Genomic DNA, 56,318 nt, shown 5'->3' with positions numbered 1-56,318 from the left:
TCTGCTCCATCTATGGCTTCATCCAGACTGGATGTTTTTACGATCTTCACAGGAGAGTTCAGCTCTTCCACGTACTTTTTCGCGAGAGTGTAAGATGCATTCAGTCTTTTTTCGTGAACGTCCATGAGGTAGACATGGGTGTCTCCTTTTGAGAGCTCTTCGGTCTGAGCGATATCTCCCACAAGCTGAAGTGCGAACCTCACGCTTCCTGCTCCGATGATGGAGATCTTCATGATTCTGCCCCCTTATGTTAAATTCGTTTCTGAGACGAATTAATTATCCGAGAAAATTCTATCAGCTTTCGCAGGTGATCCCAAACGTCTCACAAGATCAAATCGCCAATGAAAATTCCCGCTACAGAGAAGAAAAGAGGTTCAAAACTCGCCTTGAAGCCTTCCTCTTTCATCATCTCCACTATTTGATCGGGTCTCAGAAAATTGAGAACGGAGGTGGAGAGATACCTGTAGGCGTGAAAATCCCCGCTGAGAAGACCCCCAACGAATGGAACCCAGGTCTTCAAATAAAAAGAGTAGATCTTTCCCGTGAATCTTTTGGTGTTAGGTGGAAGGAGTTCAAGGATCACCAACCTTCCCTTTCTTTTGAGAACTCTTCTGCACTCTCTCAGGACTCTTCTTCTGTCTGAGAAATTTCTGAAGCCGAAAGCCACGGTGATGGCATCGAAACTTCTATCGTAGAAAGGAAGATTGTGAGCGTCTCCTACGATGAACTCTCCATCTTTCAATCTCTTTTCTGCTATTTCCAGCATCTTCGATGAAGAATCCAGGCCTGTGATTTCGAGATGCGGTGCTTTTCTTTTCAGGAGTCTGGCTACATCTCCGGTTCCTGTGGCAAGATCGAGGACCTTTTCTGGATTCACCTCAAGGATGAGTTCCACTACCCGTTTTCTCCATTTTGTATCCATACCAAAAGAGATAATCCTGTTCAAAAAATCGTACCTTTCCGCTATTCTGTCGAAAAGCCTCATCGCGTGCTTCTTAGTCTTTCCTCCCACTCCCTGGCTTTTCTCACGTCGGAGAGAACGACCACACCGACGATCTTTTCATCTCTGTAGAAAGCCTTTGTCTCGCTGTCGATCCACTCTCCTCTGTCTGTGAGTTCTCCAACTATGGCTATGGGAAAGTCTCCGAACTTGAAATAAGAGGATCTGAAACGAAAGTCGTACTCGTCGGGTATGCCCTTCAACGTGTTTGCCAGAACTCTCGCGTGTGCCATGGCGGCTTTCGCCGTTCCGCAGATGATGCCTTCGTATTCCGCACAGTCTCCGATGGCGTATATATCAGGTTTTGATGTCCTGAACTTTTTGTCCACCAAGATGCCTCTGTTCACATCAAGCCCGCTCTCTTTTGCGAGTGACACCTCCGAGACTATTCCTATGGAGCAGAGAATCACCTTCGCCGGTATCTCTTCTTTGTCTGTGACGAGAACATCGTTTTCTATTCTCTCCACGTCCCTGCCAAGGTAAAACTCCACTTTGTGTTTTTCGAGCTCTTTTTTTATTCTCTCTGTCAGTTCTTCGTCCAGTCCCATGAGACGGGTCATTTTCTCAACCACTTTCACTTTGATACCCTGTTTCGACAGATTCCCTGCGATTTCAAGGCCGATGAACCCTCCGCCGATGATGAGAAGATCCTTTTCTCTTTCCACCGCCTCTTTCAATCTCTTCGCATCCTCTATCGTCCTCAGAGTGTACATTCTCTCCCAGCCGGGTATTTTGAGTGTTCTCGGCTTTGCACCCGTTGCGAGAACGAGAACGTCATATTCAAGGGTTCCTCTGTCTGTTTCGAGAATTTTCTTTTCCGAGTCTATCCTTTTTGCATTTGTACCAAGAAGGAGTCTTATACCCTTTTTTTCGTACCAGTCGATCGGATAGGGAAAGAGACTTTTTTCTTCCGCCAGTCCCGCGACGTAATGGCTGAGCATGGGTTTCGTGTAGTAGGGCACCGTTTCTCTTTCCACGATGGTGACCTCGTGTTCTTCTGAGAGCTGTTTTGCGAGTTCAACCCCGCCGGGACCGTTTCCAACGATCACTACTTTCACAGTTCATCACTCCAGTTCTTTTTTGAGGAGAGATATCGCCTCTTCGATCTTTCTCTCATCCATGTTTGAACCTTTTATCTCCGTGAAGGAGAGAATTCTGAACTTCGTTTCTTTCAGAAGCTCTCCTGCTGTTCTCTCGATGGATGGAGCCCAGCCGTGCACTCCAAAGACGAGGACGGGTTTTTCGTAGTTCGCTTTATCTATTATCTCGAGAAGGGTGAATCTCATGAGTGGATGTATCTCTGCTTCGTAGGTGGAAACACCGAAGATCAGTGCTTCACTGTCCGGGATGTCTTTCAGGATCTCGCTGATCGCGGGTCTCTCTTCGTCGGAGAATTTGTACACAACCGGTGTGAAACCTTTCTCCTTGAGAGAGTCGATCGCCTTCTTCATCACGTTCTCGACGAAGCCGTACATGGAATCGTAGATCACCGTGACCTTTCCTTTTTTCGGATCTCCCTTTGCAACACTCACGTAGTGATTCAAAAGTCTCTGAGGATCTTTCTTCCAAATCAGTCCGTGCCCTGGAAGGAGCGCCTTTATCTCCAGACTGGAGAGCTTTTCTGCACCTTCGAGGATGTAATTCTTGTAATGTCCTATCACTGTGACGATGTACTTTGTGACGTGGGGAAGGTATCTTTCCACAACGCTCTCGTTTGAGTCGTCCAGGATCTCTGGGAGCAGGTATCCACCGCCCACATCACAGCCGAAAAGAATTCCATCAAGATACGTCACCATCGTGTCGGGCCAGTGAAGCCAGGGAGTCATGACGAATTTGAATTTTTTCCCTCCGATTTCCTTTTCTTCTCCATCCTTCACAACTGTCACGTCTTTTATACCGTAGAATCCTTCAAGGAGTCTTTTTCCAAAATTCGAAGCAATTATTTCCACATCGTGTCCGATCGCTTCGAGTGTTGCAGGAAGTGTTCCGCTGTGATCAGGCTCGGTGTGGTTCACAACGATGTGGGTGATCTCCTTAGGATCGACGATCTTGGACAGAATGTCGATGAACTCTTTCGCGTAGTTCTTCTTCCAGCCGTCTATCAGAACGTTGGCATCATTCAGCTTCACAAGGTACGCGTTGTAGCTGATCCCTTCAGTTATTTCCCAAACAGCCTCGAAGTACTTTATCTGATCGTCGTCTACTCTCAAAATGAAGATTTCCGGATCGTCGAAGATCTTTTCAGTCCAGATTTTGGACATGCAGGACACCTCCTAAGTAAATTTTCCAATGACAACTATGTTTTCTCTGAACAAAGGAGATTTTTGTTTTATTTCGTAATAGATTGGATTATAGTAACTATCAACCAAAAAGAAATTTTCAACACTTATACCAGCAACGGTTAGTACTTTAGAAATTGTGTAGACTGTGAACCAATATCTGTGATCACTATTGATAACTTCTTTGTCTTTCATGGCGCTGAGGAAATTCTCAAGTTTGAATGCATTTGGAACAGTAACTATGATTCTATCTGAAATGGAAGCAAATTTTGCTTTAATATTTTTTAAGAAATTAACAGGATTATCTACATGTTCAAGTACCTCCGGAATGAGAATATAATCCCATTTTTCTGCTTTTATCTCTGGTGGTAGTTCGTCCTTTTCCACATCTAAACAATACAAATTTTCTATAGAAAATTCTTTTCGAATAAACTCTACCATCTCTCTATCAATGTCGATACCTACGCACTTTTGGGCCTTCTTAAGAATTCTACCATGAAGCCAGATGTTGTTTTGTATTTTCTTAACAATTAAATCTTTATGATCAGCGAAACCAATATGGACAACCTTTTTTTCTTCACACAATTTCTCGATTAATTCTATTCTCAATATATAAGGCATTGATTGTACAGTTATCTCTAAGTTGTTTGAAAACAAATTACCTTTCAGAAAATCAACAAGAGAATTTTTTTTATTAGACATGGTTCATCCCCCTTTATTTTTCAGAAGTTGCGAGATATTGAGAATCTGTCGTTCCATGGCCCAAGAGTCTTCAATATACGTCCTGTAAGACAAGCTGTTGTATTCTTCTGAAAGCAAGTTTGGAATCTCAAAGATAAAGTTATAAACTAGTTTTTCAGGCCACTGCGTTTTTGCCCCAGCGTAGTTATGTATAATAGGTTTTATCCCTTTTGCCATCGCTTCAGCAATGTTGTACCCGAAGCTTTCATGAATACTCGTTGAAAGCAGATAATTTTTATCTTCAAGAAAAGCGTTCACGTCCTCGACCCAGCCGTAGAGTTTTACGTTCTTTTCAAGGCCTGCGTTTTTGATAAAATAGTAGAAATAGTGTGCATATGTTGGATCTTGGAAATCTCCAGCTATGTGTAAAGTGTATTTTTCATCTACTTTTTTTAGCATACCTATAACCTGAAGCCACATAGCGGGTTCCTTGCGATGATTTATATGAGCAACAACAGCAATATTAAAACCGGGACGTCGTACTCTGAATTGAAACCTGTTAAGATCCAAACCGTTAGGAACAACTTCAATTCTATCTTCTATGAGTTTATAAATATTTGATTGGTATTTTTCGAGGACTTCTTTCATATGATCGGCTACAAGAATAAGCTTATCAATGTTATTCCAATTGATCTTCTGCACAAACGGAGTAAAGGCTTCATATCTGTGCAATCTACATATGATCTTTTTCTCATCCTTCGGCAGTTTATTCGTTATCTCCACTGCCATTTCGTTCGCCCATTCGAGCCAGACGATATCTGCCCAATCGTACGCTTCCTTAATCTGCCTGCCATCTGTTGTAACTACGAGTTTCACATCGTAGATGTTCGACAAAATCTGAGCTATGTCTTTTATGAAGTTGTCCAGACCAGGAAGGCAAAATATGGCAAGCTTTATGTCTTTTTTGAACTGGTCTCTCAATATCTGATATTTCTCTTTCATTTCCGGTATATTGGAAAGTTCCATTGCCTTCTTATAGTAATGAAGAGCCATCGCTGGATTGTTTTGCTTCAACTGTGTGTCTCCAAGCATGTCGTAGACTTCCCACGTTTTGCTGTTGATCCTTGTCAGATACCTCCAGGATTCGAAGTACTCTTCCTTTTCAAAGAGTACCTTTGAGTAGTTGAAAAGAACATCATCGTGAACTGGATTGGTGTCGAGGGCTTTCTTGAAGAACTCGAGTGCTTCGTTGATTTTGCCTTCGTAGTAGTGTATGATTCCGAGTGAGTTGTATCTTTCCACTTCATCTTCTATCTTTTCAATCAGTTCTTTTGCTTTCGAGAATTCTTTTTGTTCTATCCTTTTTCTTATCTCTTCAAAGATGTCCATAATCAGACCCTCCTGAAGGCTTCAATGAACCTGAGGTTTTTATCAACTGCTCTCACTTTAACAACGGAGAATCTCAAATCTTCCAGAGTTTTCTTCATTTGATGGGTGGTTCTCAATACTCTAAAAGCAGGATAATACCAAACAGAGTTATTTCTATCTCTCAGATCAGGAACGAAGAAGAAAAGAAGAACCCTTTCAGCATCTTCAGCAATTTTACTCAGATCGAGAGTCTCTTCAACACCAGAAACAACAAGGAGGTTTTTGGAGTCTTCTTTCAGTTCTATTTCCAGATCTTTCAGAATGGATTCAAGACCAGAAGCTTCCCCTTTGATTCTCAGGTCTCTTATATCGCTTTCCAGGAGAACCCCTATCATGTGCTCTTCTTTCACTTTGAATGGAGGTTCTTTCATGATTTCCTTTTCTCTTTCTTTGTAAAGCTTCAAGGCTTCATCTGATGGATATGGAAGCGCGTAGTAGAAGTTTTCTTTTCTCTTCCACGCTCTGACAGGGTGAATCGCACCAAAACCAGAGAATCTCTCTGTTATGTTTCCCACCCAGATGATTTCATCCTCTTTTTTCATGAACGGAAATGTCTGATTCGGATAAAGCCCGTTGTATTTGTATCTTCCAAGTGCTATGTCTCCCAGATTTTCGTTTTCTTCCACTGCTTTTATGTTAAGTTCGAAGGCTTTCAATGGATTCTCTTCTTCCCAGGTTTTTGCGAGACGGTAATAGTAGAATGGAAGTTTTGAGATGTCTTTTATTCTTTCAAGAAGCGTTCTTGCTTTTTCTTTGCTTTTTTGGAACACAGCCACTGCTGAGGTGTAGATGGCGAGTGGGTGATCGGAGATGAGATACAGTTTTTCCGCGTCTTCTTTTGCGAATTCGAGGATGTTGAACGGAAACTCTCTGTAGCCGGAGAAGTATCTGTACAATTCCTCGTAGACTCCTTCTATATCCGGGTCGAGTCTTGTTTTCAGATCTTCTATCACAGGTTTTATGAAGCTTGCTATCTCCGGAGCCAGTTCCAGTGTTTTTCTGTACCTTGAGATGGCTTCCGAGAAATTCCCAAGTTTCAGATACAGATCGCCGATGAGAGCCTGGATAATGCCGTTAAGTTTTTCATCACCTTCGATCTTTGAGAGAACTCTGATGAGTCTTCCTTCTGTTTCTTTCTCTCTCAAAAGATCGAAGATGAAAAGAAGTCCGGGGATACCTGTTTTTCCCACGAAGGAGTTAATGTCACCGTCTGTCAGGTATTCGAACAGGAAATCCTTCTTTTCTACTAATCTCTTCAAAATGAATTTGGAGATTCTCCTTGAAACAGGGAGTTTGTTCAAAAGCTTTTCGGATGCTTCAATCTCGAATTCCACTATTTTCTCAACTATTTCATCGAAAAACAAGCTTTCAGAGTGTTCTGCTATTTTCTCAATTAACGTGAGTGCTTTCTGGAAATCTTCTCTGTTGTCTATTTCTGATATAATCCGAAGCGTGAGAGCAATTTTGGATTTATCTACGCCGTTTTCAATCGCTTTCAAAAGATTCGCGTAGGCTTCATCCCATTTTTTAAGTTTTATACAAGCATGACACATGAGAAGATGAGCCATTCCTGTTTCTTTGATAGTCATGATTGTAAAATCATATTTTTCTGCTTGAGATAGGGCCCTCTCTAAAACTTCGAAAAACTTTTTCCCCCACTGATAAAGATTCTCCCAGTCTTTTTTTCGTTCGTAAATTACAAGCTTTGCGAAATATGGATCTGGATTTTCTGGGAAAGCCTTAATAGCGGAGTCTATGAATTCTTCTCCTTTTTCAAGGAACCCGTTCAAAATCAGTTCCATTCCGAATATATAAAAAAACTCCAGACCTATTGGAGGTATTTTTCCAACCTTCATTATTTCCTGCAGAGTTTCCCAAGCGATTTTGTTCTCCTCGTGTTTCTGACCACCTATTTTCTCTGTTTTGTAAAGCTGGACGAGGTAGTATATTTTTTCTACAGGATCTTTCACGTTCTTTAGATGTTCTCTTATTAATGTCCCTGTTCGTTCATACTTTTTCTTTTTGAGCTTTCTTGTCCAAATGTAGCCGTAATGATAAATCTTGAACGGGGCATGAACCACTTTCGGCTTGTAGACAGCCTGGTTGTGAACGATGTTTTTGTAGTACACCGTCCCGTTTCTGAATATCCTCGGAGTGGAGGCCACTTCTGTTTTTTTGAAATCCCAGTCCAGATAACTCACCGTTGGAAGATAGATGGTGTTCACATCGTCTGGAAGATTTTTCAGAAAGTCCCTTATGTTCTTTCTGAACTCTTCAGAGACCTCTTCGTCAGCGTCCAGAATGAGAATCCACTCGCAGGTGGGAAATTTCAAAGAAAAGTTCCTCGCTTCAGAGAAATCGTTTTTCCATTCGTGGAAGTAAAGCTTGTCTGTGTATTCTCTCACGATCTCTGGTGTTCTGTCTGTGGATCCCGTGTCGACCACCACGATTTCATCTACGACGTCTTTTATGCTTTCAAGCGCTCTTCTTATGTTGTGTTCTTCGTCTTTCACTATCATGGCTACAGAAAGCAGACATTTTCTCATCTTCTCACCTCGGTTGTATATTTCTATGTCCTGCTCTTTCTTTCCTCATATATTTTTGCACAAAAACAAAGGGGGCTTGCGCCCCCGAATTGACGGTGTTTATTTTTATCTCATCAGCTGGAGGACGTTCTGTGGAAGTGTGTTGGACTGAGCGAGCATAGCCATACTGGACTGAAGCAGGATCTGTTGTTTGGTGAATTCCATCATCTCTTTTGCCATGTCTGCGTCTCTGATTCTGGATTCGGCCGCTGTGAGGTTTTCCGCTGCAACTCCGAGGTTGGAGATGGTGTGTTCGAGCCTGTTCTGGACGGCACCGAGCTGTGCTCGTGCACTACTGACTTTGTGTATCGCAGCGTCTATGACCATGATCGCTCTTTCTGCACTGTTTTGATCCGTTACCTTGAGAGAATCGGGTGTGAGACCAAGAGCAGACGATCTCATGTCGTCGAGTCCTGCTATCATGTTGTGTCCTTCGTTAGCTCCGATCTGGAAGACGAGTGAAGTGTCCTGATACCAACGTTCCTCTGCTCTCACCACACCGCTGTCGATCACTTCTTCCATTGGCAAGGCTCCACCGAAGGAGTTGATATCGTACACTCCTGTGGTCCAGGTAAAGACAATTCCTCTGAGACCGGTAAGATCAAATGCAAATTTGGAACCGTCATAGCTTATAGATCCACTGACCGTTCCGTAGAAGGCGTTACCCTGCGAGAAGTCGACAACCAGTGCTGATGCGAGTCCTGTTTCGTTGAAGTAGTTTACTCTGACATCAAGAGAACTTGTTCCAGCACCCACAAATTGGCCGACTTCTACAACGTAGGATCCTTCGTGGACATCATCGAAGGTTACCGACACCGATGTGGCAATTGAGATTTTCACAGAATCAACGTATGCACGTACTGGAGATGTGCCTAAGGAAGCATCAGATACGACGAATTCAAATTTCAATCCACCAACAGTAATTACACTCGTTGAAGCGATAGCTTCACTAGTTACTTGAAAACTTTTTATTGTCGCTCCTCTATCAATGATTTTCACTGTACTGCCCGAAGCTGATATTGTTATATCCCCTAGTGTTACTCCATTTATAACAAGATTTACTGCCTTAGCACTGCTTATTATACCTTGAGCGTTACCTATTGAGAGGCCATTCAAAGATTGCGACGCTTGGAGGTTGAAGTTACCACCTGTGACCACTTTCACATCTGCCTGAGGTCTGAAGCTCTCGATCTTTCCATCCAGCAGTTTCATTGTGTTGAACTCTGTTGTTCTTGCAATTCTGTCGATTTCTTCTCTGAGCTGATCCAGTTCTGCCTGGATCTGGTATCTGTCAACGTCCGTGTTCGTATCGGACGCAGCCTGAACTGCGAGTTCCCTCATTCTCTGAAGGATCGAGTGAACCTCAGTGAGAGCTCCTTCTGCTGTCTGGATCAGAGAGATGGCATCCTGAGCGTTCTTGATCGCCATGTTGAGACCTTTGATCTGGCCTCTCATCTTTTCGCTGATGGCAAGTCCCGCTGCGTCGTCTCCTGCCCTGTTGATCCTCAGACCAGAGGAGAGTCTCTCAAGCGTCTTACTCATGCTGTATTGAGTCTGGTCGATGTTTCTCCAAGCGTTCAACGCACTGATGTTGTGATTGATCCTCATAACCTACTCACCTCCGTGTGAGTATTCTTACTTCCCTGTACCCGGCGCCGGGCTTTCCATTATCTTTAATCGGAAGAGACTTTAGGGATTTTAATGTTAAATGTTTGTAACAACACGGGTGGTAAAATTTTTTCGGATAATCCGAGAGGGAGGTTAAGTTATGAGTTTTATTTCAAGCAGGGCCAAAATTGGAGAAAACGCAAAAATAGGTCGCAACGTGGTGATAGAAGATGATGTGGTTATAGGAAGGAATGTGATGATAGGACACAACGTAGTGATCAGAGAAGGAACGATCGTGGGTGACGACTGCGTTATTTTCGACGGCACAGTTCTCGGAAAACTTCCCTTCAAGTCTGCTATATCTGCCGTAACTGAGGAAAAAGAGTTTCCTCCTCTCAAAATAGGGAACGGTGTGATTATAGGTGCCAACTGTGTGATATACCGGGGAAGCATTCTGGAAGATTTCGTGTTTGTGGGAGATCTTGTAGTGATAAGGGAAGATGTAAAAATAGGGTCTTACACGGTGATAGGAAAGGGTGTCACTGTCGAGAATAGGACTACCATAGGAAGATATGTGAAAATAGAAACAAATGCTTACATAACAGCACTTTCAACTATAGAAGATTATTGCTTTGTTGCACCCGAAGTTACGTTTACAAACGATAATTTTCTTGGAAGAACAGAAAAGAGAAAGAAATTTTTCAAAGGGCCAACTCTAAAAAAGGGTGCACGAATAGGAGCGAACGCAACCATTCTGCCTGGTATTGTTGTAGGTGAAGATGCTTTAGTAGCAGCTGGCTCTGTTGTTACAAAGGATGTTCCTGATAGGAAGATCGTTATGGGTATTCCTGCAAAAGTGGTGAGAGATGTCCCTGAAGAGCAGCTTTTGGAAAATCAAAGTTACTACAAGGAGGAATCCTCTTGAACATAGCCGTACTCAATCACTACGCGAGCACACCAGAGATGGGAAGCGCTGAAACGAGACATTTCGAACTCGCGAAAAGATTCGTAAAGGAAGGTCACAAGGTGGATATCTACATCGGTGATTTTTCGCATCTCATCGGGAAAAGATGGAGCGAAACATTCGGATGGAGTTTTTCTAAGGACGGCGTGGATTTCATTGTTGTTGAAACGAGAGAATATATCGGAAATTCCCTTTCAAGGCTTCTCTCCTCTATCGATTATTACAGAAATGGAAGAAAGAAGATCGTTCAGAGAAACTACGACGTCATCATCGCGTCTTCTCCGCACCCGTTTTCCTGGAGCCTTGGTTGGTATTACGTGAAGAAAAAAGGTGGAAGGTTCTTCATCGAGATCAGAGACGTCTGGCCGGACGATCTTGTAGAACTTGGTTCTCTGAGCTACCGTCATCCAGTTTCAAAGCTCTTCGACCACATGTGCAAAAAGTATTATCCGAAAGCAGATGGAATCATTTCCCTTGTTCCAGATCTTTCCAAGCACTTCAACAGACTGAAGGTTCGACCAAAAAATTTCATCTACATTCCCAACGGTGTTGATCTGAAGATTTTCGAAGATCCAGAACCGTGCCCGATAGTGGATGAACTCTTTTCAAAAGTACCCGCTGATAAGATAAAGGTCGTCTACGCGGGATCCATCGTCGAACATAAGGGGATAAAAGAGTTCATAGGAACACTTTCAAAAGTGAGCAAAAGCCTGAGAGATCTTTTTGTGTTCCTCTTTGTCGGGCCGTCTCAGGCGGATTATCTTGTTTCTGTGAAAGAAACGGCGAAAGATCTGCAGAACGTGTTCTTTTTTGATCCTGTTCCAAAAAGGTGTGTTCCCTACCTTCTTCAGAAGGCAGATGTTCTCCTCTTCACTCTCTCTCAAACCGTGATGGATCACCCTGCCGTGAGTTCCTACAAAGTGGTAGATTACATGGCCTCTGGAAAACCAGTCCTCTGTGTCGATATCGAAAATCTTCCCTTCAAGAAAACGAAAGGAGCTGTCTTTTTCAGAGAGGGTAATCTCGAGGAAGCACTGAGAAAAATCCTCGATGAAAATCCTTCAGAATTCGGCAAAAGAAACAGAGAGTATGTGGAGAGAGAAAGAGACTGGGATCGGCTTTACGAAAAGTTAAGGAGTTTCGTACTCTCCTGAAACGAGAAGTTAGGATAGAATATCTTATGCTGCATACTTTGAAACCGGGAGAGAAAAAAATGAAACGTCTGACGGAGAAAGATTACCGGTGGAATTTCATCGTGAACTCACTGGATTACGCGTTCTTCAGTCTTGGGATGACCCTCGGATCCATTTTCACGCTCTTTCCCGTTTTCGCCAGAAATCTTGGAGCTTCCAATCTGGAGCTGGGTCTCATCCCGGCCATCGCGAATCTGGGCTGGGGCATTCCAGCCATATGGGGTGCAAAGTACGCGGAGAGATCGCCAAAGAAATTGAACCTCGTTCTCAAGGTAACGCTGGGAGAGAGGCTTCCTTACCTGTTCATGGCTCTGATCAGTTTCTACCTCGCTGTTCCTTCTCCAAGACTGGCTCTTTACCTTTCCATTCTGATGGTTGGGATCGCCACGTTCTCAATGGGATTTCTGGGGCCTCCTTGGATGAGCATGATAGAGAAGGTGATAGACCCACGAAGAAGAGGCACCTTCTTTGCCATGGGAAACGGTCTTGGAGCGATGCTGGGAGTCGGTGGCTCTGCCATCGCCGGAGAGCTTCTCTCGAGCCACCCGTTTCCCGTGAACTTTGGTTACGTCTTTCTCACAGCGTTTGTCTTCTTCATGGTGTCCTTCGTGTTTTTGGCTCTCACAAGGGAAGTGCCGGATCACACACTACCAGACGATGAACCTATATGGAACTACATAAAAAACATGAAGAATGTCTTTCTGGACAGACATTTCCGGAACTTTTTGATAGAGAGGATCATCACGAGTTTCATGTTTGCGTCCAGCGGTTTCATCACGGTGTATTTGCTGGAGAAGTTCTCACTTCCAGATGAATCGGCAGCGGTTTTCACGGCGATCGTTCTCGTTTCTCAAGGACTGTCTTCTTTCCTGTTCGGTCCCCTCGGTGACAGAAAGGGGCACAAACTGAATCTCCTTCTCAGCAAGATCTTTTATTCTGCAGCTGTCATACTGGCGTTTCTTTCCACATCACCGGTGCACGCCTATCCCGTCTTTGCTCTGATGGGCCTTGTGAACACCACGAACAACGTTGGAAACATGGCGATCACACTGGATTTCGTGTCTGGGAAGAGAAAAGAACTCTACATGGGGTCTCTGTACTTCTCAATCGCTCCTTTTTCCTTCGTTGCTCCCCTCATCGGAGGTAAAATAGCAGATCTTTCTGGATACGGTGTTCTCATGGTTCTCACGGGGTTGATCGGTGTATTCGGGATTTTCTACGTTGTGAAGTTTATCGTGGACCCGAGGGTTTCAAACAAGAACAATTGAAATTTCCTCTCTTCAATGGTAGAATTCTCAAGGTGTATATCACGCACGCTCCTGGATCCCACCCTCGGTGCCTGTGAAAAGGCCGGCGTGGGTGTGAAGGGAGCGGAGGATCAAAACCAAAAGAGTGGAGGTGTTTTTTGTGGCGGTTGTTACGATGAAACAGCTTCTGGAAGCGGGAGTTCACTTTGGACACAGAACGAGAAGATGGAACCCAAAGATGGCTCCCTACATCTACACGGAGAGGAAAGGCATCTACATCATCGACCTTCAGAAGACCCAGCAGTTGCTCGAAGAGGCTTACTACTTCGTAAGGGAGAAAGCCAGCGAAGGTGCAACGATTCTCTTTGTTGGGACGAAAAAGCAGGCCCAGGGAGTCATAAAGGCTGAGGCAGAAAGGTGTGGAGCCTTCTACGTGAACAACAGATGGCTTGGAGGACTTTTGACGAACTTCAAAACGATCAGATCGAGGATAGAAAAACTCATCGAACTCGAAGAAATGGAGCAGAGCGGCAAGCTCGACGAACTTCCAAAGAAAGAACAGAGCAGGATCAGAAGAATTCTCGAAAAACTCAGAAAAAACCTCGGCGGTCTCAAAGAGATGAGAAAGATTCCAGACATCATCTACATCGTTGACCCGAGGAAGGAAAAGATCGCTGTGGCAGAGGCGAACAAGCTGGGAATCCCCATTGTGGCTATTGTTGACACGAACTGCGACCCAGATCCCATTGACTACGTTATCCCTGGAAACGACGATGCGATCAGATCCATAAAGCTCATCACTTCCGTCATTGCAAATGCGTATCTCGAGGGAAGAGAGGGAGCTCCTCTCACTGCGGAAAAAGAAGAAACAGAAAGTGCAGAAGAAACGAGTGAAGAAGTAATGGAGGACATAAATCTGGAAGAACTCGAAGAGGAAGAAGAAGTGTAATCAAGGGGCGTTCCCGCCCCTTTAAATTTTCTCCAGTTTCACCGCGGTTCCGTACGCGAGGATCTCCGCAGCACCGCTCATAATCGTGGACGAAGAATATCTAAATCCTATCACCGCATCTGCTCCGAGTTTCTCCGCTTCTTTTATCATCCTTTCCAGTGCAATGTTTCTTGCCTCCGTGAGCATCTCCGTGTAGCCCTTGATTTCGCCACCCGCGAGGGTTTTAAAAGCGGCGGCTATGTCTTTTCCCAGGTGCTTCGACATCACCACGTTTCCGCAGACTACACCGAGGATCTCTTTCACCCTGTATCCAGGCACCTGTTCCGTGGTGGTGATAATCATTCTCCACACCTCCTTCAGAAGTCTCTCGTTTTGAAACTCTTCCAAGAAAGATAAGTGAAAACAACACCGGTTAAAGTGTAGATCAGCGACGGCCAGAGTGTGAGATCACCCTTCAAAACGTAGGAGTAGGTGTTCAAAGTGGAGAGAGTTTTCACAAATCCGCCAAGGACGGTGGTTCCCGCAAGAGTAGCAATCGAAGCGATGAGAGGCTGCACTTGATCTGAAGAGATCACAGAGAAGAACACCGTGATGGAAAACCACAGGTAAGTCGTTATCATCTCCACAAGGAAGTATTTGAACACCAGTCCTGTATCGAGTTTTTCTCCGATGAACCAGCTCACAGGTACTGGAACAAGAGCAAGCACGAAAAGCGCTACGAAAGTGAAAACAAGAGGAGCGAAGAACTTCACGATGAAGAGCTTTTTTCTGGACAGCCTCACGAGTAAAAGTTCGATCGTTTCGTTCTCTATTTCTCTTGCAAATATGGGAAAAGCAATTATGATCGCAAGTATCGGTACAAACTGTCCGAGGTTCTTTCCGTACCACTGCGTGATGATGTAGAAATTCCACTCTGAAAGCTTCTTTATGAACTCCTCTGTGACACCGAATTTTTCAAGAAATCCTTCGGGAATGTTTTTCAACATTTCGGTGAGGGCCGGTGTGTAATCTTTCATCACCACCAGGAGCACGAACGTTCCAAGAAGGAGGAAGAACATCACAAGGAATCTCACCTTCATGTCCTTTAACTCCTTAACGATCATTTCTCTCACCCCTCACAATCGCTTTGAATATGTCTTCAAAGGTTGCTTCTTCGATCTCCACACCTTCAGGGGCTTCTTCCTTTTTCATAAGGTAAACTTTTTCTCCACTTTTGAGAGTTTTCAGAAGATAACCGTTCAGATCCTCTTTGGAAACCACAAGGCTGTAAGAGGACTTTATGTCGTCGAGGCTTCCCGTCAAGATGATCTTTCCTTCCTTCATGATGGCAACTCTGTCTGCGATCTTTTCCACTTCTGCCAGAACGTGACTTGTGTACAGAACGGATTTGCCTTCGAAGGTGAGGGACCTTATATGATCGAGTACCTCGTTTCGCACGAGGGGATCGAGTCCCCAGGTGGGTTCGTCCAGTATGTAGAGATCCACGTTCTCAGAGAAAACGAGTGAAAGGTAGAGAATAGTTCTCATACCGTGCGAGAGATTGGTCACCTTCTCGTTCAGGTCTATTCTGTACCTTTCGAGAAGTTCGAGGCAGTTTTTCTTGTTGAAGTCCTTCCCTATCTTCTCGAAGAGATCGATGATCTCTTTCACTCTGAGATACGGATAGAGCTTCTTCTCCTCCGGTAGATAAGTGAACGTGCCGTTCAGTTCGATCTCTCCGGAGTTTTTCCTTCTCAAACCTGTGATGCACTTCAGAGTCGTTGTTTTACCGGCACCGTTTGGACCGAGTATGGCAAAGATCTCTCCTTTTTCCACTTCGAAACTGATGCCGTCCACGGCCGCTTTTTCCCCGTAGAACTTTCTGAGATCTTTCACCTTGAGGATCATCATTCATCACCTCTGTAGATTTCTTCTGTTATTTTCAGAATCCTCTCCAGTGGAATACCCGCTTTCTTGCAGTCTTCGATCTTCTTCTTGAGTTCTGTTTCAAGCTGTGTTCGGATCTTTTCCAAGTTTACTTTTGAGACGACGTAGCCCTCTCCTCTTCTCACTTCTAAAACTCCTTCCCGGACGAGCTCTCTGTAAGCGCGGGCGACGGTGTTCAGGTTCACACCGAGGTCTTCCGCAAGATATCTTATGGAGGGCACAAATTCACCCTCTTTCAGTTTTCCCGACAGGATCAGAAGTTTTATCTTTTCCTTTATTTGTTCATAGATGGGTTTTGAGGAGTGAAAGTCGATCTTGAACCACAAGACCACCACCTCACTGTAATATTATACTATTACACTACTCTCAGAACCAAGTTCTGTCTTGCGTGTTTTGTTGCGTTTTGTTAAAATAGATGATGAAATCAATTAAATCAGGAGGGATGATCGTGCTTTTGAGAGAGATAAACCGATACTGCAAAGAAAAAGCCACCGGAAAGAGAATCTACGCAGTTCCAAAGCTGTGGATACCGAGTTTCTTCAAAAAGTTCGACGAAAAATCCGGCAGGTGCTTCGTCGATCCTTACGAACTCGGAGCCGAGATCACCGACTGGATTTTGAATCAGTCCAGAGAGCAGGATTATTCCCAGCCTATTTCATTTCTTAAGGGCGAGAAAACACCGGACTGGATTAAGCGTTCCGTTGTTTATGGATCCCTCCCCAGGACCACCACGGCGTACAATCACAAAGGCTCTGGATACTACGAAGAGAACGACGTTCTTGGTTTCAGAGAAGCGGGAACGTTCTTCAAGATGATGCTGCTTCTTCCGTTCATCAAAAGTCTCGGTGCGGACGCTATCTATTTACTTCCCGTGAGTAGAATGAGCGATCTCTTCAAGAAGGGAGACGCTCCATCACCGTACTCCGTGAAGAATCCAATGGAGCTCGATGAGAGGTACCACGATCCGCTTCTCGAACCTTTCAAGGTGGATGAAGAGTTCAAGGCCTTTGTGGAAGCGTGTCACATCCTCGGAATCAGAGTGATTCTCGATTTCATTCCAAGAACGGCTTCCAGAGACTCTGATCTCATAAGAGAACATCCGGACTGGTTCTACTGGATAAAGGTGGAGGAACTTGCAGATTACACTCCTCCAAGGGCCGAGGAACTTCCGTTCAAGGTGCCGGATGAGGATGAACTCGAGATCATATACAGCAAAGAAAATGTGAAAAGACACCTCAAAAAGTTCACACTTCCTCCGAATCTGATCGACCCTCAAAAGTGGGAGAAAATAAAAAGAGAAGAGGGGAACATTCTGGAGTTGATTGTGAAAGAATTTGGAATCATCACTCCTCCAGGATTTTCCGATTTGATCAACGATCCACAACCTACATGGGATGATGTCACGTTTTTGAGGTTGTACTTGGATCACCCGGAGGCTTCGAAAAGATTTCTCGAGCCGAACCAGCCTCCCTACGTTCTCTACGACGTAATAAAGGCGAGCAAATTTCCTGGAAAAGAGCCGAACAGAGAGCTCTGGGAGTACCTCGCGGGCGTGATACCACATTACCAGAAAAAATACGGAATAGACGGTGCAAGACTCGATATGGGGCACGCACTTCCCAAAGAACTTCTTGACCTCATAATAAAGAACGTGAAGGAGTACGATCCCGCATTTGCGATGATCGCAGAGGAGCTGGACATGGGGAAGGACAAAGTATCGAAGGAAGCGGGATATGACGTGATCCTGGGAAGTAGCTGGTACTTTGCGGGAAGAGTGGAGGAAATAGGAAAACTCCCTGAAATCGCCGAAAAGCTCGTTCTTCCTTTCCTCGCCTCCGTTGAGACTCCCGACACACCGCGCATTGCCACAAGAAAGTACGCTTCCAAGATGAAAAAACTGGCACCGTTTGTAACCTACTTTCTACCGAACTCTATTCCCTATGTGAACACGGGACAGGAGATTGGAGAGAAACAGCCCATGAACCTGGGGCTGGACACGGATCCAAACCTGAGAAAAGTCCTCTCCCCAACCGACGAGTTTTTCGGGAAACTCGCATTTTTCGACCACTACGTTCTCCACTGGGACAGCCCGGACAGAGGAATCTTGAGCTTCATCAAAAAACTGATAAAGGTGCGCCAGCAGTTCCTCGATTTTGTCCTCAACGGAAAGTTTGAAAACCTCACAACGGAAGATCTCGTCATGTACTCTTACGAGAGAAACGGACAAAAGATCATCGTCGCCGCAAATGTTGGAAAAGAGCCAAAAGAGATCACCGGCGGAAGGGTTTGGAACGGAAAGTGGAGTGATGAAGAGAAGGTAGTCCTCAAACCCCTTGATTTTGTTCTTGTTGTACAGGAGTGATATCTTCAGGGCGTTCGAAGGAAACGCACCCTGCTTTTCCCTGAGCCACTTCTGTGAAAAAAAGCATCAAAGCTCTTTCTATATCGGGGACTCCTCCTTTTTTGAGGAGTCCTCTTTTTCTCGCAAAGTCCTCGAAGAACTCGCTGAACGATGATGCTATTCTGACATTTTGAGCGAATATCTCAAAGGCCCTTTCGAAGATCCTCTGATCTTCTATTCTCTCCACTGGTAGGCTTCCCACAAGAAGGAGCTTCGCTGCGAGGTCTTCACTGAAGATGTTCTTGTAGAGAATACCGGGTGTGTCCAGAATCTTCACGCCGTTCTCCAGGGAGAACCACTGGATACCCTTTGTAACGCCAGGCTGTGCTCCAACAGAGCTCGCCCTTTTTCCTTTCAGCTTGTTTATGATCGTTGATTTTCCCGTGTTTGGAACACCAACGATCAGAACGCGGGCAAGTCTGTCGAAGGAGAGCTTCTTCAGGAGGACCTTCCTTGGTTCATCTTTGTGAGTGGTGATCACTCTTTTTCCCTGCTTTTTGAAGAACTCCACCCACTTCTTCGTTGTTTCCTCGTCTGCTATGTCCACTTTGTTCAGAAGGATGATCGTTTCTTTCCTGGAGAAGTCCACACCGTACGCCGATGTGGCAAAGGGGGCCCGCGCGTCGCGGACCTCCACCACCGTGTTCACAAGTTTCAGAAGATCCCTTATCTGCCGTTTTGCTTTCTCTATATGACCGGGATACCAGCTCACAGTTTCAGAATCTCCTCTATTTTCTTCTCGTTCTCCCTGATCAATTCTTCTGCTTCTTCTCTCGTATCTCCCCTTACGTGGATGTAAACCTTGAGCTTCGGTTCTGTTCCCGAAGGTCTCACGAAGATTCTTGATTTTTCAAAGACAAAGGCTATGGTCTCGTTTGGAATAACGTTTCCGTAACCCTTTGAGTAGTCGATGATATCGTTGCGAGTTTTGAGGGATTCGTATATTTTGATCGCTTTTTCGACATCTTCAACTTTGAAATTGATGAGCTTTTCCATGTAGTACCCGTGCTTCTGGTAGAGTTCTTCGAGCTTCTCGTAAGGATCGTGGTTGCTGAAGGCAATTGCGGAGAGCACACTGCCCACCACACCGTCTTTGTCCCTCGCGTGGGTTCCTGCAAGGTACCCACAGCTTTCTTCGAAACCGAAGACGAAGTTCCTGTCACCCTTTCTGCTGTGTTCCTCTATCAAGTGGCCTATGAACTTGAATCCAGTCGGCGTTTCTTCCAGGAAGGCACCTTTCTCTTCGCAGATCGGTCTCACCATGTCCGTTGTAACGATCGTCTTTATCACAAGGGGATTTTCCACCTTCACATAATCCAGGAGAAAGTCCGTGAGAAGGACACCTACTTGATTTCCTGTGAGTCTCCGTCCTCTGAAGACTACTCCCACTCTATCGCAGTCCGGGTCTGTGGCGAGTCCCAGAGTGGCTCCTTTTTTGTTCAAAAGAACAAGCGCTTCATCTTCCTCGGGATTAGGTGTGGGTGCGGTTGAGAAGTTCGGATCAGGTTTCATCTGCTCTTCTACGAGTCTGACTTTGAATCCAAGCCTCTTCAGGACCTCAGGCACGTAGTTTGCTCCTGTTCCGTGAAGCGGAGAGTAGGCGATATCCAGATCGGTCTTCATCGGAAGATTTGAAACAAGCTCAAGCACAGTATTTATGTAGCTCTCTTTCACTTCAGGTGGCACGAACTTGATTTCTCCCTCTTTCACACGGGAGGTATCGACTTTTTTGTATATCTCTGTGATTTCGTCTGTGTATTCGGGTATCGCCTGTACACCGTTCCAGGTGTAGACCTTGTAGCCGTTGTATTCCGGAGGATTGTGGCTTGCGGTGACGACCACACCTCCACCCGCTTTCACGTATCTCACGGCGAAGGAAAGAACCGGTGTCGGGGTAGGTTCAGGGAAAACGTAGGCTTCCAAACCTTCACCGGCGAAAACTCTGCCGGCCAGCTCTGCGAATTCTCTGGAATTCTTTCTCGTGTCGTAAGCAATCACCACGCTTTTCTGGCCTTTCTCTTTCAGCCAGAGGGCGGTGCTCAGAGAGGCTCTTTTCACCGTTTCTTCGTCGAATTCCCCTTTCCTCATCACGCCTCGAATTCCACCCGTTCCGAACAGAATCATCCTCTCTCACCTCCGAAAAGAACGTTTTTAACTCCAAATCTAAAACATACACCGCACAGATAACACCTGTTCCATCTACAGTCGTCTGTGGTTTCTCCCTTGATTGCTTTTCTGTACTCCTCTTTCAGAAACTCCTTTGTTACTCCCATGTCTATGTGGTCCCATGGGAGGTCTTCAGAAGGATCGATCTCTCTGAGATAGTCCTTGGGATCTATTCCCGTTTCATCGAAAGCTTTTTCCCACAGATCGAATCTGAACATCTCACTCCATTCGTCGAAGAGTGCTCCCAGTTCGTGTGCCTTCACTATGAGATTCAGAAGTTTTCTGTCACCCCTTGAGAAAACTCCTTCAAGAAGACTCATTCTTGGATCGTGATAGGAAACTTCTGCGAATTTTTTTGCTCTTTTCAGTGTTCTGATCCTTTCGTGCGCTTCTTCAGGAGAGATCTGCCTCGCAAACTGAAAGGGCGTGTGCGGTTTTGGAACGAACACGGAGACGGAAGCGGAAACTTCTTTGAAGCCGAGTCTCTTCACTTTCTCTAAGAGTTCGACCATCTCTTCGAGATCTTCATTCGTCTCTCCAGGAAGTCCCATCATGAAGTAGAGTTTCACACGTCTCCAGCCGGATTTTTTCGCGGCTTCGAGCGTTGCGAAGATATCTTCTTCACTTATGTTCTTGTTGATAATGTTTCTCAACCGCTGTGTAGATGCTTCGGGTGCGAAGGTGAGGCCTGTTTTTCTCACGGAGGCAATTCTCCCGGCGATCTCCACACCGAACCTGTCCATCCTCGTGGATGGTATGGATACGGCGATCTTCTTTTCTGAGTATCTTTTCAAAAGTTCGGATACTATCTCCCCTATCTGAGTGTGATCCATCGTCGAGAGAGAAAGGAGGGATACTTCTTCATAGCCGGTGTTTTTCAGCATTTCTTCGACATTTTCGAGGATGTTCTCGAGGGATCTTTCTCTCACAGGTCTGTAATAAACGCTCGCATGGCAGAATCTGCATCCCCTCGTGCATCCTCTCGCGACCTCTATGATGGCTCTGTCGTGGACTGATTCGACGTTCGGCACGATCTTCTTCACCGGAACGGGTTGGGAGTTCAAATCTTTCACGACTCTTCTTTTTATGGTCTGAGGATATTCCGGTGAAACTGGAACTATCTTTTTTCCTTTCTGCTCGTAGAACGCTGGAACGTAAACCCCTTCGATCTTGGAGAGTTCTTTCCAGATCGTTTCTCTTTCTTCTCCCTTCGTTTCTTTCAACACCTGAGCGATTTCAAGGATCGCTTCCTCACCATCACCAATGAGAATCGCATCGAAAAATCCGTAGATCGGTTCGGGATTCGAAGAGCACGGACCTCCACCGAGAACAATGGGATCTTTCCTCTTTCTCTCCCAGAAGAAGAGGGGTATTCTGGAGAGTTTCAAAACCTCTATGACGTTGGTGTACGAGAGTTCGTACTCCAGAGAGATTCCAACGGCATCCATCTGATAGAGTGGTGTGTAGGACTCCATAGTGTAAAGGGGGATATCCTTTTCTTTCATGCGCTCTATCATGTCGATCCAGGGAAGATAGCTCCGCTCCGCCCAAACGTCCGGTTGTTCGTTCAAAATGTGGTACAGTATCTCAAGACCGTGGTTTGAAGTACCTACCTCGTAAGTGTCGGGAAAAACGAGGGCTATCCGGAGGGAAACCTCCTCTGGATCTTTCACAACGCTGTTGATTTCTCTTCCTATGTATCTACTCGGTTTTCTAACCCAGGGAAGTGTTTCATTCAAGAATTTTAGAATCATCCTTTCACCTCAGTTTTGATTTTATCATTGGTTGTTATAATTAGAAGGCGAGGTGAGATCATGAACGATTTGATCAGAAAGTACGCTAAAGATCAACTGGAAATTTTGAAAAGGATCATAGAAAAGTCTGAAGGAATATCCATTCTCATAAACGGAGAAGATCTCTCGTATCCGAGAGAAGTATCCCTTGAACTTCCCGAGTACGTGGAGAAATTTCCCCCGAAGGCCTCGGATGTTCTGGAGGTAGATCCCGAGGAGGAGAACATAGGTATAGACGAAATCAGAACGATAAAGGACTTCCTGAACTACAGCCCTGAACTCTACACGAGAAAGTACGTGATAGTCCACGACTGTGAAAGAATGACCCAGCAGGCGGCGAACGCGTTCTTGAAAACCCTTGAAGAACCGCCAGAATACGCTGTGATCGTTCTGAACACCCGCCACTGGCATTATCTACTGCCGACGATAAAGAGCCGAGTGTTCAGAGTGGTTGTGAACGTTCCAAAGGAGTTCAGAGATCTCGTGAAAGAGAAAATAGGCGATTTCTGGGAGGAACTTCCGCTCCTTGAGAGAGACTTCAAAACGGCTTTCGAAGCCTACAAACTTGGTGCGGAAAAACTTTCTGGATTGATGGAAAGTCTCAAAGTTTTGGAGACGGAAAAACTCTTAAAGAAAGCCCTTTCAGAAGGACTCGAGGGTTATCTCGCGTGTAGGGAGCTTCTGGAGAGATTTTCAAAGGTGGAATCGAAGGAATTCTTTGCGCTTTTTGACCAATTAACCAATACGATAACGGGAAAAGACTCATTTCTTTTGATCCAGAGACTGACAAGAATTGTCCTTCACGAAAACACCTGGGAAAGCGTTGAAGATCAAAAAAGCGTGTCTTTCCTCGATTCAATTCTCAGGGTGAAAATAGCGAATCTGAACAACAAACTCACTCTGATGAATATTCTCGCGATACACAGAGAGAGAAAGAGAGGTGTCAACGCTTGGAGCTGAAGGCAAGGGCAGTGGGAGTGGAGATAATACCAAAGGGTAAGATAATTTACTACTCTGTACCCAACGGTGATGAGTACGAGAGAGGAGACCTCGTTCTGGTTCTGGGAGATTTCGGACTTGAAGTTGGGAAAGTACTGATACCTCCCAGGGAAGTGGTCATAGACGAGGTGGGGTACGAACTCAAGGCTGTCATCAGAAAGCTGACGGATGAAGATCTAGAACAGTACAGAAAGAATGTAGAAGATGCGTGGAATGCTTTCCAGATTTGCAGGCAGAAAATAAAAGAACACGGTCTTCCCATGAAGCTTCTCTACGCCAAGTACACCTTCGATAGAACGAGGCTCATCTTTTTCTTCAGTGCGGAAGGAAGGGTTGATTTCAGAGAGCTTGTAAGGGACCTCGCAAAGATCTTCAAAACGAGGATAGAGTTGAGACAGGTCGGTGTTAGGGATGAGATGAAGTTCTTTGGAGGCCTCGGATTGTGCGGACTTCCGACATGCTGTTCCACATTTCTCAGAGAGTTCACCAGCGTCACACTGAAGCACGCCAAAAAACAGCAGATGATGATCAATCCGGCCAAGATATCCGGGCCCTGTCGAAGACTTCTCTGTTGCCTCACTTATGAGTACGACTTCTACGAAAAAGAGCTGAAGGGAATTCCCGACGAGGGAAGCACCATAACGTACGAAGGGAAACGTTACAGGGTGGTCAACGTGAACGTGTTTCTGAAAACAGTGACCCTTTTCTCGGATCAGGAGGGAGAGATGATAAAGGTCCCGTTCGATCGTTTCAGGAAGGGGGAATGAAGATGTTCCAGGGGATTGGAAAGTTTCTGATCCTCATGGGACTCATCCTTGTGGTTTTCGGTGTTCTGCTTGTGCTGTTCGAAAAGATCCCGTTTCTTGGGAAACTTCCCGGAGATATAGTGATAAGGCGAAAAAACTTCGTTTTTTACTTTCCTTTGATGACGAGCTTGATCATCAGCGTGGTGATATCTCTCATTCTGTACCTGATATCCCGAATGAGGTGATGGTATGGACGATCAGATAAAAAGGAAAGTTTACAGTTACATTGGATTCGCTGTTAAGGCAAGAAAGATCGTATTCGGAAAAGAACGTATCAGGGCGTATATAAGGGCCCCGAGAAAGAAGAAACTCATCATCATAGCGAAAGATGCCAGCGAGAGGACAAAGAGGGACACTATAATACGGTGTGAAAACAAGAACGTTCCGTACATTGTCATGTTCACCAAGGAAGAGTTAGGGAGGCTTCTGGACAAACCCGGTGTTTCTGTGGTAGGTCTGGAGGAGGACAGTCTGATTGAGGCTATAGAAAAGGTGGTAAAATAGACGAGGCGAGGTGATAGAAATGGCCAGACTGAGAGTTTACGAGTTAGCCAGAAAACTGAACATGTCACCAAAAGAACTTCTTCAGGAACTGGAAGAGCTCGGCGTGAACGTGAAGAGCCATATGAGTTATGTGGACGAAGAAATGGCGAATATCATCATAGATCTTTTGGAAGAAGATAACCGGAAAGCCAAGCAGCCTTCCAAGCCAAAGAAAGAAAAGGGAGAAGAGGAAGTAGAAAAAGAGGTCGTCGAAAAGAAAAAGAAGAAAAAGATCACTTTGAAGCCAGACGAACTCAAGCTCGATATCATCGCGGAGAAAATAGGTGTTCCACAAAACAAGATCATCCAAGACATGTTCGTCAAGAGAGGAATCGCGTTGAGACCCGGTCAGATCCTGAAGCTTGAGGAAGTAGAACAGATCCTCAAGGAGTACAAGATCGAGATAGAGATAGAGGAAGAACAGCAAACTTCAGTGGAAGAAGTTGACGAATTTGAACTTCTGGAAAAGAGATACCAGGAGCTCTACGAAAAAGAGAAGGACAAACTCGTTCCAAGGCCTCCTGTTGTAACGGTCATGGGACACGTCGATCATGGAAAGACCACGCTCCTCGACAGGATCAGATCCACAAGAGTCGCTGAAAGGGAAGAAGGAGGAATAACACAGTCCATAGGTGCGTATCAGGTGGAGGTCAACGGGAAAAAGATCACCTTCATAGACACACCCGGGCACGAGCTCTTCACCGAGATGCGCGCAAGGGGAGCCCAGGCGACGGACATAGTGGTTCTCGTTGTGGCGGCGGACGATGGTGTGATGCCACAGACGATAGAGGCCTACAACCACGCCAAGGCCGCCAACGTGCCGATCATTGTGGCGATAAACAAGATTGACAAGCCAAACGCTAACGTGGAAAAGACGAAGCAGGAACTCGTAGAAAAGCTGGGACTCATCCCCGAAGAGTGGGGTGGAGACACGATAGTAGTTCCCATATCAGCAAGAACCGGTCAGGGAGTCGATGAACTGCTGGAGATGATCCTTCTCGTCGCAGAGATGAACGAGATAAAGTGCTACCCCGAAGGACCTGCGAGGGCCGTGATCATAGAGTCTAAACTGGACAAAAAAATGGGGCCTGTCGCGAGTGTGATCGTGAAAGATGGTGTTCTGAAGGTTGGAGACGCGGTTGTTGCTTCGAACACGTACGGCAAGGTTAGGAATCTCTTCGACGACAACATGAGACCCATCAGAGAAGCCTATCCATCTCAGCCCGTTATGATCCTCGGCTTCGAAGATGTTCCCGACGTGCATTCCAACGTCTACGTGGTTGAAAGTGTAGAAAAAGCCAAAGAAATCGTGGAAAAGAGACTGCAAAGGCTCGAAGCCCAAAAACAATCGAGGAAGCACATAAACCTCGAGGATCTCATGAAGATGATGCAGGAGAAGGAAAAGAAAGTGCTCAATCTCATTCTGAAGGCGGACACGTACGGCTCTGTGGCTGCTTTGAAGAATGCGATAAACAAGCTCCAGTCCAAAGAAATCGAGTTGAACATAGTTCACGCTGGAGTGGGCGAGATCAGTACAAGCGATGTGATGCTCGCCGCTGCCGTGGATGGGGTCATCCTCGGTTTCAGGGTGAAGGTGAACAACCAGGCGAGAAGACTCGCGGAGCAGGAAGGCGTCGATGTCAGAACTTACTCCATCATATACAAACTCGTCGAAGATCTGAAGCTCGCACTCGAAGGTATGCTGGAGCCAGAGGAAGTTGAAGAAGTCATCGGTCATGGCGAGATAAGAAAGGTCTTCAAGATATCCAAAGTAGGAAAAGTGGCAGGAGTTCAAATGCTCGATGGTAAAGCCGACAGGAACGGTTTTGTGAGAATCTACAGAAACGGACAGCTCGTTTTCGAAGGAAAAATAGAGAGTTTGAAACACTACAAAGAGGACGTCAACGTAGTTGAAGCACCGCAGGAGTGTGGAATAAAGTTCGCGGGATTCGACGATATACAGGAAGGAGACGAATTGGAGTTCTACGTGATAAGAAAGGTGAAGAGAAAGCCGACTTTCGTGGAGGAACAGTCAGATCAGGAACAGAAATGAAGGGGCGAAAGCCCCTTCTTTATTCAATCGTTTCTACTCTCACGTTTTGACCTCCTCCCAATCCCCTGAAGGGGATGGGACTTTTGGTGGCTCTCAGGCCACCTTCCATGGAGCCAAAGATGCTCCATGGCCACAGAGGTGTGGATGAAACCTCACACCTCTGGCGGGGGCCAAACCCGCTACTACCTGGCCTGTGCCAGGATACCTTTTCCAGATGTTGATTGCTCCAACTCCGTCCCTGTGATACTCAAAACCACAGGCTTTGCAGTGGTATCTTCTTCCGTTCGGATTGTTCTTTGCACCACAGACAGGACACGTCTTGCTTGTATTCGCTTCTGAGATGAGTTTCACTTCGATTCCGAACTGCTCTGCTTTGTACCTTATCATCTCGATGAGTTTTCTGAACTGCCACTGGTGGATCTTTTGGTTCGCGTTGTCGCTGTAGTCCGCTCTTTCTCTGATCCCTGTGACGTCTCCTATCACGATGGTTCTGATTTGTTTTCTGAGGCACAGTCCGATGAAACTGCTTGTGATCTTGTGCATGATGTCGTTGATCTGGTTTCTGAGCCGTCTCAGGGCTCTTTTCTTTGCACTAACAAGCTTGTTGTACCTTCTTGATCCCTTCTTGCACTCTGCTATGGCAGACTGAAAACTTGCAAGGCGTTTGTTTCGATAGCGAAGAACACTGCTGAGGACTCCTCCGTGGTAGCTGATGACTTCTTTTCCATCAAAGCACGTAATGGGACGGAGCACTCCAAGGTCGACCGCCATAACACCAGAGCCAGCATTCTTCTCTTCAATCTCCACCTCTATCGCAAGGTGGAGATAGTATCCATCTTCAAAGACAAGTCTTGTCTGTTTGATGCGAAGGGGAGGTTTGAGAGGTGTTTGTACAACAAATGGTTCTCGTTCTTTGCCCAAAGACAATCTCAGGGTACCGTCTGGCAGAAGTTTTACAGCGCTTTCTTTCCATATGAACGGCAGATAGCGTTTTTTCTTGTGGGGAGGTTTTGCATCTTGATTCTTTTTGGCTGCTTTGAAGTACCCTTTGAGGGCTTGAAAGTAGAGCTGAACAAATGCCTGCTTTGAATGGACGTGGATTTTGATGTTTTCTGCCCAGCGGAGGATGTATTTGTCTGCGGTGAGCCAGGACAGCCAGAAGCCTTTCTTTTGGTGTATCTTTTGCACGAGAGACATCGTTTTGTTGTAGATTCTCGCTGCGGTGCGGTTGAGTTCTTCGCATGTTTGACTCAGGTGTCCTGGTACGGCGAGTTTGTAGGTTCGTATCACACGTCTTGACATTCCTCGATGTACCTCCTGATAGTTTCTTCAGAGACATCACCAGCTGTTCCAACGTAGTAACTTCGAGCCCAAAGGCCCTCTTTGGTTCTAAGCTCTGGAAATTTCTCCAGCAGTTTCCTCGCTGAAACACCCTTGAATAGGTTTGCTATCTCAGCCGGTGAAAATCTCGGAGGCGCCGATACAAACAAATGAACATGATCAGGCTGAATAGAGAGGGCCAGTATTTCTATTCCGTGTTGTTTTGCTGTGTTGCGGAGTATTCGTTCAAGTTCTTCAGCTATGGAGCCGACCAGGATTTTTCTGCGGTATTTAGGTATCCACACAAAATGATAGTTCAGATTATAATGACTCCACCTTGTCTTCTTGATATGCATACCTATCACCACATTCAATTATATCATAAGATAATTAACACCACAACAAACCTATCCCCCTGAAGGGGGATGGCTTGCGTGGTTGGGGTTCTGTCACTCAATTTGAAACTACTGTTTTCCGCTATCTTCATGTCTATACTTCCTGCGAACTTGTGAAGAGATATACCGCACTCTGAGAAAATCACGTAGAAACTTTTCTTTCCATCTTCGGACAGTCTGAAGTACACTCTTCCCTCTGCAGATCCTTCTCTCTTCAGGTTACACTCAAGGATAAAGTTCGTCCACTCTCCTGGAGTGAAAACTCCACGGTCTATGATCACTTTGAGGACCTTGCCTATGGTTTTATCTGCTTGTACTCCTTCTTCAACGTGTGGAGCCTTTCCAAGTACCTTCCAGGGCCCAAACGGGGCAACCTGACCCTGGCCGTAAGCTTCAAAATCTTCAAAGAAATCCTCTGTTCCCGTTGGTTCCACTACCTTGAAACCGAGGTCCACCTTCGGCATTTCGACATCCACTTTGGGAAGAGGCACCGGCACCTGAACCCTCGATTCACAGCTGGTTCCCATCATGAGAAGCAGGGAAGCGGTCACCAGAAAAAGTAAGAAAAGTATTTTCATGTTAATCATCCCTTATTTATGTTCGATTTTATGAACTCCACCATGTGATCGTAGTGCGACCCTTTCCAGTAGATTCTTCCACACACCGGACAGCGAGCGAACTCGTTGAAGAATCCATAGACTTTTGGAGGAACTCTGTTTTTCACAGCTTCTTTTGGTACTTCTTCGAGTTCCACACCACATTCGATACATCGGGTGAAGGGTTTCATCCACTTCTTCAGATCGTATCTTTCCACCACCTCCACCAGTTGTTCCTTCGGATCCGTGTTTCTCACGTAGTAACCGAAGACGAGCTCTTTTCTTTTCAAAAGACCCGTGTCTCTGGACAGAAGGATAGCTTTCTTTTTCACCGCCATCCAGCAGAGTTTTTCGTCGCTTTCTTCACCAAAAACCGCTTCAAAACCCAGCATTCTGAGAAGCCGTGCCAATTTTCCAAGGTGTATATCGAGCACAAAACGGGGTTCACCTATGTATCTGGGAGTGACGAGCCAGTCTTCAGGAATTTCTATGTTCTGGAACTCTGGATACACAAAGAAGAGTTCTCCATCTTCCACCATATGATCGAAGCCGACCGGTTTTCCGTTCAGTGTGATGAGGCTCACTTCCACATGTGGAACTCCAAGGGCTTCTATTCTGTCCTTCACCGTCTGAAAACCCGTGAAGCGATGAGTTTTTATTCTTTCACTATTTCTGAAGAAATCGTTCAATCTACCGAAAAACCTGAAAAAGGCTATTTTTTCGTATTTCATAGATGATCCCCTTTCGTGGTAGAATTCTAATGGGTAAGTTCAGCCTAACTGGAGGTGGTTTTCATGTTGAAGTCAGGCGATAAGGCGATCGATTTTGAGCTGGTGAACACCGATTTGAAAATGGTGAAACTCTCCGATTTTTCTGGAAAGAACGTTGTGCTTGCTTTCTATCCAGGAGCGTTCACGAGTGTTTGTGAGAAAGAACTCTGCACGTTCAGGGATTCTCTCTCCAAGTTTAACAGACTCAACGCGGTGGTTCTTGGAATCAGCGTGGACAGTCCGTTCGCAAACAAGGCCTTCGCTGAGAAAAACCACATCACGTTCGATCTGCTCTCCGACTTCGGCGGAAGGGTGGCTTCACAGTACGGTGGTGTCCACGAGAACTTTCTGAATATCCCCGGCTACACCGCTGCGAAGAGGGCTGTTTACGTGGTAGACGGAGGCGGAACGATAGTTTATTCCTGGGTTTCCGAAGATCCAGGTAAGGAACCACCCTACGAAGAAATAGAAGAAGCGCTCGAGCGTCTTTCAAAATAAACATCTCGATGATTTTTCCGATAAGAAAATAGGGGTGATACCATGAGAGTAGAAGGGATCGGCTACAACCCCGTTTATCAAAGTTATGCTCAGCAGCGCACTACCCCCGTTTCAACAGCTGGTAGTTCTCCTGTCATGACAAAAGAGCAGATGGAGCAGATACTCTTCTTCTCCCTTTATCAGCAAACGGGTCTGAACGTGAAGCTCGTGAGAATTGCAGGAGAACTCTACGGAAAGATGATGGACCAGCTGGCCTGAAGGGGACCTCCCCTTCAGGTTTCAAGGGGGGAAATAGGAGATGGTGGAAGAGCTCCTCGGAAAAGCACTGGCACGAAAAAGATCCCTGAGGAAAGATGAGACGATCGATGTGTTCAATCGGGTGACTTACTTTTTCCCAAAAGATTTCGTCATCACGAACTATCCCAGAAATCCGGTGGCTGTGTTCAATCCTGGAGCGGTTCTCGTTGGCAAAGCACTTCATGTTTTTCCCCGTTTGATTTTCGATTACTACAAGTACGTTTCGTCTATTGGTCATTTTATAGTGAACATCGACGATCTGTTGAATGGAGAAGTAAAAAAACCATTGGAAATGGAAGTTGTATTCTGGCCGAGAGATATTCAGGAGTTTCTGGGGTGCGAAGATCCGAGGGTGTTCTTCAGAAATTCCCGTTTCGAGCTTCTCTACACAGCGAAAGGATACAAAGACTGGTCACAGGAAGGAAAGCCCCACACCGATTTTCTTGCGTACGCCGTTCTCGATGAGGATCTGAACCTGATTGAGAAGAGATACATATCGATAAAAAGTACGCTGGGTGAGTATGTGCCGGTTTCCATGAAAGACAGTTCTTTTGTGGAGTCGAACGTTATCTTGACGAGATTGACGGTTGGTGATGCCAAGGTCTGCTGGAGAGGAAGGCTCGAAGGAAGTTACATAGATCTGTATTCGCTCGATCCCGTCTTTTTCCCGGAAGAGTGGGAGACGAAAGTTGGATGGTCAACGAACACTGTTGAAGTGAAGGAAGGTTATCTGGTGGGATGGCACGCTGTTCTCAAAGATCTCACCTACAAAAACGGTCTGGCACTCGTGGATGGCAGGGGAAGGCTCCTCGGTACCACGAATTACGTTCTCTCACCAAAAGGTGTGATTGAGGAGTACGGAGACAGAATAAGGGTGATATTCGGGTGTGGGCTCGTCGTCTATGAAGGAAGAGTGATATGGATAGGCGGTGTTTCCGATTGGGCGATAGGTGTTTTTGAGACGAGTGAAAGAGAGATCATGAATTTAATGAAAGAAGCAACATGAATTTAACAGTGCGGTGGTATCGTATCTTTGTGAGGTGAGACAATGGGTAGTTTCGTACTCTTTGAGCAAGGAATTCTCAGCGATATGATAATGTGCACTACGATCAAAAGCCGGCCCCTCGAAGGACCGGGAGTTTTCGTGTGAGCAGTGAGACTGAAATCGAGGGGCCGGCCGGATGGTCGGCCCCTTTTGTTTTATAGGGAGGTGAGGAGATGAGGATTGCTGCAGGAGCTCCTGTCCTTGCGTCGGGAAGGTTCAAGAGAGTGGGCTTGAAGAACGGATACACGCTTTTGGTGGATAGATCTGCTGTTCTCCCGGAAGAACTTTCATTGAACGGATCTCCCCTCGAAAAGAACGGAGCGATCCTCGTGGATGCTCTCAAAGAGTCTGATTTTGCTCTGGAAAGAGATGGGAAGTTCTTCCTGAAGATATCACAGCCGATCGTGGTTCATTTCTTTGAAGGCATAAGTGTTAAGATCTTCCCTGAACTCACACCGTCTGTGTGCGTCACTGGAGTATTCACTGGAGAGAAAGGAATTCTCGTTCTTGGAAAAGAGGAAGCGATATGTGACAGGGTAATAGATTCGTTCGAAAATTCCGTGAGAAACTCCTATGACATTCCAAAGTTCTTGAGAGATGTCAGAGAAAATTCTGGAATATTGGGAATAGTTGCGATTGCGGGGAAAGTAGTGGGAACGTGGGCGAAGGGAAAACTGGACGTTCTTTGATCGAAAGGTCCGCCCCGAGGAGCGGACCAGATCAGAACTTTAGAAGAATCAAGGCCTCCGGGTTGACAACCTGGAAGGTGAACGTCTCCGTTATGAAAAGCCTCACCGCGTCTTTTTCCCTGTCTTCGTACCCTATCGAGAGATCCTGTCCAAGGATCAATTTGAAATCCCCTCCACGCTCAGAAACGACGAGGGCATCCTCGATTCTCGGTGTGGTTATGATCTTGCCACCCCTGAGGCATTCTTCCACTCTCTTCTCGAGGGGGTAATGCCCTGCCTCTTCCTTCAGGAAGTTGATCCATCTGTCCGTGTTTATGACGAGTGTGTAAGGGCCCTCTATACCATCTTTTGAGAAGATCGAAAGAGCCCTCACTATGGCTTCGAGGAGGTCTTTCGGTGTGCTTCCACATTCGATTTTCCTCTCTTCGAAGGAAAGAAGGCCTTTAACACCCGATTTTTCACATCCTCTGAATATCACTTCGTCTTCAAATTCCGCAACCTTTCTCACCGTTTCTTCTAAGCTGGAAAGATCCACGTTCGGTTTTCCTCTCTCGAGGTTGTCGAGTTCCCACAGATCGAGAGTGAACGTTGCCCTCAGTTCGATGAGCGGCAGAGACTTCCTCAATCCCCACTTCACCACTTCGTTCTCGTCTGAAAGCACCTCAACTTCCCCGAGTGGATGGGCAGCGTACTCCCAGCCGTAGGGACCTTCCACATCGACGAATTTCCTTCCGTAGAGCTGTGTTTTGAAGATCTCTCTTGCTCTGTTGTCTATCTCCTGCCACTGTTTTTCTGTCAGAGGAGCAAAGGATCTTTTCAGAAATTCCATGTTCACCACCCCTTTCAGAGCTTCCTTATGCCGAGGTCTCCACCCGTGTTTTCTGATCCACCGGACGTTTCTTCTTCGATTTCTGTGATCGGCTTGTCCGTGAACAGGTAAGTTCTGAGTGCCTCATCCCAGCCGGGCATGTTCCTTCTCAGCCACTCAAGTAGCATTGCTGCGTGCTCCATCTCCTCGTCTCTGTTGTGTTCGAGTATTTTTCTCACGGTTTCGTCTTTCGTGGTGACAACCCTCTGATGGTACCAGGCGACCGCCTCTATCTCTTCTTTCAGGCTGTTCAGAGCTCTCACGAAATCCCTGTCCTTCCCCGTGAGTTCGGAAACTGGTTCGTGGTACTGATCTGCCATTTCCTTTCACCTCCGTTGAACGCTTTCTAAAATGAAACCTCCATTTAAATTGTATCACACAAAAATCCTTTAAAATTGAGGTTGAAAAAATGAATATCGAAAACCTTCCCCAGGGGGAGCTCCTATTCCGGGGCTGAGAGGAGGACGGAAGTCCTCGACCCCAAGAACCTGATCCGGGTAATGCCGGCGGAGGGATCGGGGAAGGAGGAAATAAAAAACCTCCGCTCGGCGGAGGTTTTTATTTTTACTAAGGAGGTGTGTCTATGAGAGATGTGTTGATCTCCAGACTCATCGTTGAGAGGTATTTTGAAAAACTCAGAAATAGTCTGGAGCTGGATGTTGCGATCGTGGGAGCGGGACCGAGCGGTCTCACGGCAGCGTACGAGCTGGCAAAGAATGGTTTCAGAGTGGCCGTGTTCGAAGAGAGAAACACCCCGGGAGGCGGTATCTGGGGTGGAGGAATGATGTTCAACGAGATCGTGCTGGAGAAAGAACTCGAGAACTTTCTGAAGGAGGTAGAAATCGAATACGAAGTGAAAGAAGACCACATAGTGGTGGATTCCGTGCATTTCGCTTCGGGACTTCTCTACAGAGCAACGAAGGCAGGAGCCATTGTCTTCAACAACGTTTCGGTTGAAGATGTGGCGGTCCAGAACGGTAGGGTCTGTGGAGTGGTGGTGAACTGGGGTCCAACGGTGAGACTCGGGTTGCACGTCGACCCCATAACAGTGAAGGCTTCGTTCGTTGTGGATGGCACCGGTCACCCCGCGAACGTGGTTTCACTTCTTGCAAAGAGAGGTCTCGTAGAGATGAAAACAGAATTTCCTATGGACGCCGATGAAGCGGAAAAATTCGTGGTAGATAACACCGGTGAGATCTTCCCGGGGCTTCTCGTCTCAGGGATGGCGGTCTGCGCTGTTCACGGCGGACCGAGGATGGGTCCCATCTTCGGTGGAATGATTCTGTCCGGTCAGAAAGTGGCGAGAATCGTGAGTGAAAGGTTGAGGTGATATCATGACCCAGATGGAAATGGCCAGAAAGGGTGTTGTTTCCGACGAGATGAAAAAGGTGGCGGAGTACGAGGGAGTGGATGTCGAGATCGTCAGGCAAAAACTTGCGGAAGGCAGAGCGGTTCTTCCAAAGAACAAACTCCACAGGATAGAAAGGCCAATGATCGTTGGAGAAGGTTTCAGTGTGAAGGTGAACGCGAACATAGGAACCTCCCAGGGATTTTCTTCGCTCGAAGAGGAAAAGGAAAAGGCAAGGGTAGCGATAGAATACGGTGCTGACTCCCTCATGGTTCTTTCCACGTGGGGAGACCTGAGGGAGATCAGAAGGGCCATCGTGGAGATGTCGCCCGTTCCAGTTGGTTCGGTGCCCATATACGATTCCGCCGTGAGGAGTTACCAGATGAAAAAGAACGTGGTGGATTTTTCGGAGAAGGACTTCTTCGATATGGTCATAGCACACGCGGAAGATGGCATAGACTTTATGACGATCCACGTCGGTGTGACGAGAAGGGTGCTTGATAGGATAAAAAGTTCAAGGCGGGTTTTGAAGATCGTGAGCAGAGGAGGAGCGATCATCGCGGGATGGATGATAAAGAACAACAGGGAAAATCCGTTCTACGAACACTTCGATGAACTCTTGGACATTGCAAAAGACTACGATATCACTCTGAGTCTTGGCGACGGCATGAGACCCGGAGCTGTGGTGGATGCGAGCGACGCCCAGCAGTTCGAAGAGCTGTTCGTGATGGGGGAACTCGTGGAGAAAGCGAGGGAAAAAGGGGTCCAGGTGATGCTGGAAGGGCCGGGGCACGTTCCACTGAACGAGGTGGAGATGAACGTGAGGCTCATGAAAAAGATCGGAAAAGGAGCCCCCATCTTCCTTCTGGGACCTCTTCCAACGGACAGAGCCATGGGCTACGATCACATAGCCTGCGCGATAGGTGGTGCGCTGGCTGGCTACTACGGAGCCGATTTCCTCTGTTATGTAACTCCTTCAGAGCACATCTCGCTTCCGGATGTTGAAGACGTGAGAGAAGGTGTGATAGCCTCTAAGATAGCGGCTATTGTCGCGGATGTGGCGCGCGGAAACAAAAAAGCCTGGGAGCTTGAGAAAAAGATGGCCCTCGCAAGAAAGAACTTCGACTGGGAGACGATGTTCAGCCTTTCGCTGGGAAAGGACGTTGCGAAGAAGAAATACGAGGAAAGACCGTACCCCGACAAAGGCTGTTCTATGTGTGGACCATTCTGTGCGATAAAGATAGCGGAGGAGTTCTCTTGAGAAAAGGTGTATCCACGAGCATCATAAGAAGCAATCCCGATCTGCTTGAAGCACTCCCGAAAGCAGAACTTTACGAACTGGGTTTTTTCAAGGCGGAAGACCTCGAGAAGGTCCTCCGCTTTTTTCACGACAAAAATTTTGGAATCCACGCTCCTTTCATCTACAGGTACAGATACCACCATCCGAATCCGACCTCTCTGAACGAGGAAGAAAGAGAGGACACCTTTTCTGTGAACAAAAAATGCGCTGAGCTTGCCAGGAAGATCGGCGCAGAATACATGATAATTCACTTCCCAAATGCCCTTCAGAAAGAAAACTGGCTTTCTGTTTACAGAGAGGTGGAGAGAGAATTCTCCGAGCTTGCGGGTGTCATCAGCGTTCGAGTGGAGAACGTTTATGGAAACGATCATTTCCACTCCGCTGAAGATTACAGGACCTTTCTTGAAAACACAGGTTGTAAGATGTGCGTTGACATCGGCCATCTTCTTCTAGACGCTGAGGTTTACGGTTTTTCTCCCATCGAATTCATAGAAAAACTCTCTGATTTTGTAGAAGAATTTCACATTTACTACGCGGATTTCGAAACCTACAAAAAATGCCATCACGCTCCCTGGGGTGAATCGAAAGAGTTTCTTGAAGTGCTGGAGTTCATAAAGGATTTCGACGCGGATTTCGTTCTGGAGCCGACACCGGAATGTGAAGAAGGTCTGGAAAAACTCTTCGAATACTGGAGGGATCTCTAATGGTTCTTGTAGTTGCGGGTTTCGATCCTTCGGGAGGTGCGGGGATAATTCAAGATGTGAAGGTTCTCTCGGCTCTCGGTGTGAAAACTCATGCGGTGATCTCAGCTCTGACCGTGCAGAACGAAAACCGGGTGTTTTCAGTGAACTTCAGAGACTGGGAAGAAATGAGAAAAGAAATAGAAGTCCTGACACCTCCGCGGGTGATAAAGGTAGGACTCTCTGCACCGGAGACGGTGAAAAGACTGAGGGAAATGTTCCCGGATTCAGCGATCGTCTGGAACGTGGTACTCGAATCGTCCTCGGGTTTCGGGTTTCAGGATCCGGAGGAAGTGAAGAAATTCGTGGAATACGCTGACTACGTGATCTTGAACAGTGAAGAAGCGAAAAAACTCGGCGAATACAATAACTTCATCGTCACTGGCGGGCACGAAAAAGGCAACACGGTGAAAGTGAAATATAGAGATTTCGTTTTTGAAATTCCCAGAGTTCCTGGAGAGTTCCATGGAACAGGTTGTGCCTTTTCCAGTGCCGTTTCGGGATTTTTAGCGATGAGCTATCCGGTGGAAGAGGCCATCAGATCCGCCATGGAACTTTTGAAAAAAATTCTTGAAAGATCCTCAGGTGTGGTGGAGACGGAAAAACTCCTTCGGGACTGGTACAGGTACGACACTCTGAACACACTCGATGAGATTCTTCCAGAGTTCCTCGAGATCGGCCATCTCACGGTGCCGGAGGTGGGGCAGAACGTTTCCTACGCTCTCCCGTGGGCGAAGAACGAATTCGAGGTGGGAAAGTTCCCCGGAAGGATAAGACTCAAAGAAGGAAAAGCGGTGGCGGTGTCCTGTGCTTCTTTCAAAGACAGATCTCACACGGCACGTATGGCTGTCACGATGATGAGGTATCATCCTCATATGAGGTGTGTGGTGAACGTTCGCTACGAAAGAGAGTACGTTGAAAGGGCAAAGAAAAGAGGGTTGAAGGTTTTCCACTACGATCGGTCGAAAGAGCCGAAGGAGGTTCAGGAGAAAGAGGGGCAGTCCATGGTGTGGATGATCGAACAGGCGATAGCGGAGTTGAAATCACCTCCAGATGTGATATATGATGAAGGTTGGTGGGGAAAAGAAGCGATGATAAGGGTGTTCGGAAGAAATCCAAAAGAGGTTCTTGAAAAAATAAAACTCATGGTAAGGGAGTGATCCTATGCCGAAGGCAGAGGGAAGGATCTTCGACTTCAAAGGGCACGATGCGATAAGGACAGACTTTCTCGAAGCGATCGATTTCGATGGAAAAGACGAGTACATAAAGATAGAGACCGACGAGTTCTCCGCAGTCTGTCCCTTCTCCGGTCTTCCAGACATCGGGAGAGTGATCATAGAGTATTACCCGGACGGTGGAAAGATCGTCGAACTCAAATCTTTGAAGTACTACTTCGTCAGCTTCAGAAACGTTGGTATATACCAGGAAGAAGCAACGAAGAGAATCTACGAAGATTTGAAGAATCTTCTCAAAACCGACCGAATCAGGGTCACGGTGATCTACAACATAAGGGGTGGCATAAAGACAACCACTCAGATGGGTTCACTGGAGGGGAAAAAGAGTGGAGAAGTCGAATGAAAAGCTCATTCTCCTGACGGGAATATTCGTCTCTGCTTTGACCATATCCAACGTGATCGCAGGAAAACTGGTGAACATAGGGCCTTTCCTTGTCCCGGTGGCGGTTTTGTGTTACCCTATCACGTTCGCCGTAACGGATATCGTATCGGAAGTCTATGGGAAAAGAACAGCCCAGAAGATGGTCTGGACGGGATTCTTCACGTCTCTGATCTTGGTGATCTACTCCCAGATTGCGGTTTTCTATCCTCCCGCTTCCATCTTTGCGAACAATGAGGCCTTCGTGAAGGTTTTTGGATCAACTCCGAGGATCGTGCTCGCAAGTATTCTGGCTTACATCATTTCACAAACTCACGACGTCTGGGCCTTCCACTTTTGGAAGAAAGTCACCAGAGGATCACACCTGTGGCTCAGAAACAACCTGTCCACGATGGTCTCCCAGTTCATAGACACGCTCACCTTCATCACCGTGGCGTTCGCTGGAACGATTCCAGGGAACGTGCTTGTTCAGATGATCTTTTCCCAGTACGTGGTGAAGCTGATCATGGCACTGATCGACACACCCTTTGTGTATCTTGGGGTGAAACTGATCAGCGGCCAGTGGACAGTGAAAGAAGGGAGCTGATTTCTTTGATAGTTGCAAGGGGGCTAACCAGGAAGTTCGGGGATTTCACCGCGGTCGATCACATCGATCTTTCGGTGAGGCCGGGGGAGATATACGGCTTTTTGGGACCGAACGGTGCGGGGAAAACCACCACAATAAAGATGCTCACCGGAGTTTTGAAACCAACGGAAGGAGAAGTGGAAATCCTCGGCATGAAAATGAGCACCCACGAGATCGAGATAAAGAAGAGTATCGGTGTGATACCGGACGAGCCAAAGATCTATTCGCATCTGACGGGGAAGGAGTTTCTGGATTTCATCATCGAGATCTACGATCTGAAAGAAGAAGAGATCGATAAGAGGATAGCGGAGCTCTGCGAAGCCTTCAAAGTGGATTACCTCGGAAAAAGAGTAGGTGAGATGTCCCACGGTATGAAACAGAAGCTCATGCTGGTCAGCGTTTTCATGAGGAGGCCGAGAGTGATATTTCTCGATGAACCGACGGTAGGGCTCGATGCGAAGAGTGCAAGGATATTGAAACTCCTTTTGAGAAAGTACGCTGACGAGGGAGCCGCAATATTTCTCACCACCCACATATTGGAGATCGCAGAAAAGATGTGCGATAGGATAGGCATTATAAACAAAGGCAGACTGATAGCGGAAGGTACCATGGAAGAGCTCAGAAAGCTCGCCGGTCAGAAAGAAGCCAGTCTGGAGGATCTGTTCCTCCAGCTCACCGCGGAGGGAGAAGAGATAGAAGAGATCATGAAGGAGCTGTGAAAGTCAGCTGCCCTCCCCCTGAAGGAGGGCTTGCTCTACCTCACGAGGAGGGAGCATTAGGCCGGCTGACATCGGCCCTTAAGAGATTTTCAAGATTGACCTGCTGGTCTTTGGCAAGAACTTTTAGAGCTATGTTGATTGCACCAACTATGTCTGCGTGTTCTTCGTAGCCGCAGTTTTGACATATAAAACGCTCTCCATGGTCTGGTCTGTTTTCTTTAGAGACGTGACCACACACAGGACATGTCTGAGATGTATATGCTGGATCGACCTTCTCGGACTGAACTCCATAGTAGAGCTTTGATTTGTACTCTATCTTCTGCTGAAGACTTGCAAATGGCCATTGCTCTGACTGTCTTCTTGCTTCCTTGTCTTTACCACGGTAGGTGATTCTGTTGGCTTTGATGTAAGTAAGGTCTTCGAGAACGAACTTGGCACCAGGATGGTTTGTGATGAGCTTTTTTGCAATGATGTGCAGTACGTTCTCAGTGAACCGTTTCTCTCGCCTGCTGATCCTGGCAAGTTTTCTCTTAGCAGAGCGAGTGCCTTTTGACATGAGCTCAGAGCGCAGACGCTGATAGTGTTGTTTTCTTTGTTTGAACTCTTCAGGAAGGTCTATCAAATACCTGGTGCCTCTGGTAGAAGCAACAGCAACAATGTGTCTTTCTCCAACGTCAACACCGACGATTTCTTTCGGTGGCTGCTCCTGAACTTCAAGTGTTACGGGAACAAGCAAGAAAAAGGTTTTGGATGATTTGTCGTAAGTCAGTATCGGATCGCCGATCTTGCCAGACTCGAGGTACTCAAAGTGTTTGGACCAGCCTTTCATCGGGATCCATTTGATTCGTCCTTGAAGCGTGGACAAAGAAGCATGCCACTCTCCGTTGACTTTTTTGAAGCTTGCAGTTCGGTTGTATGTGTATTTGACGATCAGGCTCTTTCGCTTCGGTGGTTTATCCCAGAATTTCTTGACTGCTTTCGAATCGGGTTTTCGACGCTTGAGTTCTTTGAACTGAGCCCAGAGAGTTTTGTACATTGCAGAAACGTCTCTGTTCACATTGATGGCTATTTGAGCTGGAAGGCTGAACTTTTCACGAATTGTGCTGTAGTAAAGTCTATGGAGCTTTTTAACGTTCGTCGATTTATCCTTGAAGTTTTGTTCGAGCACATAGTTGACGGCGTTTGTGTAAGCCGTCGCAATATCCAGGAACTGCTGTTTTTGGTCTTTGCTAAGTTCAAGTTTGAATCTACAGGTCAGAGTTACAGTCATTTGTTCAATCACCTCGTCTATATATTAACACTATTGAATCTGGAGGTGGTACACATGTCTGCTTCCTCCCAATCCCCTAAAGGGGATGGGTCTCCGCAGACAATTTCTATGAGAAAACTTTCTGTTTTGCTCAGATACGCTCCGGCTCGTGGGAGGAAAGGGTTGTACTCTGTTCTCATCTCCGTTTTGATGACAGGTTTTCTGTTCTACTCGCTCATGGGGAACAATTTCAAAGCGATACTCGAAGAGTTCGGAGAAGAAGCCTTCTCTGCTTCACTTTCTTTTTCGACCACCATGTTTTCTGTGATGTTTCTTCTCGGTGTGTCTTTTTATCTTTCCAATTCGTTCGTTCTGGAGGGAGAGATCGAGTTTCTGCTCACCCTTCCCATTGAAAGGAGCACGATAGTGATCTATCAGCTGTTGATATCCCTCTTCTATCAGTTCTTCATTCTCATAATGATGGTTCTTAATTTCCTCATGTATTCTCTTTTGATGAACAACTGGATGCCCTTCGTCACCGGAGTGTTTCACACCGTTTTTCTGCTCCTCGGGGGAGCCATTCTTTCAGTTCTGTTTGGAAGACTCTTGAGAACCTCGCTGTCACGGAAGCTTTACTCGCTGATTCAACTTCTTGCCGTGTTCCTGTTTCTGATACTCGTCAACCTCCCTGATTTCTCCGTATCTTTTGGAAGATGGTTCATCTCAAACTGGAACGTTTTCGCGTACGCTGTTTTTTCAAGGGAAAATCCGATCTTTCTTCTCTATGAAATTCTGATATGTCTTGGAACTTTCCTCGTCTTTCGGGTGATCTCCAGAACCGTCATGTTCGAACCTGTCCTGCGTAAAGAAAGAATGCCCGCTGAAAAACCCACGAGGTTTCCGGGTAAGGGGTTTTTCAAGAAGGATCTCATCACGCTCCTCCGGGAAGAAAGATCGCTCTACCTTCTTTTGTACCCAATCGGTTTTGGTGTTCTCATGACGTTCGTTGGAAGTCCCGATTTTGGGTTGATCTTTGCAATTGGTATCGCAGCGCTCTACAATGCGACGATGAGCGCTATGCTGTGGAGAAAGGAAATGGAAGTGTGGCCGCTTCCGAAGGTTTTACCCGTCAAGACGAGTGAAGTGATGATTTCGAAGATACTCGTTTCATCTCTGCTGAACTCGGCTGTCGTTTCTGCTTTTGTGATCTTTTTAGCGGTTTATCAGAAGCAGGTGTTCTACATTTTCTTCGCACCGGCGGGTTTGAGTCTGTTTCTTTTCGTCTCGGCTCTTGGGCTACTTCTTTCTAAATGGGAAAAAACTGGAAGCCTCACGAATCCGGCGAAGGTCTTTTCTGGTCCTGAAATACTCCTTCTGCAGCTTGTGGCCATAGGGGTTGTCGGTGTGCTCGGATACGCTCTTTCAACGGGTTCTCACCTGATGTTCTTCTCGATCCTGTTAGCCACCGTGGTGGGAAGCGTCTTTGGATTCATCTGGGCATTCAAGCGTATCGTCTTTCGCGCTGAGCGGCTCGAGGAATGAGATCCTCTCAAAGGGGGTCACATTTTCTTTTTGACCGAGAATCTGAGAGCACTTCACGGCTTCTTCGAGAATTTCTTTCTTAGACTTTCCAAGGAGAAGATGGTGCACGAAGACGATGTCGAACAGATCTCCCAGTCCGATCGAGTGAGGATAGGAAATGCCGTTTCCTGGAACGTACACTTCTCCCCATCTTGCCCCTTTCGAACCCATCTTCACAACGTCGCACCTTCTGAAAGAACACTCGCGTTCGTTTCCTATCACGAGCGCGTTCAAATCGGTGGTGGCGAATCTTGCCCTGGTCCCACGTCCAGAATCACGTTTTTGGTGTTTTCACAGATCTTTCTTATCGTTTTTTCTGAAATCTCTCCAGTCACGAAAACAAGGTCGTATTCGCTCAAAGAAGGCAGTTTCATCTCTTTTCTGTTCACACCCGGGTCAACAGCGAGGGGCTTGTCGTTGTGGGCGATGAAGATTCCAGTTTTTCCACCCTGAATGGTGAACATGTGTGAAGTGTCAAAACTTGCCTTTTTCAGGATTTCTGTTGTTTGTTTTCCTCTCCAGTCATCCCCGATGTTCGAGTAGAAGTCAACGGTGTGACCCAAAAGAAACAGGCCATAGGCCACGTTGAGGCCGGATCCTCCCGGTGATTCCTTTATGGTCGAAGAGTGTGGATTCTCACCGAAGATGAAGATATCCCAGAAAGTACCACCCACAACGGCTATCTTCAAAACGGAAACCTCCCATGGTAGAATCTTTTAAAAAACGGAGGGAAAGAGAATGGATCTCTGGAAATTATACCAGCCCGGCACACCAGCGGCGATCGTGGCGTGGGGACAGCTGGGAACACCTCATGCCAAAACTACCTACGGACTTCTAAGGCACAGCAGACTCTTCAAACCCGTTTGTGTAGTTGCGGAACACGAAGGGAAAATAGCGAGTGACTTTGTGAAGTCCATTCGATACGACGTGCCCGTGGTCTCCTCTGTTGAAAAGGCGAAAGAAATGGGAGCTGAGGTTCTGATAATTGGAGTGTCGAACCCTGGTGGATATCTGGAAGAGCAGATAGCGACACTCGTAAAAAAAGCACTCTCGCTCGGTATGGATGTCGTTTCTGGTCTTCATTTCAAAATCTCACAGCAAACAGAATTTCTGAAGATTGCCCATGAAAACGGTGCGAGAATAATAGACGTTCGCATTCCACCCCTCGAGCTCGACGTTCTCAGGGGAGGTATATACCGAAAGAAGATAAAAGTCGTCGGTGTATTCGGAACTGACTGCGTGGTGGGTAAAAGGACCACCGCTGTTCAGCTCTGGGAAAGAGCTCTGGAGAAGGGGATCAAAGCGGGTTTTCTCGCAACAGGACAGACAGGGATCCTCATAGGAGCGGATGCGGGGTACGTGATCGACGCTGTTCCCGCGGATTTCGTTTCCGGTGTGGTGGAAAAAGCTGTTCTGAAACTCGAAAAAACGGGAAAAGAGATCGTCTTCGTGGAGGGACAAGGAGCCCTGAGACATCCCGCTTACGGCCAGGTCACCCTCGGTCTTCTGTACGGTTCCAATCCTGACGTGGTTTTCTTGGTACACGATCCGAGCAGAGACCATTTTGAATCTTTCCCGGAAATTCCAAAAAAACCGGATTTTGAAGAAGAAAGAAGGTTGATAGAGACTCTCTCTAACGCGAAGGTGATAGGTGGGGTGTCTCTCAACGGAAAATTTGAAACGGATCTTCCTGTTTACGATCCGTTCAACAAAGAAGACCTCGACGAGATGCTGGAGAGGGCAATGGTATGGTAGACGTTGTAATGGCACCATGCTCACCTGTGGAGTGTAGAACGGCGGTTGTGATAGATGTTCTGAGGGCAACTAGCACCATTGTGACCGCTCTTTCGAACGGTGCTTCTGGTGTGATACCCGTGAAAACCATCGAAGAGGCTCTGGAGAAGAAAAAAGAAGGTGTTCTGATCTGTGGAGAGAGAAACGCACAAAAACCAAAAGGATTCGACCTTGGAAATTCCCCTCTAGAATACAGGAAGGAAAAGATATCAGGAAAAACCATCGTTCTCACGACCACAAACGGCACTCAGGTGATAGAGAGAATCAGAAGTGAAGAGATAATAGCGGCTTCTTTTTTGAATTTGTCAGCGGTCGTTGAGTATTTGAAAAGCAAAGAAGACATACTGCTCGTGTGTGCTGGAACGAACGGCAGATTCTCCCTGGAAGATTTTCTACTCGCTGGCGCGGTAGTGAAGAGGCTAAAGCGAAACGATCTTGGGGACGGCGCTCGCGCGGCGGAGAGGTATTTTGAGTCTGTGGAAAACACAAGGGAGGAGATCAAAAAACACTCCTCCCACGCGAAAAGGCTGATTTCCCTTGGGTTCGAAAAAGATGTTGAATTCTGCACGACTGAGGATCTTTTCAAGACAGTACCTACCCTCGTGAACGGTGTGTTCATTCTGAAAGAATTTCCGTGAAGTGCTTTGCGTTCGCTCCCATTCTTCTACACAGGTTTTTCAAAACGGTCTTTGGACCAACTTCAATGAACTCGGTTACTCCCATTTCCTTCATGGTGTCAACCGACTGTTTCCACAGAACCGGCCCTGTGATCTGTTCGATTATGTTTCTCTTTATCTCTTCAGGATTTTCCGTTGGTTTTGCTGTCGAGTTCATAACGATGGGCCATCTCGGCTTTTTGAAGTCCACCTTCTCCACTTCTTCCTTCATTTTCTCCCTGGCGTACTCCAGAAACGGTGTGTGAAACGGGCTTGAAACCATGAGTTCCACGACGCGACGGGCCCCCTTATCTTTGAGAATCTCCATTGCCTTTTCCACCGATTCCTTCAACCCACTGATCACAACCTGATCGTGGGAGTTGTAGTTTGCTATGTAAACTCCTTCGATAGAGTTCACCACTTCCTCTATGTTTTCAATGTTGAGTCCTATGACAGCGGCCATCGTTCCTTTTCCCGGTTCCAGTGCCTTCGACATGTACTCTCCCCTTTTTCTCACAAGATAAAGCCCCGTCTCGAAATCGTAGACCCCTGCCACTGCCAGGGCGGTGTACTCTCCGAGGCTGTGTCCTGCCACAACATCGGGCAGGATACCTCTCTTTTCCAATTCGAGAAAAGCGATGTAACTCGTTATGTAGATCGAAGGCTGGGCGTTCTCTGTGAGTTTCAGTGTTTCTTCGTCACCGTTCATGATCTCCGTGATATCAAAGCCCAGTACCTTTTTCGCTCTTTCGAATATTTCTTTCGAAGACTCGTAAACGGAAAAGTCCTTCGCCATTCCAGAGTACTGCGATCCCTGTCCGGGAAAGACAAACGCTTTCACCGTTCCACCTCCAGTTTCTTGAGCCTCAGCGCTATCAAGGCAGCAACGACCAGTTTTATCAGATCGAACCAGACGAAGGGAACGAATCCCACGGAAATTGCCTTCCTGATGTCGTGAACGTAGAAGTTCAATACAAAGACACCGAGCGCATAGATGATGCAGAGCCCCGCTACTCCGGAAGCGAGATACCAGGCGAAACTTTCCTTCTTTTCAGCCAGAAGGCCGATCACGAACGCTCCGAGGATGAATCCGAAGAGGTACCCACCAGTTGGCCCCACAAGGACCTGCGCACCACCTTTGAAATTCGCAAAGACGGGAAGTCCCATGGCTCCAAGCAGAACGTACGTTGCGACTGCAAGAGTTCCGTATTTCTTTCCCAGAACGTATGCTGAAAGAAAGACGAAGAACACCTGAAGGGTAAAGGGAACAGGCCCCAGAGGGATCGAGATCCATGCCCCCACCACGATGAGAGCTGTGAAAATCCCTGCCTTTACGAGCTGTTTCATCCTCCAATGTACCCCCTCAGCTTCTCCACCGTTTCTTTGAACTCCTTCAGGATATCCTCTATGATCTGCTTCACCGGTTTTATCTCATCGATCAAACCGGCGCTCTGTCCTACCATGAAGGATCCTCTCTCCAGATCGCCTTCAACAACCGCTCTTCTGAGACTTCCCACCAGCATTTCTTCAGCCTGCATGGGGTTTTCAAACTCCATCTCCTGGATCTTCCTCGCAAAGGGAGTTCTGAGAACGCGCGCGGGGTGTCCAAGTTTGGCTCCCGTCACAACGGTGTCTCTTATGGAGGCCTTGACGATCTTTTCTTTGTAAACCGGGTGCACGTCGCTTTCTACACTCGCCACAAACCTGGTTCCCATCTGAACGGCTTCCGCTCCGAGTGCGAAGGCTGCTGCCATACCTCTTCCGTCGGCGATGCCTCCCGCTGCGATCACGGGGATGTTCACACTCCTGGAGACTTTGTTGACGAGAACGAAGGTTGTGACTTCACCTATGTGTCCACCGGACTCCATCCCTTCCGCTATCACCGCATCCGCTCCCGCTCTTTCCACCATCTTTGCCAGAGAGTCGGAAGCGACAACGGGTATCACCTTTGTTCCGTTTTCCTTGAGTTCCCTTATGTACTTCGTTGGATTTCCCGCACCGAACGTGACGACGGGTACTTTCTCTTCTATGCACACCTTGACGAGATCGTCTGCCCACGGAGACACGAGGATTATGTTCACACCGAAAGGTTTGTCTGTCTTCTGTTTGAGCTCGGAGATCGCTTTCCTCAGGTCGTCCGGTTTCATGGCTCCGGATCCGATGATTCCAAGTCCTCCTGCTTCCGATACCGCTGCTGCGAGGGTGGGAGTTCCCGCCCAGGCCATTCCACCCATGAGGATTGGATGCTCTATTTCCAGAAGATCTGTCACTCTTGTTCTCACGGTCATTTCTTTTTCACCCCCAGCAAAAGCCTGGCTTTCGCCACGATTTTGTCATCGACCTTTGCAACTCCTTCCACCTGAACCGTGCCGAGTTTTTCACCGAGCTTTCTCACTTCGTAGATCAGCCTGTCACCCGGACGTACCTCCTTTTTGAAACGCGCTTCGTCTATTCCAAGAAACAGGGGAATTCCTTCTACACTCTTCAAAAGGAGAATTCCAGCGGTCTGAGCAAGGCCCTCTACGATGAGAACACCCGGGTATATCGGATACTCCGGGAAATGCCCCTGAAAGACGGGATCGGAAATGCTGATGTTCTTGAAGGCGACGATTCTGTCTTCTGATTCTTCTATCACGCCGTCAACGAGGAGAAATGGATACCTGTGCGGAAGGATCGACTTCACGTAATCTATGTTCATGATTCATACCTCCCCACCACGATGGACACGTTGTGCCCGCCGAAACCGAAGGAGTTCTTTATAAAGTTTTTGATCTCCATCTGAACGGGCTCTTTACCAACAAGACCGGTTCCTTTCGCTTCGTCGATCGGATTGTCAAGGTTCGGCATGCCGTGGACGAAAGAGTTCTGCATCTGAAGGATGGCAAGAACGAGTTCGGAAGCACCGGCAGCACCAAGGAGATGTCCTATAAGGGCTTTCGAAGAGTTTATGGCGACGTTCTTTACATGTTCTCCAAGGACTTTCTTTATCGCTTTGAGTTCCGCTTCATCACCTGCTGGTGTGCTTGTGGCGTGACAGCTCATGTAGTCGATGTCTTCGACAGCCAGACCGGATTCTTTCAGGGCGAGTTTCATGGCTTCTGCTGCCCCTCTGCCCTCCGGATCTGGAGCGCTGAAGTGGTACGCGTCGTCCGTCATACCCACTCCCTTGATCTCCGCGAGAATTTTCGCTCCTCTCGATTTTGCCACTTCCTCGGCTTCGAGTATGAGAACCGCACCGCCTTCACCCATCACAAAGCCGTCTCTGTCTTTATCGAACGGACGGGAAGCACGCTTTGGATCGTCGTTCCTCCTTGAGAGTGCTCTCATGTTGGCAAACCCGGTGATGGGAAGTGGAGCAATCGTTGCCTCGGTTCCCCCGACGACTGCCACATCCGCGTACCCGTGTCTTATGAGGAGAGCACCGAGAGCCACCGCGTGGAGAGAAGAAGCACAGGCGCTCACAGAAGAGAAGTTCGGTCCTTTCAGTCCGTATTCCATTGCAACGACACCGGAAGCCATGTCGATGAGGATCATCGGAATCAAGAACGGACTGACTCTGCCTGGACCCTGACTCAGGAATTTGTTGTTCTCGCTGTCGAGCGTCAGAAATCCTCCCATGCCGGATCCTATGATGGTGGCCGTCCTGTCGGCGTACGACTCGAAGTTTATACCGGCGTCTTCCACGGCTTCTTTCGTGCTGACCAGAGCGAAGTGAACGAAGCGATCTGTTCTTTTGACTAATTTCGGATTTATGTACTCCTCCGGTTTGAAATCTCTCACCTCTGCGGCGATCTGGACGGGAAGGTTAGAAGCATCAAAAGAAGATATTCGATCTATCATTACTTTGGTTTCTCTAAGCCCTTCTAAATTTTTCTCTTTTCCAACACCAAAGGGACTCACGATCCCCATACCCGTGATAACTACCCGCTTCAAAATACCACCTCCTGACAAAAAAATCTGGCATGATTATACCATAATCTCACATCGGGTTACAATCCCGATGTGCTCTCATGTTAAGGAAATGAGAAATTTACTCTCCAGGTGATAACATATTGAGGAGAAGGAGGGAATAGGATGAAGAAATACGTGATCGTGACGGGAGGAGTCCTCAGCGGTATTGGGAAGGGAATATTCTCGGCTTCCTTAGCGAGGTTGATGAAAGAACACGGTGTCGATGTGAACGTGTTGAAAATCGATCCTTATCTCAACGTGGACGCTGGTACCATGAATCCCAACCAGCACGGAGAAGTCTTCGTCACCGAAGACGGTTACGAAGCGGATCTGGATCTCGGTCACTACGAGAGATTCCTTGGAAGAGACATGACGAGGCAGAACAACATGACGGCAGGGCAGGTGTACCTTCGCGTCATAGAGAAAGAAAGACAGGGAAAATACCTTGGGAACACCGTTCAGATCGTGCCGCATCTCACCGAGGAGATAAAAGACAGAATAAGGGCGCTCGAGGCGGAACTCCTCGTGGTTGAGATAGGAGGTACCGTTGGAGACATCGAGGGGGAAGTCTTTCTGGAGGCTGTGAGAGAACTCCAGATGGAAGAAGGAAAGGAAAACTTCCTTTTCGCTCACGTCACGTACGTTCCTTACCTTCGAACGACCAACGAGTTCAAGACGAAACCCACTCAACAATCCGTTCAACTTCTGAGAAGAATAGGGATCACACCGGATATGGTCATCGTGAGGAGCGAGTTTCCCCTTGATGTTCCCAGTATGAACAAGGTGGCCCTTTTCTCCGGTGTTCCACGCGATTTTGTGATAAACCTGCCCGATACGAAGAACGTGTATGAAGTTCCAGAAATACTGAGAGATATGGGTTTGCACGAGAAGATTGCTTCCAAATTGAACGTTGAGCTGAAAAAATCCACGTTCAACTGGTCCTATCCCAAAGCTTTCAAACCCTACAGGATAGCGCTCGTTGGAAAATATCTTGGAACAGACGACGCGTACAAAAGCATCATAGAGTCGGTCTTTCTGACAGGAATAGAAAAGCCCACCGTGGTGGACAGTCAGATGCTCGAAGACATGAACGACGAAGAAGTAAAGAAAGTGCTCGACGAATACGATGCCCTCATCATACCCGGTGGATTTGGAAGAAGAGGTGTAGAAGGCAAGATAAAAGCTATAAAGTACGCACGTGAAAACAAGAAGCCCATACTTGGAATATGTCTCGGTATGCAGCTCATGGTCATAGAGTTCGCACGCAACGTATTTGGCTACAAAGAGGCCAATTCCACCGAGTTCGATCCGAACACACCTTATCCTGTTGTGGATCTCATGGAGGAGCAGAAGAGAATATTGAAGCTCGGTGGTACGATGAGGCTTGGAGCCCAAAAGGTGAAAATTTTTCCAAAAACGAAACTCTACGAAGTTTACGGCGGAGTTGAGGAAGTTTCCGAAAGGCACAGGCACAGATACGAAGCCAATGAGGAGGCGTTTCCAGAGCTGTTCAAAAAACCGGGAGAAGAGGGGTACAAGCTCGTCGTGTCTGCGAAATCCGACTTCATAGAGGCTGTTGAGCTTGAAGATCATCCTTTCTTTGTTGGTGTTCAGTTTCATCCCGAGTACAAGAGCAAAGTGGGAGCACCGCACCCGATTTTTGTCTATTTGAGAAAAGTCCTGGAGGGATCACAATGATAGACATGCACCTTCACTCCACGTTTTCCTACGACGGAAAGGCAGAAATAGACGGCATAATCTCTCAAGTGCAGAAGCTCGGCATCGAACATTTCTGTATCACAGATCACTACGAATACGAAAACGGAGAACTCGTTCACGATTTCAACGTTGAAGAGTACTTTCTCACCATGGAGAAATACGATCTTCCGAAGGGAGCGGAGATCAGCTGGGATGGTGTGGGAGAGGCGATTTTTCCCGAGGGTTTCGACTACCTTCTTCTTGGGATACATCGGTACGATGAGAACCTTCCACCGGATGAGCTCGCAAGAGACTATCTTGAGCGAACGCTCTTTGTGATGGAAAGGGTGAAATTCCACACACTTGCACACCTGGACTATCCGGCAAGATACGCGAAGGCGGATTTCAAAGCGAACAGAGATTTGATAGAAAAGATTCTGGTGTTCCTCGTGAAAAACGAAAGGGCCCTTGAAATCAACACCGCTGGTCTTTTCAAGCACGGGAAACCCAACCCGGACTACTGGATAGTGGAGATGTATTACGACCTCGGTGGGAGAGTCGTAACGATCGGCTCGGACGCACACGAATCGCAACATATAGGTCGAGGAATAGAAGAAGTCATGAAAGAACTCAAAAAGTTCGATTTCGAGTACCTCGTCGTCGATGGGAAAAAACTCGTCACCGTGAAACCGAGGTGAAGGAATGGCTTTTCTTTTGAGTTTTCTTTTGAGTCTGTTCGGTGTCTGGTTCTTCGGAAGAATTGCGAAAAGACTGAACATTGTGGACAGGCCGGATGGTGTTCTGAAGCCCCACGGGAGAGAAACACCTTACCTGGGTGGGCTGGGAATATTTGTGGGGGTCCTTCCGTTCTTGTGGAACGACACGGTGGTTCTTCTTTCGGCATCGATCGCTCTTGCTCTGGGATTGATGGATGATCTGTTCTCTCTTTCTCCTTTTTTGCGATTGATCGCAGAATTCAGCATTTCGATTCTGCTCGTGTGGCGATTCATCGGCCTCGACAATTTACTGGTTTCCGCTTTCTGGTTGTTCTTTGTCGTTGTTCTCATAAATTCCGTGAACATGATGGACGGTATGGATGGGCTCTGTGGAAGTCTTGTGGCTCTGTCGGCGCTCTCCTATTTCTTTCTGGTTAGAGGCGTGTTCTTCGAAAACCTATCTCTCTCCCTTCTCGGTGCATCTCTTGGCTATCTTGTTTTCAATTTTCCACCCGCGAGGATCTTCATGGGCGATGCGGGAAGTTATCTGATGGCTGTTTTGCTATCCGCGATCGTTCTTTCCCAGAATCGATTTGCCTCTTTCGATACATTCCTCACGATGATTTTTCCTCTCTGGATCTTCTTTTTGGATTTTCTGGCGAGTGTTCTGAGGAGGTACAGGAACAAAAAATCGATCTTCAGAGGAGACAGGGATCACATGTACGACAAGCTTTCCCGAAGATTCGGGGTGAAAAGAGCTCTCTTCATCATGATAGCAACGCACGCTGTGTTCTGTGGGTTCAGCTTTGGAGCTCTGGGAAATATCGTAATGAGTGGTGTGACGCTCGTTTTAGCCGTTGTGTTTTCTTTTGTTCTCATCAAAGGCCTCAGGCTTCTTCATTACGATTGAGCGGGAGGGAAAACTTATGGAGATTCTGTTTTACATCATGTACGTTGTCGTTGCCCTTTTCTCGTCCAGGAAACTCACGTACGAGTTCAGCGTTCCAAAGTACGCTTTGATCACGGTGTTTCTGAGCGTCATGTTCTTCATGATCCTGATGAAGATTCTCAGGAAGGAGAAACTGGAAATCAGATTCAACATGGCCCACGTGGCTTTTTTTGCCTTCGCTATCTCCGCTCTTTTATCTACGATAAATGTCTATCGCGATAATCCTGTCTATTTCAGATATTCTTTTGACATAGCGATCTACGTTCTTCTCATGTTTTTCACATCGATCTTCATCTCGAACTTCTTTGTCACAAAAGAAAGAATAAAAAGGTTTCTCACGGTCAGTGTGGCTCTTGCGGGATTCATAGCTTTCGACGCGCTTTTGAACTTCTACGGCGGTGTCGATGTTTTTCTTGGAAGTGTGGGGAGTCCCTTTTCGAGGGCAACCGTGAAGGCGACCGTAGGAAACGTGAACTTCGTTTCGAACTTTCTCTCCCTGAACCTTCCGCTCGCTATCTATCTCATAGCGTCAGCCGATTTCAAAAGAAAAGAAGCGTCTGTGATCAAGGTGATAGCCTCAGTTTCTGCGCTTCTCATAGTTTCGGGAATACTGGTGTCTCAGACGAGATCACTGTACGTTGCGAACATCATCTCCCTCTGTATTTTCTCTGTGTTCTACATGATCTTCAGAAAAAAGAAGGTTTCGAAAGAGACAGACAGAGAAGTTCTGAGTATGAGTAAAGCTCTCACGACTTTCGTTCTGATCTCTTCGATCGTCCTCGTTGTTCTCTACAATCTTCCCACTCCTCTGAACGGTTACGGAATGGTATCTCCCGCAGGAAGAATTCAGGCGGTTGCCGAGGTGAGTTCCTGGCACGAGAGGCTTCTGTCCTGGTTCTCATCGATATACCAGTGGAGAACACACAAGATTCTCGGTACCGGAATCGGAACGTATCAGATTCTCACGATAAACTACATGGGAAATGTTATAGAAGACCACCCGATTCTGATGTACGGCTGGAACAACTTCAAGAGAACGCACAACGATTACTTTCAAGTTCTTGGAGAAATGGGAATTTTAGGATTTGCTTCTGTTGTTTTTCTCGCTCTGTCGCTTGGGATACTGTTCTTCAAAATAATTCGAAGGATCACGGTGCGGGACGATCTCTTGCTCTTTCTGGCACTTGCCAGTTCTTTCATCACGTTCATGATGCACAGCGCGTTCAGCTTTCCGGCGCATCTACTTCCAAACGGTTTTCTTGTGATGACAATTGCTTCCATAGCGGTTGGTGGGTACTTCTACGGCGGAAAGAAAGCGGAGATTCAACGAAAGAAGGCCGTTGTGTTTGGAACGATCGTTCTTCTGGTTGGCGTCGTTTCCGCTTACTTGAAATGGAACTACTTCATTTCTGAAGTTTATTTCAAATGGGGAAATTCTGCCTATCTTTCTATAAGGAAAGTGGAAGAAGACATGGCCAAACTGGACAACTACGAACAGCAGGTAAAGACAGCCATGGAAGAGCTGAGCTCTCTGAGTGGACGTTACAGTTACCTGAAACCCGACGAATTCAAGAAGTTCGTTGAAAGTCAGAACCTTTCGATGAAGCCTTCAAGCTCAGAGGTAGAAAGATTGAGGCTCGAGACCATTCAAAAAGAAAGGCAGAAGTTGCAGAACATGCTTCAGCAGATAGCATCTTATAGGGATCAGCTCACAAATCAAAGAGTAGAGCTTTATAATAAAGCGAAAGAGTACTTCTTGAAATCCGTTCAAGTGAACAAAACGTACGGAAGATCTTATTTCTACCTTGCATCGCTTGCAACAAGCGAGTACCGAATCGACGAATTGAAAGCGAAGCTGAAGACAAAAGAGGATTACAAAGCGTTTTTTGAACAGAACTTTGATGATTACCAGAAGGTGATCTTTCCGGATGTGAAGAAGACCGATCTGACGTTTCTTGAGAACGCGAGTCTTTCCACAATCAACGATCTGGGAGAGGACAATCTCATCACCGCTCAGGTCCTCCTCGATTCCGTTTCTCTGTACCTTTCCTCTCTGAAGTCTTTCAACGAGAGGAACACATACAGAGGCCTTGCAACAAGGTATGTGGGGCTTCACCAGATCATGAAGATTTTGTTCTCGAAAGCCCAGGACGATCTGATACAGAAAGCCTTCGCTGAGTTGACATCAAGGTATTTCGATAGTTTCACGAATTACGCGAAGCTCACGGTGAAGATTCTTCCGGGTGCGTGGAACAGATTTCCTGACTGGAAAAACTACGATCTCAGGAAAGCCGTTGCGGGGCAGGATATCTACAGATATTTCGCTACGAAAGCTGCGGAAGCTCAACCGCTCACCGTTCAGAAGAACAGAGAGTTTCTATTCTACCTTGCCGAAAAGGAAATCTGGGCAGTTGAAAGCATGAGCGAAGCGGGTGTCTGGGGAGTTCCAGATGGTGTTCTCGATTTTCTACATGCGATGCCTTTCGAATACGCCTCTTCGAACAATCGTCAGGAGGCCTTGTTCGTATCCGAAGACGTCCTGAAGATTTACAATGAGAGCTACAGAAACACAAAAGAATCCATATCGATGTACGAAAGTAGAGCAGAAAAGACATTTGAAAGCGTTCTGGAGGGGCTGAAGGAATACATCGAAAGTAATCTGGGAAAAGAGTACGCGAACCAATTCGAAAAACTCTTCAAGGACCTTTTTGAAAGCTTCAAGAATCTGAACTGGCTGTCCGTCAACGTTCAGGAAATGAACAAATTCATATCAGAGAAGAACTACACGTACAAGTTGAATCCATGGGCAGAACTTCTCGTAGAAAGGATGAAAAACTTCGAAAGCTATATGAAGCAAAGAAATGTTGAAGCTTCCAGAATCAGCGAAGTGCTTTCCAGGATCTACAACGATCTGTACGAACTCAGAGATGTTCTTGTTTTCGAAAGATACATAAGGTTCCTCGAACACTACAGGCTCATTCTGAACGATGTAAAGAATTATCTGAACACTCTGAAAAGAGCCTACAGCGTGGCTTCGGACGATGAGTGGAAGATGATACTGGAAGACTGGAGTGTGAACCTCTGGAACGATGAAAAGTTCGAAACGAAAGATCAAGTGATGGAACGATTGAAGAAATCAGAAGAATTTCTGAAAACGATAGAAGAAAGCTTGTAGAGACGGGGAGAGATTCTCCCCGTTTTTTGTTTTCTGTGTGTAATTTCTAGTGATTCAAATTTGATACAGAACAGAAAAATTCAAGAAACACAATACGTGTATTATTGAGAATGGATATCAAATTAGAATCATTTTTAAAATTTACGAGGAGGTGTTTTGTATGGAAGGAAGAATTCCTCTCATAGGTGAAGAGTTCCCAAGATTGGAAGTGAAGACCACTCATGGAAAGAAGGTGCTTCCAGACGACTTCAGGGGAAAGTGGTTCGTTCTCTTCAGCCATCCGGCTGATTTCACTCCGGTGTGTACCACCGAGTTCGTTGCGTTTCAGAAGAGGTACGATGAGTTCAAAAAACTCAACACGGAACTCATAGGTCTCAGCATCGACCAGGTTTTTTCACACATCAAGTGGATCGAGTGGATCAAGGAAAAACTGGGAGTCGAAATCGAATTTCCTGTCATAGCAGATGACTTAGGAGAAGTTTCCAGAAGGCTCGGATTGATTCATCCCAACAAGGGAACAAACACAGTGAGGGCCGTTTTCATAGTCGATCCGAACGGAATCATAAGGGCCATCGTCTACTACCCGCAGGAAGTTGGAAGAAACATCGATGAAATTCTCAGAGCGGTGAGAGCCCTTCAGACGTCAGATGAAAAAGGAGTTGCCATTCCTGCCAACTGGCCAAGCAACGAGCTCATAAACGATTCTGTGATCGTTCCTCCGGCAAGCAGTGTGGAAGAAGCAAGAAAAAGACTGGAATCGAAAGATTTCGAGTGTTACGACTGGTGGTTCTGCTACAAAAAGGTATAACAGAAAGTAAAAACAAGAAAGCAGATGGCTCCTTCTGGAGCCACCTTTTCGTTTTTCCCTCCCTAAATTCTTCCATCAGTTAACGAAATGAAACTGTAACTTGACAAAGCGTGACCTATTGGTTGACAATAATTTATGAAGTTGTTTGCGGCATGCAACTAACTGATGGGAGGGACCCCTTTTGAACATTTCACCCACTCAACACAAGATTCTCAAACTTCTCATAGAAAACGAAAAGATATCGATGAGAGAGATCAGTGAAAAGCTTTCTGTGAACATGTCCACCGTGTCCAGGA

General features: G+C 46.7%; 59 protein-coding genes and 1 riboswitch (2 of these 60 cut by a window edge). Of the genes, 30 read left to right on the top strand and 29 right to left on the bottom strand.

Annotated features, from left to right (window positions below; genetic code table 11):
* From aglA to TRQ2_RS00855, 8 genes are all read right to left on the bottom strand, one after another.
* Positions 1-233 carry the 5' portion of an alpha-glucosidase AglA gene (gene aglA, locus TRQ2_RS00890; RefSeq protein WP_012310367.1) on the bottom strand. It extends 1,177 nt beyond the left edge of the window, so only the first 233 of its 1,410 coding nucleotides appear in the window; the start codon lies at positions 231-233; the stop codon falls past the left edge of the window.
* A gap of 89 nt (positions 234-322) precedes the next feature.
* Complete coding sequence (gene ubiE / locus TRQ2_RS00885; protein WP_012310366.1) at positions 323-985, bottom strand: bifunctional demethylmenaquinone methyltransferase/2-methoxy-6-polyprenyl-1,4-benzoquinol methylase UbiE; 663 nt, start codon at positions 983-985, stop codon at positions 323-325.
* A complete protein-coding gene (locus tag TRQ2_RS00880; protein ID WP_012310365.1) occupies positions 982-2,058 on the bottom strand; it encodes an NAD(P)/FAD-dependent oxidoreductase in 1,077 nt (358 codons plus the stop codon). Before TRQ2_RS00880 ends, ubiE begins: the two co-directional genes overlap by 4 nt.
* 6 nt (positions 2,059-2,064) lie before the next feature.
* Positions 2,065-3,261: an FprA family A-type flavoprotein gene (locus TRQ2_RS00875; RefSeq protein WP_012310364.1), complete on the bottom strand. Its 1,197-nt coding sequence runs from the start codon at positions 3,259-3,261 to the stop codon at positions 2,065-2,067.
* A 12-nt stretch (positions 3,262-3,273) separates the two neighbouring features.
* Positions 3,274-3,981, bottom strand: coding sequence for a class I SAM-dependent methyltransferase (locus TRQ2_RS09930; RefSeq protein ID WP_012310363.1), 708 nt, complete (start codon positions 3,979-3,981; stop codon positions 3,274-3,276).
* A gap of 3 nt (positions 3,982-3,984) precedes the next feature.
* Positions 3,985-5,349: a glycosyltransferase gene (locus TRQ2_RS00865; RefSeq protein ID WP_012310362.1), complete on the bottom strand. Its 1,365-nt coding sequence runs from the start codon at positions 5,347-5,349 to the stop codon at positions 3,985-3,987.
* Positions 5,350-5,351: 2 nt separating this feature from the next.
* The gene (locus tag TRQ2_RS00860; protein ID WP_012310361.1) at positions 5,352-7,934 is read right to left on the bottom strand and encodes a TPR domain-containing glycosyltransferase; all 2,583 of its coding nucleotides are present in this window, start codon (positions 7,932-7,934) and stop codon (positions 5,352-5,354) included.
* 105 nt (positions 7,935-8,039) lie between these two features.
* Positions 8,040-9,581 (bottom strand): flagellin, encoded by a 1,542-nt coding sequence (locus TRQ2_RS00855; RefSeq protein WP_012310360.1) that lies wholly within the window; start codon positions 9,579-9,581, stop codon positions 8,040-8,042.
* A gap of 160 nt (positions 9,582-9,741) precedes the next feature.
* On the opposite strand from TRQ2_RS00855, the gene TRQ2_RS00850 reads away from it, so the two are divergent.
* From TRQ2_RS00850 to rpsB, 4 genes are all read left to right on the top strand, one after another.
* Positions 9,742-10,506 carry an N-acetyltransferase gene (locus tag TRQ2_RS00850; protein ID WP_012310359.1) on the top strand — a complete coding sequence of 255 codons (765 nt, stop codon included), beginning with the start codon at positions 9,742-9,744 and terminating at the stop codon, positions 10,504-10,506.
* Positions 10,503-11,699 carry a glycosyltransferase family 4 protein gene (locus TRQ2_RS00845; RefSeq protein WP_012310358.1) on the top strand — a complete coding sequence of 399 codons (1,197 nt, stop codon included), beginning with the start codon at positions 10,503-10,505 and terminating at the stop codon, positions 11,697-11,699. Before TRQ2_RS00850 ends, TRQ2_RS00845 begins: the two co-directional genes overlap by 4 nt.
* A gap of 59 nt (positions 11,700-11,758) precedes the next feature.
* Complete coding sequence (locus TRQ2_RS00840) at positions 11,759-13,006, top strand: MFS transporter (protein WP_012310357.1); 1,248 nt, start codon at positions 11,759-11,761, stop codon at positions 13,004-13,006.
* A gap of 139 nt (positions 13,007-13,145) precedes the next feature.
* The gene (gene rpsB, locus TRQ2_RS00835; protein ID WP_012310356.1) at positions 13,146-13,934 is read left to right on the top strand and encodes a 30S ribosomal protein S2; all 789 of its coding nucleotides are present in this window, start codon (positions 13,146-13,148) and stop codon (positions 13,932-13,934) included.
* Positions 13,935-13,955: 21 nt separating this feature from the next.
* Here rpsB and TRQ2_RS00830 read toward each other — a convergent pair whose 3' ends face one another.
* The 4 genes from TRQ2_RS00830 to TRQ2_RS00815 are packed head-to-tail and all read right to left on the bottom strand — an operon-like array spanning position 13,956 to position 16,186.
* Positions 13,956-14,276, bottom strand: a complete 321-nt coding sequence (locus TRQ2_RS00830; protein WP_011942855.1) for a YbjQ family protein — start codon at positions 14,274-14,276, stop codon at positions 13,956-13,958.
* A 14-nt stretch (positions 14,277-14,290) separates the two neighbouring features.
* The gene (locus TRQ2_RS00825; RefSeq protein ID WP_148202874.1) at positions 14,291-15,013 is read right to left on the bottom strand and encodes an ABC transporter permease; all 723 of its coding nucleotides are present in this window, start codon (positions 15,011-15,013) and stop codon (positions 14,291-14,293) included.
* 13 nt (positions 15,014-15,026) lie between these two features.
* Positions 15,027-15,824, bottom strand: coding sequence for an ABC transporter ATP-binding protein (locus TRQ2_RS00820; protein WP_041434249.1), 798 nt, complete (start codon positions 15,822-15,824; stop codon positions 15,027-15,029).
* Positions 15,821-16,186, bottom strand: a complete 366-nt coding sequence (locus TRQ2_RS00815; RefSeq protein ID WP_011942852.1) for a GntR family transcriptional regulator — start codon at positions 16,184-16,186, stop codon at positions 15,821-15,823. Before TRQ2_RS00815 ends, TRQ2_RS00820 begins: the two co-directional genes overlap by 4 nt.
* 122 nt (positions 16,187-16,308) lie before the next feature.
* On the opposite strand from TRQ2_RS00815, the gene TRQ2_RS00810 reads away from it, so the two are divergent.
* A complete protein-coding gene (locus TRQ2_RS00810) occupies positions 16,309-18,222 on the top strand; it encodes a DUF1923 family maltosyltransferase (RefSeq protein ID WP_011942851.1) in 1,914 nt (637 codons plus the stop codon).
* On the opposite strand, the gene ylqF is transcribed toward TRQ2_RS00810, so the two are convergent.
* From ylqF to TRQ2_RS00795, 3 genes are read right to left on the bottom strand one after another with little or no spacing between them, the layout of a single operon-like run.
* A complete protein-coding gene (ylqF, locus tag TRQ2_RS00805) occupies positions 18,185-18,973 on the bottom strand; it encodes a ribosome biogenesis GTPase YlqF (RefSeq protein ID WP_011942850.1) in 789 nt (262 codons plus the stop codon). The two genes, TRQ2_RS00810 and ylqF, sit on opposite strands and share 38 nt — an antisense overlap.
* Positions 18,970-20,385, bottom strand: a complete 1,416-nt coding sequence (locus tag TRQ2_RS00800) for a phospho-sugar mutase (RefSeq protein WP_012310353.1) — start codon at positions 20,383-20,385, stop codon at positions 18,970-18,972. Before TRQ2_RS00800 ends, ylqF begins: the two co-directional genes overlap by 4 nt.
* A complete protein-coding gene (locus TRQ2_RS00795) occupies positions 20,382-22,181 on the bottom strand; it encodes a TIGR03960 family B12-binding radical SAM protein (RefSeq protein ID WP_012310352.1) in 1,800 nt (599 codons plus the stop codon). Before TRQ2_RS00795 ends, TRQ2_RS00800 begins: the two co-directional genes overlap by 4 nt.
* A gap of 60 nt (positions 22,182-22,241) precedes the next feature.
* Between TRQ2_RS00795 and TRQ2_RS00790 the strand changes: the two genes are divergently transcribed.
* Genes TRQ2_RS00790 through infB form a run of 5 tightly spaced genes read left to right on the top strand, consistent with a single transcriptional unit; the run spans position 22,242 to position 26,621 of the window.
* Positions 22,242-23,180: a DNA polymerase III subunit delta' gene (locus TRQ2_RS00790; RefSeq protein ID WP_011942847.1), complete on the top strand. Its 939-nt coding sequence runs from the start codon at positions 22,242-22,244 to the stop codon at positions 23,178-23,180.
* Positions 23,171-23,986, top strand: a complete 816-nt coding sequence (locus TRQ2_RS00785; RefSeq protein WP_012310351.1) for a stage 0 sporulation family protein — start codon at positions 23,171-23,173, stop codon at positions 23,984-23,986. The genes TRQ2_RS00790 and TRQ2_RS00785 overlap by 10 nt, the downstream gene beginning before the upstream one ends.
* A 2-nt stretch (positions 23,987-23,988) precedes the next feature.
* Positions 23,989-24,210 (top strand): DUF2905 domain-containing protein, encoded by a 222-nt coding sequence (locus TRQ2_RS00780; RefSeq protein WP_012310350.1) that lies wholly within the window; start codon positions 23,989-23,991, stop codon positions 24,208-24,210.
* Positions 24,211-24,214: 4 nt separating this feature from the next.
* On the top strand, positions 24,215-24,529 hold the full coding sequence (locus tag TRQ2_RS00775; RefSeq protein WP_012310349.1) for a 50S ribosomal protein L7ae family protein: 315 nt from the start codon (positions 24,215-24,217) through the stop codon (positions 24,527-24,529).
* 19 nt (positions 24,530-24,548) lie between these two features.
* Complete coding sequence (gene infB / locus TRQ2_RS00770) at positions 24,549-26,621, top strand: translation initiation factor IF-2 (RefSeq protein WP_012310348.1); 2,073 nt, start codon at positions 24,549-24,551, stop codon at positions 26,619-26,621.
* A 93-nt stretch (positions 26,622-26,714) separates the two neighbouring features.
* Here infB and TRQ2_RS00765 read toward each other — a convergent pair whose 3' ends face one another.
* Genes TRQ2_RS00765 through TRQ2_RS00750 form a run of 4 tightly spaced genes read right to left on the bottom strand, consistent with a single transcriptional unit; the run spans position 26,715 to position 29,663 of the window.
* On the bottom strand, positions 26,715-27,923 hold the full coding sequence (locus TRQ2_RS00765; protein WP_012310347.1) for an RNA-guided endonuclease TnpB family protein: 1,209 nt from the start codon (positions 27,921-27,923) through the stop codon (positions 26,715-26,717).
* The gene (tnpA, locus tag TRQ2_RS00760) at positions 27,908-28,297 is read right to left on the bottom strand and encodes an IS200/IS605 family transposase (RefSeq protein ID WP_010865201.1); all 390 of its coding nucleotides are present in this window, start codon (positions 28,295-28,297) and stop codon (positions 27,908-27,910) included. The genes TRQ2_RS00765 and tnpA overlap by 16 nt, the downstream gene beginning before the upstream one ends.
* 23 nt (positions 28,298-28,320) lie before the next feature.
* A complete protein-coding gene (locus TRQ2_RS00755) occupies positions 28,321-28,914 on the bottom strand; it encodes a hypothetical protein (RefSeq protein ID WP_011942842.1) in 594 nt (197 codons plus the stop codon).
* 5 nt (positions 28,915-28,919) lie between these two features.
* Positions 28,920-29,663: a Mut7-C RNAse domain-containing protein gene (locus tag TRQ2_RS00750; protein ID WP_004080909.1), complete on the bottom strand. Its 744-nt coding sequence runs from the start codon at positions 29,661-29,663 to the stop codon at positions 28,920-28,922.
* Between the two features lie 63 nt (positions 29,664-29,726).
* On the opposite strand from TRQ2_RS00750, the gene TRQ2_RS00745 reads away from it, so the two are divergent.
* From TRQ2_RS00745 to TRQ2_RS00730, 4 genes are all read left to right on the top strand, one after another.
* Positions 29,727-30,200 (top strand): peroxiredoxin, encoded by a 474-nt coding sequence (locus TRQ2_RS00745; RefSeq protein WP_004080908.1) that lies wholly within the window; start codon positions 29,727-29,729, stop codon positions 30,198-30,200.
* Positions 30,201-30,242: 42 nt separating this feature from the next.
* Entirely contained in the window at positions 30,243-30,458 is a 216-nt protein-coding gene (locus TRQ2_RS00740) for a hypothetical protein (protein WP_004080906.1), read from the top strand.
* A 40-nt stretch (positions 30,459-30,498) separates the two neighbouring features.
* A complete protein-coding gene (locus TRQ2_RS00735) occupies positions 30,499-31,503 on the top strand; it encodes a glycosidase (RefSeq protein ID WP_011942841.1) in 1,005 nt (334 codons plus the stop codon).
* Between the two features lie 212 nt (positions 31,504-31,715).
* The gene (locus tag TRQ2_RS00730) at positions 31,716-32,231 is read left to right on the top strand and encodes a hypothetical protein (RefSeq protein ID WP_012310346.1); all 516 of its coding nucleotides are present in this window, start codon (positions 31,716-31,718) and stop codon (positions 32,229-32,231) included.
* 31 nt (positions 32,232-32,262) lie between these two features.
* Here the strand turns inward: TRQ2_RS00730 and TRQ2_RS00725 are convergent, their stop codons facing one another.
* Both TRQ2_RS00725 and TRQ2_RS00720 read right to left on the bottom strand, forming a co-directional pair.
* The gene (locus TRQ2_RS00725) at positions 32,263-33,060 is read right to left on the bottom strand and encodes a family 1 encapsulin nanocompartment shell protein (protein ID WP_004080898.1); all 798 of its coding nucleotides are present in this window, start codon (positions 33,058-33,060) and stop codon (positions 32,263-32,265) included.
* A 14-nt stretch (positions 33,061-33,074) separates the two neighbouring features.
* On the bottom strand, positions 33,075-33,419 hold the full coding sequence (locus tag TRQ2_RS00720; RefSeq protein WP_004080895.1) for an encapsulin-associated ferritin-like protein: 345 nt from the start codon (positions 33,417-33,419) through the stop codon (positions 33,075-33,077).
* A 102-nt stretch (positions 33,420-33,521) separates the two neighbouring features.
* A riboswitch (TPP riboswitch) is annotated at positions 33,522-33,632 on the top strand.
* 50 nt (positions 33,633-33,682) lie between these two features.
* Between TRQ2_RS00720 and TRQ2_RS00715 the strand changes: the two genes are divergently transcribed.
* Genes TRQ2_RS00715 through TRQ2_RS00685 form a run of 7 tightly spaced genes read left to right on the top strand, consistent with a single transcriptional unit; the run spans position 33,683 to position 39,445 of the window.
* Positions 33,683-34,429 carry a sulfide-dependent adenosine diphosphate thiazole synthase gene (locus TRQ2_RS00715; RefSeq protein ID WP_004080893.1) on the top strand — a complete coding sequence of 249 codons (747 nt, stop codon included), beginning with the start codon at positions 33,683-33,685 and terminating at the stop codon, positions 34,427-34,429.
* A 4-nt stretch (positions 34,430-34,433) separates the two neighbouring features.
* A complete protein-coding gene (gene thiC, locus TRQ2_RS00710; RefSeq protein WP_012310345.1) occupies positions 34,434-35,708 on the top strand; it encodes a phosphomethylpyrimidine synthase ThiC in 1,275 nt (424 codons plus the stop codon).
* The gene (locus tag TRQ2_RS00705; protein ID WP_004080890.1) at positions 35,705-36,451 is read left to right on the top strand and encodes a sugar phosphate isomerase/epimerase; all 747 of its coding nucleotides are present in this window, start codon (positions 35,705-35,707) and stop codon (positions 36,449-36,451) included. Before thiC ends, TRQ2_RS00705 begins: the two co-directional genes overlap by 4 nt.
* The gene (locus tag TRQ2_RS00700) at positions 36,451-37,647 is read left to right on the top strand and encodes a thiamine-phosphate synthase family protein (RefSeq protein ID WP_004080887.1); all 1,197 of its coding nucleotides are present in this window, start codon (positions 36,451-36,453) and stop codon (positions 37,645-37,647) included. Before TRQ2_RS00705 ends, TRQ2_RS00700 begins: the two co-directional genes overlap by 1 nt.
* 4 nt (positions 37,648-37,651) lie before the next feature.
* Entirely contained in the window at positions 37,652-38,065 is a 414-nt protein-coding gene (gene queF, locus TRQ2_RS00695; RefSeq protein WP_004080885.1) for a preQ(1) synthase, read from the top strand.
* Complete coding sequence (locus TRQ2_RS00690) at positions 38,049-38,687, top strand: queuosine precursor transporter (protein ID WP_011942836.1); 639 nt, start codon at positions 38,049-38,051, stop codon at positions 38,685-38,687. Before queF ends, TRQ2_RS00690 begins: the two co-directional genes overlap by 17 nt.
* 5 nt (positions 38,688-38,692) lie before the next feature.
* Positions 38,693-39,445, top strand: coding sequence for an ABC transporter ATP-binding protein (locus TRQ2_RS00685; RefSeq protein WP_011942835.1), 753 nt, complete (start codon positions 38,693-38,695; stop codon positions 39,443-39,445).
* Between the two features lie 40 nt (positions 39,446-39,485).
* On the opposite strand, the gene TRQ2_RS00680 is transcribed toward TRQ2_RS00685, so the two are convergent.
* Positions 39,486-40,715 carry an RNA-guided endonuclease TnpB family protein gene (locus TRQ2_RS00680; protein ID WP_011942834.1) on the bottom strand — a complete coding sequence of 410 codons (1,230 nt, stop codon included), beginning with the start codon at positions 40,713-40,715 and terminating at the stop codon, positions 39,486-39,488.
* A 162-nt stretch (positions 40,716-40,877) separates the two neighbouring features.
* On the opposite strand from TRQ2_RS00680, the gene TRQ2_RS00675 reads away from it, so the two are divergent.
* Positions 40,878-42,236: a hypothetical protein gene (locus TRQ2_RS00675; RefSeq protein WP_238514455.1), complete on the top strand. Its 1,359-nt coding sequence runs from the start codon at positions 40,878-40,880 to the stop codon at positions 42,234-42,236.
* On the opposite strand, the gene TRQ2_RS09925 is transcribed toward TRQ2_RS00675, so the two are convergent.
* Positions 42,153-42,452, bottom strand: a complete 300-nt coding sequence (locus tag TRQ2_RS09925; RefSeq protein WP_238514454.1) for a hypothetical protein — start codon at positions 42,450-42,452, stop codon at positions 42,153-42,155. The two genes, TRQ2_RS00675 and TRQ2_RS09925, sit on opposite strands and share 84 nt — an antisense overlap.
* 53 nt (positions 42,453-42,505) lie before the next feature.
* A complete protein-coding gene (locus TRQ2_RS09920; RefSeq protein WP_238514453.1) occupies positions 42,506-42,964 on the bottom strand; it encodes a PfkB family carbohydrate kinase in 459 nt (152 codons plus the stop codon).
* Between the two features lie 49 nt (positions 42,965-43,013).
* On the opposite strand from TRQ2_RS09920, the gene TRQ2_RS00665 reads away from it, so the two are divergent.
* A complete protein-coding gene (locus tag TRQ2_RS00665; protein ID WP_012310343.1) occupies positions 43,014-44,030 on the top strand; it encodes a DUF1611 domain-containing protein in 1,017 nt (338 codons plus the stop codon).
* Complete coding sequence (locus tag TRQ2_RS00660) at positions 44,024-44,707, top strand: 2-phosphosulfolactate phosphatase family protein (RefSeq protein ID WP_012310342.1); 684 nt, start codon at positions 44,024-44,026, stop codon at positions 44,705-44,707. The genes TRQ2_RS00665 and TRQ2_RS00660 overlap by 7 nt, the downstream gene beginning before the upstream one ends.
* Here TRQ2_RS00660 and fabD read toward each other — a convergent pair.
* From fabD to fabF, 5 genes are read right to left on the bottom strand one after another with little or no spacing between them, the layout of a single operon-like run.
* Positions 44,685-45,566, bottom strand: coding sequence for an ACP S-malonyltransferase (gene fabD, locus TRQ2_RS00655; RefSeq protein ID WP_011942829.1), 882 nt, complete (start codon positions 45,564-45,566; stop codon positions 44,685-44,687). The two genes, TRQ2_RS00660 and fabD, sit on opposite strands and share 23 nt — an antisense overlap.
* On the bottom strand, positions 45,563-46,072 hold the full coding sequence (locus tag TRQ2_RS00650) for a biotin transporter BioY (protein ID WP_011942828.1): 510 nt from the start codon (positions 46,070-46,072) through the stop codon (positions 45,563-45,565). The genes fabD and TRQ2_RS00650 overlap by 4 nt, the downstream gene beginning before the upstream one ends.
* A complete protein-coding gene (gene fabK, locus TRQ2_RS00645) occupies positions 46,069-47,013 on the bottom strand; it encodes an enoyl-[acyl-carrier-protein] reductase FabK (RefSeq protein ID WP_011942827.1) in 945 nt (314 codons plus the stop codon). Before fabK ends, TRQ2_RS00650 begins: the two co-directional genes overlap by 4 nt.
* Complete coding sequence (fabZ, locus tag TRQ2_RS00640; protein ID WP_004080862.1) at positions 47,010-47,423, bottom strand: 3-hydroxyacyl-ACP dehydratase FabZ; 414 nt, start codon at positions 47,421-47,423, stop codon at positions 47,010-47,012. Before fabZ ends, fabK begins: the two co-directional genes overlap by 4 nt.
* The gene (gene fabF, locus TRQ2_RS00635; RefSeq protein ID WP_012310341.1) at positions 47,420-48,658 is read right to left on the bottom strand and encodes a beta-ketoacyl-ACP synthase II; all 1,239 of its coding nucleotides are present in this window, start codon (positions 48,656-48,658) and stop codon (positions 47,420-47,422) included. The genes fabZ and fabF overlap by 4 nt, the downstream gene beginning before the upstream one ends.
* A 141-nt stretch (positions 48,659-48,799) precedes the next feature.
* Here fabF and TRQ2_RS00630 point away from each other — a divergent pair, with 141 nt between their 5' ends.
* The 6 genes from TRQ2_RS00630 to TRQ2_RS00605 all read left to right on the top strand — a co-directional run.
* A complete protein-coding gene (locus tag TRQ2_RS00630) occupies positions 48,800-50,374 on the top strand; it encodes a CTP synthase (protein ID WP_012310340.1) in 1,575 nt (524 codons plus the stop codon).
* Entirely contained in the window at positions 50,371-51,072 is a 702-nt protein-coding gene (locus tag TRQ2_RS00625; protein WP_012310339.1) for a PHP domain-containing protein, read from the top strand. Before TRQ2_RS00630 ends, TRQ2_RS00625 begins: the two co-directional genes overlap by 4 nt.
* Before the next feature lie 4 nt (positions 51,073-51,076).
* On the top strand, positions 51,077-52,000 hold the full coding sequence (locus tag TRQ2_RS00620; RefSeq protein ID WP_012310338.1) for a glycosyltransferase family 4 protein: 924 nt from the start codon (positions 51,077-51,079) through the stop codon (positions 51,998-52,000).
* Between the two features lie 16 nt (positions 52,001-52,016).
* Positions 52,017-55,214, top strand: a complete 3,198-nt coding sequence (locus TRQ2_RS00615) for an O-antigen ligase (protein ID WP_012310337.1) — start codon at positions 52,017-52,019, stop codon at positions 55,212-55,214.
* A 160-nt stretch (positions 55,215-55,374) separates the two neighbouring features.
* Positions 55,375-56,022 (top strand): peroxiredoxin, encoded by a 648-nt coding sequence (locus tag TRQ2_RS00610; RefSeq protein ID WP_012310336.1) that lies wholly within the window; start codon positions 55,375-55,377, stop codon positions 56,020-56,022.
* A gap of 181 nt (positions 56,023-56,203) precedes the next feature.
* A protein-coding gene (locus tag TRQ2_RS00605; RefSeq protein WP_012310335.1) for an ROK family transcriptional regulator crosses the window boundary here: on the top strand, positions 56,204-56,318 show its 5' portion. The gene runs 938 nt beyond the window's last position; the window shows 115 of its 1,053 coding nt (coding positions 1-115); the start codon lies at positions 56,204-56,206; the stop codon falls past the right edge of the window.

The organism is Thermotoga sp. RQ2 (genome assembly GCF_000019625.1).
Classification (GTDB): domain Bacteria; phylum Thermotogota; class Thermotogae; order Thermotogales; family Thermotogaceae; genus Thermotoga; species Thermotoga maritima.
Note: the sequence above shows the minus strand (reverse complement) of the source record. Positions and strands in the feature narration are given on the sequence as shown.

Coding starts and splice junctions, on each gene's coding strand:
- TRQ2_RS00615 (WP_012310337.1), top strand. CDS start 52,017: ATGGAGATTCTGTTTTACATCATGTACGTTGTCGTTGCCCTTTTCTCG.
- TRQ2_RS00750 (WP_004080909.1), bottom strand. CDS start 29,663: ATGAAATACGAAAAAATAGCCTTTTTCAGGTTTTTCGGTAGATTGAAC.
- TRQ2_RS00790 (WP_011942847.1), top strand. CDS start 22,242: ATGAACGATTTGATCAGAAAGTACGCTAAAGATCAACTGGAAATTTTG.
- TRQ2_RS00755 (WP_011942842.1), bottom strand. CDS start 28,914: ATGAAAATACTTTTCTTACTTTTTCTGGTGACCGCTTCCCTGCTTCTC.
- TRQ2_RS00775 (WP_012310349.1), top strand. CDS start 24,215: ATGGACGATCAGATAAAAAGGAAAGTTTACAGTTACATTGGATTCGCT.
- queF (WP_004080885.1), top strand. CDS start 37,652: ATGCCGAAGGCAGAGGGAAGGATCTTCGACTTCAAAGGGCACGATGCG.
- TRQ2_RS00875 (WP_012310364.1), bottom strand. CDS start 3,261: ATGTCCAAAATCTGGACTGAAAAGATCTTCGACGATCCGGAAATCTTC.
- TRQ2_RS00745 (WP_004080908.1), top strand. CDS start 29,727: ATGTTGAAGTCAGGCGATAAGGCGATCGATTTTGAGCTGGTGAACACC.
- TRQ2_RS00865 (WP_012310362.1), bottom strand. CDS start 5,349: ATGGACATCTTTGAAGAGATAAGAAAAAGGATAGAACAAAAAGAATTC.
- TRQ2_RS00735 (WP_011942841.1), top strand. CDS start 30,499: ATGGTGGAAGAGCTCCTCGGAAAAGCACTGGCACGAAAAAGATCCCTG.
- TRQ2_RS00780 (WP_012310350.1), top strand. CDS start 23,989: ATGTTCCAGGGGATTGGAAAGTTTCTGATCCTCATGGGACTCATCCTT.
- TRQ2_RS09930 (WP_012310363.1), bottom strand. CDS start 3,981: ATGTCTAATAAAAAAAATTCTCTTGTTGATTTTCTGAAAGGTAATTTG.
- TRQ2_RS00740 (WP_004080906.1), top strand. CDS start 30,243: ATGAGAGTAGAAGGGATCGGCTACAACCCCGTTTATCAAAGTTATGCT.
- TRQ2_RS00765 (WP_012310347.1), bottom strand. CDS start 27,923: ATGTCAAGACGTGTGATACGAACCTACAAACTCGCCGTACCAGGACAC.
- TRQ2_RS00725 (WP_004080898.1), bottom strand. CDS start 33,060: ATGGAATTTCTGAAAAGATCCTTTGCTCCTCTGACAGAAAAACAGTGG.
- TRQ2_RS00720 (WP_004080895.1), bottom strand. CDS start 33,419: ATGGCAGATCAGTACCACGAACCAGTTTCCGAACTCACGGGGAAGGAC.
- TRQ2_RS00825 (WP_148202874.1), bottom strand. CDS start 15,013: ATGAAGGTGAGATTCCTTGTGATGTTCTTCCTCCTTCTTGGAACGTTC.
- TRQ2_RS00665 (WP_012310343.1), top strand. CDS start 43,014: ATGGATCTCTGGAAATTATACCAGCCCGGCACACCAGCGGCGATCGTG.
- TRQ2_RS00650 (WP_011942828.1), bottom strand. CDS start 46,072: ATGAAACAGCTCGTAAAGGCAGGGATTTTCACAGCTCTCATCGTGGTG.
- fabZ (WP_004080862.1), bottom strand. CDS start 47,423: ATGAACATAGATTACGTGAAGTCGATCCTTCCGCACAGGTATCCATTT.
- TRQ2_RS00840 (WP_012310357.1), top strand. CDS start 11,759: ATGAAACGTCTGACGGAGAAAGATTACCGGTGGAATTTCATCGTGAAC.
- TRQ2_RS00680 (WP_011942834.1), bottom strand. CDS start 40,715: ATGACTGTAACTCTGACCTGTAGATTCAAACTTGAACTTAGCAAAGAC.
- TRQ2_RS00715 (WP_004080893.1), top strand. CDS start 33,683: ATGAGAGATGTGTTGATCTCCAGACTCATCGTTGAGAGGTATTTTGAA.
- thiC (WP_012310345.1), top strand. CDS start 34,434: ATGACCCAGATGGAAATGGCCAGAAAGGGTGTTGTTTCCGACGAGATG.
- TRQ2_RS00820 (WP_041434249.1), bottom strand. CDS start 15,824: ATGATGATCCTCAAGGTGAAAGATCTCAGAAAGTTCTACGGGGAAAAA.
- TRQ2_RS00800 (WP_012310353.1), bottom strand. CDS start 20,385: ATGATTCTGTTCGGAACGGGTGGAATTCGAGGCGTGATGAGGAAAGGG.
- TRQ2_RS00630 (WP_012310340.1), top strand. CDS start 48,800: ATGAAGAAATACGTGATCGTGACGGGAGGAGTCCTCAGCGGTATTGGG.
- TRQ2_RS00620 (WP_012310338.1), top strand. CDS start 51,077: ATGGCTTTTCTTTTGAGTTTTCTTTTGAGTCTGTTCGGTGTCTGGTTC.
- TRQ2_RS00700 (WP_004080887.1), top strand. CDS start 36,451: ATGGTTCTTGTAGTTGCGGGTTTCGATCCTTCGGGAGGTGCGGGGATA.
- infB (WP_012310348.1), top strand. CDS start 24,549: ATGGCCAGACTGAGAGTTTACGAGTTAGCCAGAAAACTGAACATGTCA.
- TRQ2_RS00850 (WP_012310359.1), top strand. CDS start 9,742: ATGAGTTTTATTTCAAGCAGGGCCAAAATTGGAGAAAACGCAAAAATA.
- TRQ2_RS00660 (WP_012310342.1), top strand. CDS start 44,024: ATGGTAGACGTTGTAATGGCACCATGCTCACCTGTGGAGTGTAGAACG.
- fabK (WP_011942827.1), bottom strand. CDS start 47,013: ATGACCGTGAGAACAAGAGTGACAGATCTTCTGGAAATAGAGCATCCA.
- TRQ2_RS00855 (WP_012310360.1), bottom strand. CDS start 9,581: ATGAGGATCAATCACAACATCAGTGCGTTGAACGCTTGGAGAAACATC.
- TRQ2_RS00610 (WP_012310336.1), top strand. CDS start 55,375: ATGGAAGGAAGAATTCCTCTCATAGGTGAAGAGTTCCCAAGATTGGAA.
- TRQ2_RS00860 (WP_012310361.1), bottom strand. CDS start 7,934: ATGAGAAAATGTCTGCTTTCTGTAGCCATGATAGTGAAAGACGAAGAA.
- TRQ2_RS00625 (WP_012310339.1), top strand. CDS start 50,371: ATGATAGACATGCACCTTCACTCCACGTTTTCCTACGACGGAAAGGCA.
- TRQ2_RS00830 (WP_011942855.1), bottom strand. CDS start 14,276: ATGATTATCACCACCACGGAACAGGTGCCTGGATACAGGGTGAAAGAG.
- ubiE (WP_012310366.1), bottom strand. CDS start 985: ATGAGGCTTTTCGACAGAATAGCGGAAAGGTACGATTTTTTGAACAGG.
- TRQ2_RS00730 (WP_012310346.1), top strand. CDS start 31,716: ATGAGGATTGCTGCAGGAGCTCCTGTCCTTGCGTCGGGAAGGTTCAAG.
- tnpA (WP_010865201.1), bottom strand. CDS start 28,297: ATGCATATCAAGAAGACAAGGTGGAGTCATTATAATCTGAACTATCAT.
- TRQ2_RS00795 (WP_012310352.1), bottom strand. CDS start 22,181: ATGATTCTAAAATTCTTGAATGAAACACTTCCCTGGGTTAGAAAACCG.